At 56.2% G+C, this 57,671-nt stretch carries 52 protein-coding genes (2 of these 52 cut by a window edge); 26 read left to right on the plus strand and 26 right to left on the minus strand.

The annotated features are described in order from the left end of the window. The 3 genes in view from mlaD to mlaF are tightly spaced (at most 7 nt apart) and all read right to left on the minus strand, a layout consistent with a single transcriptional unit that may run on beyond the window. Window positions 1-259: the start of an outer membrane lipid asymmetry maintenance protein MlaD gene (gene mlaD / locus AC27FC_RS15440; RefSeq protein ID WP_033147081.1), read on the minus strand. It extends 290 nt beyond the left edge of the window; the window shows 259 of its 549 coding nt (coding positions 1-259); it begins with the start codon at window positions 257-259; the stop codon falls past the left edge of the window. 4 nt (window positions 260-263) lie between these two features. Further along, entirely contained in the window at window positions 264-1,046 is a 783-nt protein-coding gene (gene mlaE / locus AC27FC_RS15445; RefSeq protein ID WP_010436044.1) for a lipid asymmetry maintenance ABC transporter permease subunit MlaE, read from the minus strand. A gap of 7 nt (window positions 1,047-1,053) precedes the next feature. Beyond that, window positions 1,054-1,866 (minus strand): phospholipid ABC transporter ATP-binding protein MlaF, encoded by an 813-nt coding sequence (mlaF, locus tag AC27FC_RS15450; protein WP_024906354.1) that lies wholly within the window; start codon window positions 1,864-1,866, stop codon window positions 1,054-1,056. Between the two features lie 227 nt (window positions 1,867-2,093). Between mlaF and AC27FC_RS15455 the strand changes: the two genes are divergently transcribed. The 11 genes from AC27FC_RS15455 (at window position 2,094) to npr (ending at window position 10,013) form a co-directional block, all read left to right on the plus strand. Continuing rightward, on the plus strand, window positions 2,094-3,071 hold the full coding sequence (locus AC27FC_RS15455) for a calcium/sodium antiporter (RefSeq protein ID WP_094934467.1): 978 nt from the start codon (window positions 2,094-2,096) through the stop codon (window positions 3,069-3,071). Between the two features lie 13 nt (window positions 3,072-3,084). Continuing rightward, on the plus strand, window positions 3,085-4,071 hold the full coding sequence (gene kdsD, locus AC27FC_RS15460; protein ID WP_196355043.1) for an arabinose-5-phosphate isomerase KdsD: 987 nt from the start codon (window positions 3,085-3,087) through the stop codon (window positions 4,069-4,071). 14 nt (window positions 4,072-4,085) lie between these two features. After that, on the plus strand, window positions 4,086-4,652 hold the full coding sequence (gene kdsC / locus AC27FC_RS15465) for a 3-deoxy-manno-octulosonate-8-phosphatase KdsC (RefSeq protein WP_196355064.1): 567 nt from the start codon (window positions 4,086-4,088) through the stop codon (window positions 4,650-4,652). Next, complete coding sequence (gene lptC, locus AC27FC_RS15470) at window positions 4,649-5,224, plus strand: LPS export ABC transporter periplasmic protein LptC (RefSeq protein WP_033146749.1); 576 nt, start codon at window positions 4,649-4,651, stop codon at window positions 5,222-5,224. Before kdsC ends, lptC begins: the two co-directional genes overlap by 4 nt. Further along, a complete protein-coding gene (gene lptA, locus AC27FC_RS15475; RefSeq protein ID WP_033146750.1) occupies window positions 5,193-5,747 on the plus strand; it encodes a lipopolysaccharide ABC transporter substrate-binding protein LptA in 555 nt (184 codons plus the stop codon). The genes lptC and lptA overlap by 32 nt, the downstream gene beginning before the upstream one ends. 6 nt (window positions 5,748-5,753) lie before the next feature. After that, window positions 5,754-6,479 (plus strand): LPS export ABC transporter ATP-binding protein, encoded by a 726-nt coding sequence (gene lptB, locus AC27FC_RS15480; protein ID WP_033146751.1) that lies wholly within the window; start codon window positions 5,754-5,756, stop codon window positions 6,477-6,479. Between the two features lie 47 nt (window positions 6,480-6,526). Beyond that, window positions 6,527-7,960 carry an RNA polymerase factor sigma-54 gene (gene rpoN, locus AC27FC_RS15485; RefSeq protein ID WP_047060252.1) on the plus strand — a complete coding sequence of 478 codons (1,434 nt, stop codon included), beginning with the start codon at window positions 6,527-6,529 and terminating at the stop codon, window positions 7,958-7,960. 22 nt (window positions 7,961-7,982) lie between these two features. After that, window positions 7,983-8,270, plus strand: a complete 288-nt coding sequence (hpf, locus tag AC27FC_RS15490) for a ribosome hibernation promoting factor (RefSeq protein ID WP_008501444.1) — start codon at window positions 7,983-7,985, stop codon at window positions 8,268-8,270. 82 nt (window positions 8,271-8,352) lie between these two features. After that, window positions 8,353-8,844 (plus strand): PTS IIA-like nitrogen regulatory protein PtsN, encoded by a 492-nt coding sequence (gene ptsN / locus AC27FC_RS15495; RefSeq protein ID WP_008501443.1) that lies wholly within the window; start codon window positions 8,353-8,355, stop codon window positions 8,842-8,844. Between the two features lie 45 nt (window positions 8,845-8,889). Then, window positions 8,890-9,744 carry an RNase adapter RapZ gene (rapZ, locus tag AC27FC_RS15500; RefSeq protein WP_014885397.1) on the plus strand — a complete coding sequence of 285 codons (855 nt, stop codon included), beginning with the start codon at window positions 8,890-8,892 and terminating at the stop codon, window positions 9,742-9,744. After that, window positions 9,741-10,013, plus strand: coding sequence for a PTS phosphocarrier protein NPr (gene npr / locus AC27FC_RS15505; RefSeq protein ID WP_003861872.1), 273 nt, complete (start codon window positions 9,741-9,743; stop codon window positions 10,011-10,013). Before rapZ ends, npr begins: the two co-directional genes overlap by 4 nt. 39 nt (window positions 10,014-10,052) lie before the next feature. Here npr and mtgA read toward each other — a convergent pair whose 3' ends face one another. The 5 genes from mtgA to lptF form a co-directional block, all read right to left on the minus strand. Further along, window positions 10,053-10,778 carry a monofunctional biosynthetic peptidoglycan transglycosylase gene (gene mtgA, locus AC27FC_RS15510; RefSeq protein WP_064673371.1) on the minus strand — a complete coding sequence of 242 codons (726 nt, stop codon included), beginning with the start codon at window positions 10,776-10,778 and terminating at the stop codon, window positions 10,053-10,055. Next, window positions 10,775-11,428, minus strand: coding sequence for an isoprenoid biosynthesis glyoxalase ElbB (elbB, locus tag AC27FC_RS15515; RefSeq protein WP_167818742.1), 654 nt, complete (start codon window positions 11,426-11,428; stop codon window positions 10,775-10,777). The genes mtgA and elbB overlap by 4 nt, the downstream gene beginning before the upstream one ends. A 232-nt stretch (window positions 11,429-11,660) precedes the next feature. Next, entirely contained in the window at window positions 11,661-13,994 is a 2,334-nt protein-coding gene (arcB, locus tag AC27FC_RS15520) for an aerobic respiration two-component sensor histidine kinase ArcB (RefSeq protein ID WP_196355042.1), read from the minus strand. 135 nt (window positions 13,995-14,129) lie between these two features. Beyond that, complete coding sequence (gene lptG, locus AC27FC_RS15525; protein ID WP_047058977.1) at window positions 14,130-15,212, minus strand: LPS export ABC transporter permease LptG; 1,083 nt, start codon at window positions 15,210-15,212, stop codon at window positions 14,130-14,132. After that, window positions 15,212-16,312 carry an LPS export ABC transporter permease LptF gene (gene lptF, locus AC27FC_RS15530; protein ID WP_024906345.1) on the minus strand — a complete coding sequence of 367 codons (1,101 nt, stop codon included), beginning with the start codon at window positions 16,310-16,312 and terminating at the stop codon, window positions 15,212-15,214. The genes lptG and lptF overlap by 1 nt, the downstream gene beginning before the upstream one ends. A gap of 266 nt (window positions 16,313-16,578) precedes the next feature. Between lptF and pepA the strand changes: the two genes are divergently transcribed. The 5 genes from pepA to ahr all read left to right on the plus strand — a co-directional run bounded on the left by pepA (window position 16,579) and on the right by ahr (window position 23,205). Next, the gene (pepA, locus tag AC27FC_RS15535) at window positions 16,579-18,090 is read left to right on the plus strand and encodes a leucyl aminopeptidase (RefSeq protein WP_023309366.1); all 1,512 of its coding nucleotides are present in this window, start codon (window positions 16,579-16,581) and stop codon (window positions 18,088-18,090) included. 86 nt (window positions 18,091-18,176) lie between these two features. Continuing rightward, window positions 18,177-18,620, plus strand: a complete 444-nt coding sequence (gene holC, locus AC27FC_RS15540; RefSeq protein WP_008502815.1) for a DNA polymerase III subunit chi — start codon at window positions 18,177-18,179, stop codon at window positions 18,618-18,620. Then, window positions 18,620-21,475, plus strand: coding sequence for a valine--tRNA ligase (locus AC27FC_RS15545; protein ID WP_094934471.1), 2,856 nt, complete (start codon window positions 18,620-18,622; stop codon window positions 21,473-21,475). Before holC ends, AC27FC_RS15545 begins: the two co-directional genes overlap by 1 nt. A 123-nt stretch (window positions 21,476-21,598) precedes the next feature. Beyond that, entirely contained in the window at window positions 21,599-22,102 is a 504-nt protein-coding gene (locus AC27FC_RS15550; protein WP_039260409.1) for a GNAT family N-acetyltransferase, read from the plus strand. Between the two features lie 83 nt (window positions 22,103-22,185). Beyond that, on the plus strand, window positions 22,186-23,205 hold the full coding sequence (gene ahr / locus AC27FC_RS15555) for an NADPH-dependent aldehyde reductase Ahr (protein WP_033146757.1): 1,020 nt from the start codon (window positions 22,186-22,188) through the stop codon (window positions 23,203-23,205). A gap of 92 nt (window positions 23,206-23,297) precedes the next feature. On the opposite strand, the gene AC27FC_RS15560 is transcribed toward ahr, so the two are convergent. Then, window positions 23,298-24,944 carry a dihydroxyacetone kinase subunit DhaK gene (locus tag AC27FC_RS15560; protein WP_094934472.1) on the minus strand — a complete coding sequence of 549 codons (1,647 nt, stop codon included), beginning with the start codon at window positions 24,942-24,944 and terminating at the stop codon, window positions 23,298-23,300. A gap of 138 nt (window positions 24,945-25,082) precedes the next feature. On the opposite strand from AC27FC_RS15560, the gene AC27FC_RS15565 reads away from it, so the two are divergent. After that, window positions 25,083-26,585 (plus strand): helicase HerA-like C-terminal domain-containing protein, encoded by a 1,503-nt coding sequence (locus AC27FC_RS15565; protein ID WP_094934473.1) that lies wholly within the window; start codon window positions 25,083-25,085, stop codon window positions 26,583-26,585. On the opposite strand, the gene mnmL is transcribed toward AC27FC_RS15565, so the two are convergent. Further along, window positions 26,565-27,506, minus strand: coding sequence for a tRNA modification radical SAM protein MnmL/YtqA (gene mnmL, locus AC27FC_RS15570; protein WP_196355041.1), 942 nt, complete (start codon window positions 27,504-27,506; stop codon window positions 26,565-26,567). The genes AC27FC_RS15565 and mnmL overlap by 21 nt on opposite strands. A 687-nt stretch (window positions 27,507-28,193) precedes the next feature. Here mnmL and gltB point away from each other — a divergent pair. Both gltB and gltD read left to right on the plus strand, forming a co-directional pair. After that, a complete protein-coding gene (gltB, locus tag AC27FC_RS15575; protein ID WP_487160240.1) occupies window positions 28,194-32,654 on the plus strand; it encodes a glutamate synthase large subunit in 4,461 nt (1,486 codons plus the stop codon). Window positions 32,655-32,663: 9 nt separating this feature from the next. Then, entirely contained in the window at window positions 32,664-34,082 is a 1,419-nt protein-coding gene (gene gltD / locus AC27FC_RS15580; protein ID WP_023309377.1) for a glutamate synthase subunit GltD, read from the plus strand. A gap of 28 nt (window positions 34,083-34,110) precedes the next feature. On the opposite strand, the gene sspB is transcribed toward gltD, so the two are convergent. The 5 genes from sspB to zapE all read right to left on the minus strand — a co-directional run bounded on the left by sspB (window position 34,111) and on the right by zapE (window position 37,821). Then, window positions 34,111-34,608 (minus strand): ClpXP protease specificity-enhancing factor, encoded by a 498-nt coding sequence (sspB, locus tag AC27FC_RS15585; protein ID WP_029740078.1) that lies wholly within the window; start codon window positions 34,606-34,608, stop codon window positions 34,111-34,113. A gap of 5 nt (window positions 34,609-34,613) precedes the next feature. Then, the gene (gene sspA, locus AC27FC_RS15590; protein WP_014885418.1) at window positions 34,614-35,252 is read right to left on the minus strand and encodes a stringent starvation protein SspA; all 639 of its coding nucleotides are present in this window, start codon (window positions 35,250-35,252) and stop codon (window positions 34,614-34,616) included. Between the two features lie 308 nt (window positions 35,253-35,560). Next, window positions 35,561-35,953, minus strand: coding sequence for a 30S ribosomal protein S9 (rpsI, locus tag AC27FC_RS15595; protein WP_003860436.1), 393 nt, complete (start codon window positions 35,951-35,953; stop codon window positions 35,561-35,563). Between the two features lie 15 nt (window positions 35,954-35,968). After that, window positions 35,969-36,397 carry a 50S ribosomal protein L13 gene (gene rplM, locus AC27FC_RS15600; RefSeq protein WP_006178824.1) on the minus strand — a complete coding sequence of 143 codons (429 nt, stop codon included), beginning with the start codon at window positions 36,395-36,397 and terminating at the stop codon, window positions 35,969-35,971. Window positions 36,398-36,696: 299 nt separating this feature from the next. After that, the gene (gene zapE / locus AC27FC_RS15605; RefSeq protein WP_196355040.1) at window positions 36,697-37,821 is read right to left on the minus strand and encodes a cell division protein ZapE; all 1,125 of its coding nucleotides are present in this window, start codon (window positions 37,819-37,821) and stop codon (window positions 36,697-36,699) included. Window positions 37,822-38,010: 189 nt separating this feature from the next. On the opposite strand from zapE, the gene zapG reads away from it, so the two are divergent. The 3 genes from zapG to degS all read left to right on the plus strand — a co-directional run bounded on the left by zapG (window position 38,011) and on the right by degS (window position 41,107). Further along, window positions 38,011-38,409, plus strand: a complete 399-nt coding sequence (zapG, locus tag AC27FC_RS15610; RefSeq protein ID WP_008502832.1) for a Z-ring associated protein ZapG — start codon at window positions 38,011-38,013, stop codon at window positions 38,407-38,409. A 171-nt stretch (window positions 38,410-38,580) separates the two neighbouring features. Next, the gene (gene degQ / locus AC27FC_RS15615) at window positions 38,581-39,948 is read left to right on the plus strand and encodes a serine endoprotease DegQ (protein WP_196355039.1); all 1,368 of its coding nucleotides are present in this window, start codon (window positions 38,581-38,583) and stop codon (window positions 39,946-39,948) included. Window positions 39,949-40,039: 91 nt separating this feature from the next. After that, complete coding sequence (gene degS, locus AC27FC_RS15620) at window positions 40,040-41,107, plus strand: outer membrane-stress sensor serine endopeptidase DegS (protein ID WP_023309386.1); 1,068 nt, start codon at window positions 40,040-40,042, stop codon at window positions 41,105-41,107. Between the two features lie 57 nt (window positions 41,108-41,164). Here degS and mdh read toward each other — a convergent pair whose 3' ends face one another. Further along, window positions 41,165-42,103 (minus strand): malate dehydrogenase, encoded by a 939-nt coding sequence (gene mdh / locus AC27FC_RS15625; RefSeq protein WP_023309387.1) that lies wholly within the window; start codon window positions 42,101-42,103, stop codon window positions 41,165-41,167. Window positions 42,104-42,500: 397 nt separating this feature from the next. Between mdh and argR the strand changes: the two genes are divergently transcribed. The 3 genes from argR (at window position 42,501) to yhcN (AC27FC_RS15640) (ending at window position 43,987) form a co-directional block, all read left to right on the plus strand. Then, window positions 42,501-42,971 carry a transcriptional regulator ArgR gene (gene argR / locus AC27FC_RS15630; protein ID WP_023309388.1) on the plus strand — a complete coding sequence of 157 codons (471 nt, stop codon included), beginning with the start codon at window positions 42,501-42,503 and terminating at the stop codon, window positions 42,969-42,971. 375 nt (window positions 42,972-43,346) lie between these two features. Beyond that, on the plus strand, window positions 43,347-43,610 hold the full coding sequence (yhcN, locus tag AC27FC_RS15635; RefSeq protein WP_045888042.1) for a peroxide/acid stress response protein YhcN: 264 nt from the start codon (window positions 43,347-43,349) through the stop codon (window positions 43,608-43,610). A 110-nt stretch (window positions 43,611-43,720) separates the two neighbouring features. Next, complete coding sequence (gene yhcN, locus AC27FC_RS15640; RefSeq protein WP_032659672.1) at window positions 43,721-43,987, plus strand: peroxide/acid stress response protein YhcN; 267 nt, start codon at window positions 43,721-43,723, stop codon at window positions 43,985-43,987. A gap of 61 nt (window positions 43,988-44,048) precedes the next feature. On the opposite strand, the gene AC27FC_RS15645 is transcribed toward yhcN (AC27FC_RS15640), so the two are convergent. The 5 genes from AC27FC_RS15645 to aaeX all read right to left on the minus strand — a co-directional run bounded on the left by AC27FC_RS15645 (window position 44,049) and on the right by aaeX (window position 49,028). Beyond that, window positions 44,049-44,321, minus strand: coding sequence for a barstar family protein (locus AC27FC_RS15645; protein WP_023309391.1), 273 nt, complete (start codon window positions 44,319-44,321; stop codon window positions 44,049-44,051). Window positions 44,322-44,366: 45 nt separating this feature from the next. Beyond that, window positions 44,367-45,821 carry an NAD-dependent succinate-semialdehyde dehydrogenase gene (locus AC27FC_RS15650; protein WP_094934478.1) on the minus strand — a complete coding sequence of 485 codons (1,455 nt, stop codon included), beginning with the start codon at window positions 45,819-45,821 and terminating at the stop codon, window positions 44,367-44,369. Between the two features lie 90 nt (window positions 45,822-45,911). After that, entirely contained in the window at window positions 45,912-47,879 is a 1,968-nt protein-coding gene (gene aaeB, locus AC27FC_RS15655; protein ID WP_112778135.1) for a p-hydroxybenzoic acid efflux pump subunit AaeB, read from the minus strand. Between the two features lie 5 nt (window positions 47,880-47,884). Further along, window positions 47,885-48,817, minus strand: a complete 933-nt coding sequence (gene aaeA, locus AC27FC_RS15660) for a p-hydroxybenzoic acid efflux pump subunit AaeA (RefSeq protein ID WP_023309394.1) — start codon at window positions 48,815-48,817, stop codon at window positions 47,885-47,887. Between the two features lie 7 nt (window positions 48,818-48,824). Further along, the gene (aaeX, locus tag AC27FC_RS15665) at window positions 48,825-49,028 is read right to left on the minus strand and encodes a p-hydroxybenzoic acid efflux pump operon protein AaeX (RefSeq protein WP_003860416.1); all 204 of its coding nucleotides are present in this window, start codon (window positions 49,026-49,028) and stop codon (window positions 48,825-48,827) included. 179 nt (window positions 49,029-49,207) lie between these two features. Between aaeX and aaeR the strand changes: the two genes are divergently transcribed. Next, window positions 49,208-50,134: an HTH-type transcriptional activator AaeR gene (aaeR, locus tag AC27FC_RS15670; protein ID WP_094934480.1), complete on the plus strand. Its 927-nt coding sequence runs from the start codon at window positions 49,208-49,210 to the stop codon at window positions 50,132-50,134. Window positions 50,135-50,211: 77 nt separating this feature from the next. On the opposite strand, the gene tldD is transcribed toward aaeR, so the two are convergent. From tldD to mreD, 5 genes are all read right to left on the minus strand, one after another. Further along, window positions 50,212-51,657, minus strand: coding sequence for a metalloprotease TldD (gene tldD, locus AC27FC_RS15675; protein WP_029740073.1), 1,446 nt, complete (start codon window positions 51,655-51,657; stop codon window positions 50,212-50,214). Window positions 51,658-51,741: 84 nt separating this feature from the next. Then, window positions 51,742-55,545: an AsmA2 domain-containing protein YhdP gene (gene yhdP / locus AC27FC_RS15680; RefSeq protein WP_196355038.1), complete on the minus strand. Its 3,804-nt coding sequence runs from the start codon at window positions 55,543-55,545 to the stop codon at window positions 51,742-51,744. Window positions 55,546-55,587: 42 nt separating this feature from the next. After that, on the minus strand, window positions 55,588-57,057 hold the full coding sequence (gene rng / locus AC27FC_RS15685; protein WP_010436156.1) for a ribonuclease G: 1,470 nt from the start codon (window positions 57,055-57,057) through the stop codon (window positions 55,588-55,590). Then, window positions 57,047-57,640 (minus strand): Maf family protein, encoded by a 594-nt coding sequence (locus tag AC27FC_RS15690; protein ID WP_023309398.1) that lies wholly within the window; start codon window positions 57,638-57,640, stop codon window positions 57,047-57,049. Before AC27FC_RS15690 ends, rng begins: the two co-directional genes overlap by 11 nt. Window positions 57,641-57,649: 9 nt before the next feature. Continuing rightward, a protein-coding gene (gene mreD / locus AC27FC_RS15695; protein WP_023309399.1) for a rod shape-determining protein MreD crosses the window boundary here: on the minus strand, window positions 57,650-57,671 show its 3' portion. 467 nt of this gene lie beyond the right edge of the window; only the last 22 of its 489 coding nucleotides appear in the window; the start codon falls outside the window, past its right edge; its stop codon occupies window positions 57,650-57,652.

Raw genomic sequence — 57,671 nt, forward strand, 5'->3', positions numbered from 1 at the left:
CGATATCCATCGCGACGCGTGGCAGGTAGGTTTTCTCATCCAGCGTAATGTCAGATACGCGTCCGATCACCACGCCGCCGATGCGGACCGGTGAACGCGCCTTCAGCCCGCCGATGTTATCGAAGGTGGCATAGATGCGATACGTCGGCTCGGTGCGTACAGACGTGATATCCGCCGCTCTCAGGCAGATAAACAGCGCGGCCAGCAGCGCCAGCAGCAGGAATACACCGACCCAAATTTCATTTTTTCTCGTTTGCATGAACTCAATTCCCAAACATCAGTGCGGTGAGCACAAAATCCAGACCCAGTACGGCCAGCGACGAATGTACGACTGTACGTGTAGTTGCGCGGCTAATGCCCGCCGACGTCGGGATGGCATCGTAACCATTGAACAATGCAATCCAGGTGACCGTAATGGCAAATACCACGCTTTTAATCAGGCAGTTAACCAGATCCATTCGCAGGTCGATGGCGTCCTGCATCGCGGACCAGAAGAAACCGGCATCAATGCCTTTCCAGTGCACACCAACCAGCGAACCGCCCCAGATACCCACGGCGACAAACAGAATAGTCAGTAACGGTAAAGAGATCACCCCAGCCCAGAAACGCGGCGAGATCACGCGACGCAGCGGATCGACCGCCATCATCTCCATGCTGGAGAGCTGCTCGGTCGCACGCATCAGGCCAATTTCAGCCGTTAATGCCGACCCCGCGCGCCCGGCGAACAACAGCGCCGCCACAACCGGCCCCAGCTCGCGCAGCAGCGAGAGCGCCACCAGCATCCCGAGGCTGGTTTCCGCACTGTAGGTTGTCAGAACCAGATAGCCCTGCAGCCCAAGCACCATACCGATAAACAGACCGGAGACAATGATGATGAGCATCGACAGCACGCCGACATTATAAAGCTGCCGCACCAGCAGCGGTGCGTGCTTACGGAATTCCGGCTTGCCGACCAGCGCGTTGAATAACATCAATCCGGCACGCCCGAACGTCCTGATGGTTTTTATGCCACGGTGTCCGAGAGCGGCCAACGCATTTAACAGCATGAGTGGCTTAACTCCCTATTCCCAGTAAATCGTCACGATAGTCGCCCGCCGGGTAGCGGAATGGCACAGGGCCATCGGCAATACCGTCAAGGAACTGCCGCACGCGCGGATCGCAATTTTCCTGCAGCGCCTGAGCGCTACCGTGTGCGACGATCTTTTTGTCCGCCACAATATAGGCGTAATCGGCAATGCTCAATACTTCCGGTACATCGTGAGATACTACAATGCAGGTGACGCCAAGCGCGCTGTTCAGTTCAGAGATGAGCTTCACCAGCACGCCCATCGTGATGGGATCCTGTCCAACAAACGGTTCGTCGAACATGATTAAATCAGGTTCTAATGCAATGGCGCGTGCCAGCGCGGCGCGGCGCGCCATCCCGCCGGACAGCTCCGAAGGCATCAGCTTTGCAGCGCCCCGCAAACCGACGGCTTCGAGCTTCATCATCACCGTGCTTTTCAGCAGTTCTGGCGGCAGGCTGGTATGCTCACGCAGCGGATAGGCCACGTTATCAAAGACATTCATGTCGGTGAACAAGGCTCCCGACTGAAAGAGCATGCTCATGCGTTTGCGGACAGTATACAGACGCGAGCGTGACATCTCCGGGATGTTTTCGCCATCAAAGAGGATTTCACCGCTATCAGGTGGGATCTGCCCACCAATAAGGCGCAGCAGGGTCGTTTTACCGATCCCGGACGGCCCCATGATGGCAGTGATTTTGCCACGCGGTACGGTCAACGAAATATCATCAAATATCAATCTGTTGGCGCGAGAAAAACTCACGCCGCGAACATCGACTAAATTCGCCATCGTTTGGCTCATTTATGGTTCCTTTATTACCCTGCTCACGTTAAGGCATGCCGCCTGAATCAGCCCTCAACTCCGCATTTTTACAGAATAATAGCCGTTGAGGTTAGCGAAAGCTGGCATTTGTTTTACTTTTCCGGCGCATAAAGTCAAAATTAGGAATTCGTTACGCCTCAGACTGTATGCAGTCCAGCCATTCCCGTGCGATGGACCGACGAGTATACCTGAAGAAAGGACTTTTGATGCTTTTAGCAACAGCACTGTTAATAATTGGTTTACTTTTGGTGGTCTACAGTGCTGACCGTTTAGTGTTTGCTGCATCTATCCTGTGTCGCCTGACCGGCGTACCGCCTGTCGTCATCGGGATGACCGTGGTGAGTGTTGGAACGTCACTTCCTGAAATCATCGTCTCTGTCTCGGCATCGCTGCATGGTCAGTTAGACCTGGCAGTTGGTACCGCGATTGGCTCCAACATCGTCAATATACTCTTGATTTTGGGCCTGGCCGCACTGCTCCATCCATTTCGCGTGCATTCTGATGTTCTGCGCCGTGAATTGCCGCTAATGTTAATCGTAAGCCTGCTGGCAGGCTGCGTATTTTACGATGGTGTGCTGAGCTACAGCGACGGCATTTTCCTGCTGGCGCTGGCCGTCATCTGGCTGCTGTATAGTGTTAAAATCGCCCGTCTGGCTGAGAAGCAGGGTCAGGATAGCCTCACGCGGGAGCAGGTCGCCGAACTGCCGCGAGAAGGCACGCTGCCTGTTGCCCTGCTCTGGCTTGGCGTTGCGCTGATCATCATGCCGATGGCAACGCGCATGGTCGTGGATAACGCGACCGTGCTGGCGAACTATTTCGCCATCAGTGAACTGACCATTGGCCTGACGGTGATTGCCATCGGCACCAGCCTGCCGGAGCTGGCCACGGCCATTGCGGGGGCACGGAAAGGTGAGGATGACATTGCCATTGGTAATATCATCGGTTCCAACATATTTAATATCGCCATTGTGATGGGCCTGCCGGCCCTGATAACGCCAGGGCCCTTTAATCCCCTGGCGTTATCACGCGACTACGGCGTGATGTTATTGGTCAGCGTGATATTTGCCCTGCTCTGCTGGCGGCGGCAACGACAGATCGGCAAAGGCGCAGGCGCGCTGCTGACGGGTGGATTTATCGTATGGATGGCGATGCTGTACTGGCTCTCGCCTCTTCTCTCTGGGTAAACGGAAACGCATTATGTCGCAAATAGAATTGCAGCCGGGTTTTGACTTTCAGAAAGCAGGCAAAGAGGTTCTGGAGATTGAACGTGAAGGTCTGGCGCAGTTAGATCAGTACATTAATCAGGATTTTAGTCTGGCATGTGAGAAGATGTTCTACTGTGCCGGCAAAGTCGTGGTGATGGGGATGGGTAAGTCCGGCCACATTGGACGCAAAATGGCGGCAACGTTTGCCAGCACCGGAACCTCTTCCTTCTTTGTACATCCGGGGGAAGCCGCGCACGGTGACCTGGGTATGGTCACGCCGCAGGATATCGTCATCGCGCTGTCCAACTCCGGGGAGTCCAATGAAATTCTGGCGCTGATCCCGGTACTGAAGCGACTGCAGGTGCCGCTTATTTGCATGACCAGCCGTCCGGAAAGCAGCATGGCGCGGGCAGCCGATATTCACCTGTGCGTGAAAGTGCCCAAGGAGGCCTGTCCGCTCGGCCTGGCGCCGACGTCCAGCACCACCGCCGCACTGGTGATGGGTGATGCGCTTGCCGTCGCGCTGCTCGAAGCCCGCGGTTTTACGCCGGAAGATTTCGCGCTTTCCCACCCGGGCGGCGCGCTGGGGCGCAAGCTTCTGCTTCGGGTAAACGATATTATGCACACCGGGGATGAGATCCCTCACGTCAGTAAAGAAGCCTCCCTGCGTGATGCGCTGCTGGAAATCACCCGTAAGAATCTGGGTATGACGGTCGTGTGCGACGATCTGATGAAAATTCAGGGGATCTTCACCGATGGCGACCTGCGCCGCGTGTTCGACATGGGTGTAGATGTCCGCAAGCTCGGCATTGCCGATGTGATGACGCCGGGCGGTATCCGCGTCCGTCCGGGTACGCTGGCCGTGGATGTGCTGAACCTGATGCAGTCCCGCCACATTACCTCAGTGATGGTTGCCGATGGCGACCAGTTGCTGGGTGTGGTACATATGCATGATCTGCTGCGCGCAGGCGTAGTGTAATGAAGGATAAGACAATGAGTAATGCGGGTGCATCCCTTGCAACCTGTTATGGACCGGTCAGTACCCAGATGATGGCAAAGGCGGAAAACATTCGTCTGCTCATCCTGGACGTGGATGGCGTACTTTCCGATGGCCTGATTTACATGGGCAATAATGGTGAAGAGCTGAAAGCGTTTAACGTTCGCGACGGCTACGGTATCCGCTGCGCGCTCACCTCGGGTATTGAGGTGGCTATCATCACCGGGCGAAAAGCTAAACTGGTAGAAGACCGCTGTGAAACCTTAGGAATTACCCATCTGTATCAGGGTCAATCCGATAAGATGGCGGCGTATAAGGATTTACTGGGTAAACTGGCTATCGCGCCGGAAAACGTAGCCTACGTCGGGGACGATCTGATTGACTGGCCCGTGATGGCTGAAGTCGGGCTGAGCATCGCCGTTGCCGATGCGCATCCGCTGCTGATCCCGCGCGCTGACTACGTTACCCACATCAACGGGGGCCGTGGTGCCGTACGTGAAGTCTGCGATCTGCTTTTGCTGGCGCAGGGCAAGCTTGATGAGGCCAAAGGGCAATCGATATGAGTAAAACCAGACGCTGGATTATCATTTTGCTTTCGCTTGTCGCACTGGTATTGATTGGCGTGAACCTTGCCGATCGCGACGATCCGCAAACGGAAGTGGTCAACAATAACGATCCAACCTATAAAAGCGATCACAGCGACACCGTGGTCTACAGCCCGGAAGGCGCGCTGAACTATCGCCTGATTGCCCAGCATGTTGAATATTTTTCAGATGACGGTATTTCGTGGTTTACCCAACCTGTCATGACCACATTTGATAAGGACAAAGTGCCAACGTGGTCAATTAAGTCAGATCGGGCAAAACTGACAAATGACCGTATGCTTTATCTGTATGGCCACGTTGAAGTCAACGCCCTGACCGCTGACTCGCAACTGCGAAAAATTACGACGGATAATGCCCAAATTAACCTGGTAACCCAGGACGTGACCTCGCAGGATCTGGTCACACTGTATGGCACAACATTTAATTCCAGCGGTTTGAGAATGCGCGGGAACTTACGCAGCAAGAACGCCGAGCTGATTGAAAAGGTTAGAACCTCCTATGAAATTCAAAACAAACAAACTCAGCCTTAAAGTAATTATCGCCAGCGCGATGCTGGCGACCAGTCTCCCCGCGCTTGCTGTAACGGGCGATACCGACCAACCGATCCATATCGAGTCTGATACCCAGTCTCTCGATATGCAGGGCAACGTCGTCACCTTCACGGGTAACGTCGTCATGACTCAGGGCACCATCAAAATTAACGCCGACAAAGTGGTCGTGACCCGTCCGGGTGGCGAGCAGGGCAAAGAGATCATTGATGGTTACGGCAACCCGGCCACCTTCTACCAGATGCAGGACAACGGCAAGCCGGTGAAAGGCCGCGCTTCGCATATGCACTATGAGCTGGCGAAGGACCTGGTCATCCTGACCGGAAACGCGTATCTGGAACAGCTGGACAGCAACATTACCGGCGACCAGATCACCTATCTGGTGAAAGAGCAAAAAATGCAGGCCTCCAGCGAGAAAGGCAAACGCGTCACGACCGTCCTGGTTCCGTCGCAGCTGCAGGACAAAGGCAAAGGCCAGGCCCCGGCACAGAAGAAGAGTAACTAATTCGTTATGGCAACATTAACTGCAAAAAATCTCGCGAAGGCCTACAAGGGCCGCCGTGTCGTAGAAGATGTCAGTCTGACCGTCAACTCCGGCGAAATTGTAGGGCTGCTTGGCCCTAACGGTGCGGGTAAAACCACCACCTTCTACATGGTCGTTGGCATTGTGCCGCGCGATGCCGGCAACATTATCATTGACGATGAAGACATCAGCCTTCTGCCGCTGCACGCGCGCGCGCGTCGCGGGATCGGCTACCTGCCGCAGGAAGCCTCCATTTTCCGTCGTCTTAGCGTTTACGATAACCTGATGGCGGTCCTGGAAATTCGTAACGATCTGACCAGCGAACAGCGTCAGGATCGTGCCAACGAGTTGATGGAAGAGTTCCACATTGAGCATCTGCGCGACAGCCTCGGTCAGGCACTCTCCGGGGGTGAACGCCGTCGTGTTGAGATTGCACGTGCGCTGGCCGCAAACCCGAAATTTATCCTTCTGGATGAACCGTTTGCCGGCGTTGACCCGATCTCGGTTATCGACATTAAACGCATCATTGAACACCTGCGTGACAGCGGGCTTGGCGTACTGATCACCGACCACAACGTCCGTGAAACGCTGGCCGTGTGTGAACGCGCGTATATTGTCAGCCAGGGCAATCTGATCGCCCACGGTACGCCGCAGCAGATCCTCGAAGACGATCATGTTAAGCGCGTCTATCTTGGGGAAGACTTCAGACTCTGATAGGGTAGAGGTAACGTAACGCCGAACCGGAGAAAAATGCTCTGAACATGAAGCAAGGTTTGCAATTAAGGCTCAGCCAACAACTGGCAATGACGCCGCAGCTACAGCAGGCAATTCGCCTGTTGCAACTGTCCACGTTAGAACTTCAGCAGGAGCTCCAGCAGGCGCTGGACAGCAACCCCCTGCTGGAACAAACCGATCTTCATGACGAGGTAGATACTCAGCAGTCACAGGATACAGAAGCGCTCGACACCGCGGATGCACTCGAACAAAAAGAGATGCCCGACGAGCTACCGCTGGATGCCAGCTGGGATGAAATCTACACCGCCGGAACCCCTTCCGGTACGCGTGCAGACTACCAGGATGATGAGCTACCGGTCTATCAGGGAGAAACCACCCAGTCGCTGCAGGATTACCTGATGTGGCAGGTGGAACTTACCCCCTTCTCCGATACCGACCGCGCGATTGCCACCTCAATTGTCGATGCCGTTGACGACACCGGCTATTTGACCGTCACGCTGGACGATATCCTGGAAAGCATGGGCGACGAAGAGATTGAACTTGAGGAGATCGAAGCCGTTCTGAAGCGCATCCAGCGTTTCGATCCGGTAGGCGTGGCCGCAAAAGATCTGCGCGACTGCCTGCTGATCCAGCTTTCTCAGTTCAGCAAAGAGACGCCATGGCTCGACGAGGCGCGCTTAATCATCAGCGATCATCTGGATCTGTTGGCCAACCACGATTTCCGCAGCCTGATGCGCGTCACGCGCCTGAAGGAAGAGGTGCTGAAAGAAGCGGTGAATCTGATCCAGTCACTCGATCCGCGCCCGGGACAGTCGATCCAGACCAGCGAGCCCGAGTACGTCATCCCGGACGTGCTGGTGAGAAAACACAATGACCGCTGGGTCGTTGAACTGAATTCAGACAGCATCCCTCGCCTGCAAATCAACCAGCAGTATGCCTCCATGTGCACCAGCGCGCGTAACGACTCCGACAATCAATATATTCGTAGCAATCTTCAGGAAGCGCGATGGCTGATCAAAAGTCTGGAAAGCCGAAATGATACGCTGCTGCGCGTCAGCCGCTGTATTGTCGAACAGCAGCAGGCGTTCTTTGAGCAGGGCGAAGAGTATATGAAACCGATGGTACTGGCGGATATCGCCCAGGCCGTCGAGATGCATGAATCAACCATTTCCCGTGTCACCACGCAGAAGTATCTGCACAGTCCACGCGGTATATTTGAGCTTAAGTATTTCTTCTCCAGCCATGTGAATACCGAGGGCGGCGGCGAAGCGTCGTCAACGGCCATTCGTGCCCTGGTGAAGAAGTTGATCGCCGCGGAGAACCCCGCGAAGCCACTAAGCGACAGTAAGTTAACCACCATGCTGTCCGATCAGGGTATTATGGTGGCACGTCGTACTGTTGCGAAGTATCGAGAGTCTTTATCCATTCCGCCGTCCAACCAGCGTAAACAGCTGGTCTGACACAACCGATAAGGAAGACACTATGCAGCTCAACATCACTGGACAAAACGTCGAAATTACTGAGGCTTTACGCGACTTCGTGAACGCGAAGTTTGCAAAACTCGAGCAGTATTTCGAAAGGATCAATCAGGTCTATATTGTGTTGAAAGTGGAGAAAGTGACTCATATCTCGGATGCCACCCTGCATGTTAACGGGGGTGAACTGCATGCCAGTGCGGAAGGGCAAGACATGTACGCTGCTATCGACGGCTTGATTGATAAGCTTGCACGACAGCTCAATAAACATAAAGATAAACTGAAACAACACTAATTGTCCGGGCAGTTAACGGGTGCAAGACGGCCTGTTGTGAAACACAACAGGCCATTTGTACAGTTAGCGCTTAGGTGAAATTATGATGAACAACGATTCCGCTCTTCAACTGAGCAATGTCCTTAACCAGGAATGTACCCGCAGTGCGGTTCACTGCCAGAGCAAAAAACGTGCGCTGGAGATCATCAGTGAACTGGCTGCCAAACAGCTGGGCCTGCCGCCGCAGGTGGTGTTCGAAGCGATTCTGACCCGTGAAAAAATGGGCAGTACCGGTATCGGCAACGGCATCGCGATCCCGCACGGCAAACTGGAAGAGGATACCCTGCGTGCCGTTGGTGTGTTTGTGCAGCTTGAAACACCCATCGCCTTCGATGCCATTGATAACCAGCCCGTCGATCTCCTCTTCGCGCTGCTGGTGCCTGCCGACCAGACGAAAACCCATCTGCATACGCTGTCGCTGGTCGCAAAACGTCTGGCCGATAAAACCATTTGCCGTCGACTGCGCTCGGCCCAAAGTGATGAAGAGCTCTATCAAATTATCACTGAAGCAGAAGGCAATCAGGATGATGCATAACCAGGAGATGGCCTTCACATCTGTTGTCCTGAGGAGAAACGGAACATGGTGCTGATGATTGTCAGTGGCCGTTCAGGGTCGGGGAAATCCGTTGCTCTGCGCGCCCTGGAAGACATGGGTTTTTACTGCGTCGATAACCTGCCGGTCGTGTTGTTACCCGACCTGGCACGCACGCTGGCGGAGAGACAAACCTCTGCCGCCGTCAGTATCGACGTTCGTAACATGCCTGAATCGCCAGAGATCTTCGAACAGGCCATGAGCAACCTGCCTGACGCGTTCTCGCCTCAGCTGCTGTTCCTCGATGCAGACCGCAATACGCTGATCCGCCGCTACAGCGATACCCGTCGTTTGCATCCGCTTTCCAGCAAGAACCTCTCTCTGGAGAGCGCTATCGATGAAGAGAGCGACCTGCTGGAGCCGCTGCGTTCTCGTGCCGACCTGATTGTCGACACCTCTGAGATGTCCGTTCACGAGCTGGCGGAAATGCTGCGTACCCGGCTGTTGGGTAAACGCGAGCGCGAACTGACGATGGTGTTCGAATCCTTCGGCTTTAAGCACGGTATTCCGATTGATGCGGATTACGTTTTCGACGTGCGCTTCCTGCCGAACCCGCACTGGGATCCAAAACTGCGTCCAATGACCGGTCTGGATAAGCCGGTGGCGGCGTTCCTCGACCGGCACACAGAAGTACACAATTTTATCTACCAGACGCGAAGCTACCTTGAGCTATGGTTACCTATGCTGGAGACAAACAATCGTAGCTACCTGACGGTGGCGATTGGCTGTACCGGCGGTAAACATCGTTCGGTTTACATCGCCGAACAGCTGGCCGACTATTTCCGCTCGCGCGGGAAGAACGTTCAGTCCCGTCATCGCACGCTGGAAAAACGTAAAACATGACCGTAAAACAAACCGTTGAGATCACCAACAAGCTGGGTATGCATGCACGCCCGGCGATGAAGTTGTTTGAGCTGATGCAGGGTTTCGATGCAGAGGTTCTGCTGCGGAATGACGAAGGCACCGAAGCGGAGGCGAACAGCGTGATTGCGCTGCTGATGCTGGATTCCGCCAAAGGGCGCCAGATTGAAGTAGAAGCCACCGGCCCTCAGGAAGAGGAAGCGCTGGCGGCGGTGATTGCCCTGTTTAACGCAGGGTTCGACGAAGATTAAGGTCTGCTATTCAGGCGGGTAGCGCTGCGCTTACCCGCTCTACATAAGATTATTACGCTGCATAAACTCCTCTCCACCCAGCTGATTCATCTGGCGCATAATCCACGCCTGACGGCTTCGCACATAACCTGATGGGGCACTGGCCTTAAAGCGGATAGGGTTCGGTAACACAGCGGCCAATAGCGCCGCTTCTGACATGCTCAGACGGCTGGCTGGCTTATTGAAATACCGCTGTGCGGCAGCTTCCACGCCAAATATACCGTCGCCAAACTCAGCGACGTTGAGATAGACGGTCAGAATGCGTTTTTTGCTCCAGACCGTTTCCATCCCCAGGGTCAACCCTGCTTCCAGCCCTTTTCGCACCCAGCTTCGACCATCCCACAGAAACAGGTTTTTGGCCGTCTGCTGCGACAAGGTTGATGCCCCGCGCACGCGGTTTTCATGGCGTTCGTTATGGGCTAGCGCCTTCTCAATGGCCGCCACGTCGAACCCCCAGTGCTCCGGGAATTTCTGGTCCTCCGCCGCGATGACCGCCAGCCCCATGAACGGGGAGATCTCGTCCATGCTCACCCAGTCAGAGTGGGCAACGTAGCTGAAATCGCCGCTGAACCACGCGCTAAGCTGGCGCTCAACCATAACGGCAGAGAACGGAACCGGCATAATGCTGAATAAAGCCAGCCCGCCTCCCCAGAATACCGCCAGCACAAGTACGATGCGCAAGAGAAAACGTTTCACCCCTGCGCCTGCGGCAAATTTACGCCTCATTCAGTCAGCACCAGCACGCGAGCCACCAGCTTTTCAATACCTGAGGCCGCCTCAGCGATATTATTCGCCAGCATATAAGCCGGCGTGGTGACAATTTTGTTATCTTCATCAACCACAATGTCATCAACCGGGCACGGAACGTGTTCGCCCCCCATTTCCTCGACGATCTCTGCGGTATCAATATCCGTCCCGATAGTCAGGCGCAGCGGGAAATCAAAAATCCTGGGCAGCATTGCCGGCGCGATGCAGATAAAGCCCTGCGGTTTTCCTGCCGCGTGCATGGCCTGCGACAGCGCCTTTAAATGAGGATCGACCTGACACTCCGCTCCCTGCGCAGCAAAGGTACTGAGATTTTTGGCCGCGCCAAACCCACCCGGCACAATAAGCGCATCAAGCTCTGTAGGGTCTGCCTGAATAAGAGGATGGATATCACCTCGCGCAATACGCGCGGCTTCAATCAGTACATTGCGGGTTTCTGCCATCGGCTCGCCGGTCAGATGATTAATCACATCCGCCTGATTTTTGTCCTGCGCAAAACAAATAACCTCTGCTCCCTGCTTAGCCAGGGCCAGCAGCGTGATTACGGCTTCATGTATTTCAGAACCATCGTAAACACCGCATCCGCTCAGCACGACACCAATCTTTTTCATCATGACAATCCTTTTCTGCAACTTGCTGAAGCACATTAATAATTTTGATTAAAACGCTATGCTTCACACATTTCACTGATTCATGTAACAAACCATTTAAGATTTGCTATCTTATCTGCGTGCGGCCTAAATTTTTCAGGCAGCGCCCTTTCGAAAATAACTTTATAAAACAGGCGCAGCCACGATTTCCCTGGTGTTGGCGCAGTATTCGCGCACCCCGGTTAATCCGGGGTCATTTTTTTCTGGCGTCTACCCAGGCTTTAAGCACCGCCACATCGTTTTGCCACTCTTGTTTCATCTCTTCAACCCAATCACCCACGTTATCTTCCCATGCAGGTAAATCAGGCGACTGAATCTGTTGACCCAGCTGCTGCAGATGGCGTAAGCCGACCGAGCCGGCGGCGCCTTTGATTTTATGTCCTTCTTCGACGATGCCCTTCTGGTCACGAGCCGTCAGGTTTGATTCCAGCACGCTCAGATAGCCCGGCATCATTTTTTCGAACACCGCCAGACCATCGGTAATCAGTTTCGGACCCACCAGATCGATGTACTGCTCCAGCATTGCGGTATCGAGTATCATTTGGGCTTTTGCGCTATCAACAGACGTCATGGTGCTCTCCTCTTCATCACGGGTATCCCAGAACTTCTTAATCATGGCGGTCAGAGCAGGCACCGCCAGCGGCTTGCTGAGTACATCGTCCATACCGGCATCGAGATACTCTTTTTTGTCTTTCAGCACGTTCGCCGTCAGCGCCACCAGCGGCGGCAGCTCGTCGGCCACGTACTGACGCGTCAGCTCACGAGAGATATCCAGCCCGGTCATATCCGGCAGCTGGATATCGAGCAGAACAAGATCGTATTCGCCCGGTTTAAACATCTCCAGCGCGGCCTTACCGGTCATCGCGACATCCACGCTATTGCCCAGTTTTTCCAGCACCGAGCGCGCCACAATCACGTTCAGCTCAATGTCTTCCACCAGCAGGACGTGCAGCGCGGGCAGCGGCATGTCGTCGTTTTCAAAGGTGTCTTCAACCTCCTCCGCCACCGCCGGCGCATGGACCGTTAGCGTGAAGGTTGATCCTTTGCCCGGCTGGCTGACAACGGTGATATCGCCCCCCATGCTCTTCGCCAGCCGCTTAGACACCGCAAGACCAATGCCCGTTCCTGTGGCCGGTTTCCCGCCGTTGCTGTCCTTCACCTGGTAGTACATCGCGAAAATTTTGTCCTGCTCCTCCTGCGGAATACCCATCCCGGAGTCTTCCACCTCGAAGTGCAGCATATCGCCTTCGTCATAGCGGATGCGCACCGCCACCTGCCCCTTCTGGGTAAATTTCACCGCGTTGCTGATGAGATTCCACAGGATCTGACGCAGACGCGTGCCGTCGGTCACCACTTTATGCGGCAGCGGCAGGGTGGGATCCATGACAAAGCTCAGTCCCTTCTGCTGCGCCTGCAGGCCGGACAGGTTTTCTAGGTCGGCAAGGAAGCTGGTGAAATCAACAGGCTGATTATCAAGCTGAACTTTACGGCGCTCCATCTTATCCATATCAATAATATCGTTGAAGATATTACCCAGCGTGACCGCAGAGACATGGATAGTCTTGAGGTATTTTTCCTGCTCTGCTGTCAGGTCGGTATCCAGCAGAATACGGCTCAGCCCGACAATGCCATTAAGCGGCGTACGCAGCTCGTGGCTGATGGTGGAGATAAAGGTAGTCTTATCGCGGCTGGCGCGCTCCAGGGCATCCTGGTAGCGCTTACGCTCGGTGATATCGCGGCCAAACCCCATCAGGCCGTGGCGTTTCCCCACGCGGTCATAGTAGGGCACCTTACGGATCTCAAAGCAGGCTTTGCGTCCGTCCGGGTAATCCAGCCACTGTTCATAGGTCAGCGAGACGTTATGGCGGAATACTTTTTCGTCCGTCTCCATGACCTTGGCCGCCGCCTCTTCAGAGTAAACGTCCTGCGGCTTCAGGTTAATCAGCTGCTTCTCGCTTTTCCCGGTGAGCAGCTCCATCGCCCGGTTACAGCCGGAAAATTCTTTATCTTCATTACGGTAAAACACCAGATCCGGCGAAGCATCAAGGAACGACCGCAGGAAAGAGGATTGCTGCTCAAGCTGGATCTGCGTGACCTCGCGCTCTTTCATTTCGATTTTCAGCTGCTCCAGCGTGGCCTGACGCTCGGCTTCCGCCTTCTCACGATCGGAAATCTCCTGATTCAGCTGCGCAATATTGTCTTTAAGCTGGACGTTGAGCTTCAGGTCGCGCTCGCGCATCTCTTCCAGTTTATCGACCAGTTTTGACAGACGCTGACGGGACTCTTCCAGCTGTTCAACCACTACGGAAAGGAAATAGACCGCCCAGGGCGTAATGAGCAAGCCAAAGAAGATGGAGCGGATGACGTCGATACTCTCGACCTGACCATGCAGAACCATGGTGACGGCCATTTGTACGACAATGGCCAGAACGACCAGCGCCAGCGCAAGCAGCATGGAGAAACGCACCAGCCCAAGCTTCATCATCAGGTCGACGTAATACTGGGCAAGCATTCGAATTTGCTTCATAGAGGATCCCTTCACGACTTTATCGCTCAATAATACTCAAATTCAGGGCGAGGCGTTGAAGGTTGTGAGAAAAAGTGCGGGGTGAAACAGGAGATTAGCCTCGCTCCCGGTTAACCGGAAGCGAGGAGAGGTCAATCAGGAGCGTTTCAACAGCAGCCAGAGGCTGATCAGGAGGAAACTGGCGCTTGGCAGCAGCGCACCAATTATCGGCGGAATGCCATAAACCAGCGTCAGCGGACCGAAGATCTGATCGAGCACGTAGAACACAAAGCCGAAACTGATACCGGTCACGACGCGCACGCCCATCGGCACGCTGCGTAACGGGCCGAAGATAAACGACAGCGCCATCAGCATCATCACCGCCACGGACATCGGCTGGAAGATCTTGCTCCACATGTTGAGCTGATAACGTCCTGCGTCCTGTCCGCTCGACTTCAGGTATTTCACATAGTTGTGCAAACCGCTGATGGAGAGCGCGTCAGGATCCAGCGCCACAACACCGAGCTTATCGGGCGTCAGGTTGGTTTTCCACGTACCGATTACCGTCTGAGAACCCGTAATCTGTTTCGGATCGGTCAGGTTAGACTCATCGACCTGGGACAAACGCCACTGTTTATGTTCGGCGTCAAATTTTGCCGAAGAGGCGTGGCGGACTGACTCCAGACGGCGCTGGTCATCGAAAGCATAGATGCTCACCCCACCCAGCTCATCATTCCCCTTCACCCGTTCGATGTAGACGAAGTTTTTACCGTCTTTCGCCCATAAACCTTGTTGGGTCGAGAGCAGCGAGCCGCCGTACATGGCCTGCGCACGGTAGTTACGCGCCATCTGTTCACCCTGCGGCGCGACCCACTCGCCAATCGCCATGGTCAACAGCACCAGTGGGATCGCGGTTTTCATTACCGACAGCGCAACCTGCATGCGGGTAAAGCCCGAGGCCTGCATAACGACCAGCTCACTGCGCTGCGCCAGCATCCCCAGCCCCAGCAGCGCGCCCAGCAGGGCCGCCATCGGGAAGAAAATCTGCACATCTTTCGGCACGCTGAGCAGGGTATACATCCCCGCGCCCATCGCGTCATAGCTCCCCTGGCCGGCTTTTTTCAGCTGATCGACAAATTTGATAATGCCGGAGAGTGACACCAGCATGAACAACGTCATCATGATGGTGGTAAAAATGGTTTTACCGATATAGCGATCAAGAACGCCAAACGCCTGCATTAGATGGCTCCTTTACGCGAGAATCGGGCACGTATGCGGCGCACAGGCACCGTATCCCACAGGTTTAATCCCAGCGCCAGTAAGATGTACAGGCTGTTGACGAACCATGTCCAGACCATAGGGTCCAGCTTCCCCTTCGCGCCGTTAGAACGAATCGAGGTTTGCAGCAGGAAATAGATCAGGTAAAGCAGCATCGCCGGCAGCATAGAGAGCACGCGGCCCTGGCGCGGGTTCACCACGCTCAGCGGAACGACAATCAGCGCCATCATAAACACGGTGAAGACAAGCGTAATACGCCAGTGGAACTCAGCACGCGCTCTGTCGGTATCGGTATTCCACAGGGTACGCATGTCCATTTGCTCGGTATCCGTTGGATCGAGCGCCACCGCCTGATGGCCGATAATGGCCTGATAGTTCTGGAAATCCGTAATACGGAAGTCGCGCAGCATGGCGGTGCCTTCGAAACGGGTGCCTTTGTTCAGCGTCACGATCTGAGAACCATCTTTGCGCTGAGCAAGCTGGCCGGAGTCTGCAACCACCACGGAAGGACGCGCGTTACCTTTGGGACGTAACTGCGCCAGGAATACGTCGTTGAATTTACTGCCGTCAACGCTCTCAATGAACAGCACGGAGTTGCCGTCGGTCGCCTGCTGGAACTGCCCCTGGGCTAAGGCTGCCATGCCGGGGTTGGCTTTCGCTTCGGCCAGCACTTCGTCCTGATGACGGGAAGACATGGGACCCGCCCACATCACATTCACCGCCGCGACAATACCCGTGAACAGCGCCAGTATCATGGCCGCTTTCACCAGTACCGCTTTGCTCAGGCCACAGGCATGCATCACCGTGATTTCACTCTCGGTGTAGAGTTTCCCAAGCGTCATGAGCAGGCCAAGGAAAAGACTTAGCGGCAGGATGAGCTGCGCCATTTCCGGGATCCCTAAACCAAGCAGGGAAAGCACCAGATTTGTTGGAATTTCGCCGTCAACGGCCGCACCGAGGATCTTAACCAGCTTCTGACAGAAAAAAATCAGCAGCAGGATGAAGAGAATCGCCAGTTGGCTTTTGAGCGTCTCCCGCACCAGATATCTTATGATTATCACTTTAAATACGCCCGTAAAAACCCGTCTCTTTGCTGGAAAATCGCTTGTTTCATGGCTTAAACGTCATTTATTCTCTTGAGTCGTCGAAATCATCGCTAAGATTAAAACATCCGGCGGATTCACGCTTCAGGACTTTTTCTGACGTGTCGAAACCGTAGTAACGTAAGATTAACACGAAGTCACCACAACAGCGGACATGAGTTACGAAAGGTTTCAATTCTATCCGTAGCTGCCGCCGTTGTCTTTAAGATTCAGGAGCGTAGTGCATGGAGTTCAGTGTAAAAAGCGGTAGCCCGGAGAAACAGCGGAGTGCCTGCATCGTTGTGGGCGTCTTTGAACCACGCCGACTCTCCCCGATCGCCGAGCAACTCGATAAAATCAGTGACGGCTATATTAGCGCCCTGCTGCGCCGTGGCGAACTGGAAGGCAAACCTGGGCAGACGCTGTTACTGCACCATGTTCCGAACGTGCTGTCAGAACGTATTCTGCTGATTGGCTGCGGCAAAGAACGCGAGCTTGATGAACGTCAGTATAAGCAGGTGATTCAGAAAACAATCAATACGCTGAATGATACCGGCTCAATGGAAGCCGTCTGCTTCCTGACGGAGCTGCACGTTAAAGGGCGTAACACCTACTGGAAAGTGCGTCAGGCGGTTGAAACGGCAAAAGAGAGCCTGTACAGCTTCGATCAGCTGAAGACCAATAAAAGCGAGCCGCGTCGTCCGCTGCGTAAAATGGTCTTTAACGTGCCAACCCGTCGCGAGTTGACCAGCGGCGAACGCGCGATCCAGCACGGTCTGGCGATCGCAGCCGGCATTAAAGCGGCCAAAGATCTCGGCAACATGCCGCCTAATATCTGTAACGCGGCGTACCTGGCCTCTCAGGCACGTCAGCTGGCCGACGCCTACAGCAAAAACGTCATTACCCGCGTCATCGGCGAACAGCAGATGAAAGAGCTGGGGATGCACTCTTACCTTGCGGTCGGTAACGGCTCGCAGAACGAATCCCTGATGTCCGTCATCGAGTACAAAGGCAATCCGTCCGAAGACGCGCGCCCGATTGTGCTCGTCGGTAAAGGCCTGACCTTCGATTCCGGCGGTATCTCCATCAAGCCTGCCGAAGGCATGGATGAGATGAAGTACGACATGTGCGGTGCGGCGGCGGTTTACGGCGTGATGCGCATGGTCGCGGAACTGCAGTTGCCTATCAACGTGATCGGCGTACTGGCGGGCTGCGAAAACATGCCTGGCGGGCGCGCCTATCGTCCGGGTGACGTTCTGACCACCATGTCCGGCCAGACCGTTGAAGTGCTGAACACCGACGCCGAAGGCCGTCTGGTGCTGTGTGACGTGCTGACCTATGTTGAGCGCTTCGAGCCGGAAGCGGTGATTGACGTCGCTACCCTCACCGGAGCCTGTGTGATTGCGCTGGGTCACCATATCACCGGCCTGATGTCGAACCACAATCCTCTGGCGCACGAGCTTATTGGTGCCTCAGAGCAGGCCGGGGATCGCGCATGGCGTCTGCCGCTGGGTGACGAGTATCAGGATCAGCTGGAGTCTAACTTTGCGGATATGGCGAACATTGGCGGACGTCCTGGCGGGGCGATCACCGCGGGCTGCTTCCTGGCACGCTTCACCCGCAAGTACAACTGGGCACACCTGGATATCGCGGGCACCGCATGGCGCTCCGGTAAAGCCAAAGGCGCAACCGGCCGTCCAGTGGCGCTGCTGTCGCAGTTCCTGCTGAACCGCGCAGGTTTTAACGGCGACGAGTAAGTCAAAACGGCAGTAAACCGTAGGCCGGGTAAGGCGAAGCCGCCACCCGGCTTAAGCATTTAAAGTGAGCACAAGAAGCCCCATATATGAAGAATGCAACGTTCTACCTTCTGGACAACGACACCCATCAGGATGGCCTCAGCGCCGTAGAACAGCTGGTGTGTGAAATTGCCGCAGAACGTTGGCGCGCAGGTAAACGCGTTCTGATTGCCTGTGAAGATGAACAGCAGGCGATTCGCCTGGATGAAGCGCTGTGGGCGCGCCCCCCGGAGAGTTTTGTGCCGCATAACCTGTCGGGCGAAGGCCCGCGCGGCGGTGCACCGGTTGAAATTGCCTGGCCGCAAAAGCGCAACAGCAGCGCGCGCGATATTCTGATTAGCCTGCGGATAGATTTTGCAGATTTTGCCACCGCTTTCACAGAAGTGGTAGACTTTGTCCCTTACGAAGAATCTTTGAAACAACTGGCGCGCGAACGCTATAAAGCGTACCGCCTGGCTGGTTTTAACCTGAATACGGCAACCTGGAAATAATGGAAAAGACATATAACCCACGCGATATCGAACAGCCGCTTTACGAGCACTGGGAACAGCAGGGCTATTTCAAGCCTAACGGCGACGAAAGCAAAGAGTCCTTCTGCATCATGATCCCGCCGCCGAACGTCACCGGCAGTTTGCATATGGGTCATGCTTTCCAGCAGACCATCATGGACACCATGATCCGCTATCAGCGTATGCAGGGTAAAAACACCCTGTGGCAGGCGGGGACTGACCACGCGGGTATCGCGACCCAGATGGTGGTTGAGCGTAAAATTGCCGCTGAAGAAGGAAAAACCCGCCACGACTACGGTCGCGACGCGTTCATCGACAAAATCTGGCAGTGGAAGGCGGAATCCGGCGGCACCATTACCCGTCAGATGCGCCGTCTCGGCAACTCCGTGGACTGGGAGCGCGAGCGCTTCACCATGGACGAAGGCCTGTCCAACGCCGTTAAAGAAGTCTTCGTCCGCCTGTACAAAGAAGACCTGATTTACCGCGGCAAACGCCTGGTAAACTGGGATCCAAAACTGCGCACCGCCATCTCTGACCTGGAAGTGGAAAACCGCGAGTCTAAAGGCTCCATGTGGCACATCCGCTATCCGCTGGCCGATGGCGCAAAAACCGCCGACGGCAAAGATTACCTGGTGGTCGCAACGACCCGTCCGGAAACCCTGCTGGGCGATACCGGCGTGGCCGTTAACCCGGAAGATCCGCGTTATAAAGATCTGATCGGCAAATTCGTGGTGCTGCCGCTGGTAAACCGCCGTATTCCGATTGTGGGCGACGAACACGCCGACATGGAAAAAGGCACCGGCTGCGTAAAAATCACCCCGGCGCACGACTTCAACGACTATGAAGTCGGCCGTCGTCACGCCCTGCCGATGATCAACATTCTGACCTTCGACGGTGATATCCGCGAAAGCGCAGAAGTGTACGACACCAAAGGCAACGAATCCGACGTTTACTCCAGCGACATCCCGGCTGAGTTCCAGAAGCTGGAGCGTTTTGCCGCGCGTAAAGCCATCGTGGCAGCCGTTGACGCGCTCGGCCTGCTGGAAGAGATCAAACCTCACGATCTGACCGTGCCGTACGGCGACCGTGGCGGCGTGGTTATCGAGCCAATGCTGACCGACCAGTGGTACGTGCGTGCCGACGTGCTGGCGAAACCGGCTGTGGAAGCGGTTGAAAACGGCAGCATTCAGTTCGTGCCGAAGCAGTACGAAAACATGTACTTCTCCTGGATGCGCGACATTCAGGACTGGTGTATCTCTCGTCAGCTGTGGTGGGGTCACCGTATTCCGGCGTGGTACGACAACGAAGGCAACGTTTACGTTGGCCGTAGCGAAGACGAAGTGCGTCAGGAAAACAACCTGAGCGCGGACGTTGCGCTGCGTCAGGACGAAGACGTGCTGGACACCTGGTTCTCCTCCGCGCTGTGGACCTTCTCCACCCTCGGCTGGCCAGAAAACACCGACGCGCTGCGTCAGTTCCACCCAACCAGCGTGATGGTGTCCGGCTTCGACATTATCTTCTTCTGGATTGCCCGCATGATCATGATGACCATGCACTTCATCAAAGACGAAGACGGCAAGCCGCAGGTTCCGTTCCATACCGTCTACATGACCGGTCTGATCCGCGACGATGAAGGCCAGAAGATGTCCAAGTCCAAGGGTAACGTTATTGACCCGCTGGACATGGTTGACGGTATCTCTCTGGAAGATCTGCTGGAAAAACGTACCGGCAACATGATGCAGCCGCAGCTGGCTGAGAAAATCCGCAAGCGTACCGAGAAGCAGTTCCCGAACGGGATCGAGTCTCACGGTACCGACGCCCTGCGCTTCACCCTGGCGGCACTGGCCTCAACCGGTCGTGACATCAACTGGGACATGAAGCGTCTGGAAGGTTACCGTAACTTCTGTAACAAACTGTGGAACGCCAGCCGTTTCGTGCTGATGAATACCGAAGATCAGGATTGCGGCTTCAACGGCGGCGAGATGACGCTGTCTCTGGCAGACCGCTGGATCCTGGCGGAATTCAACCAGACGGTGAAAGCGTTCCGCGAGGCGCTGGACAGCTACCGCTTCGATATCGCGGCGGGCATCCTGTATGAATTCACCTGGAACCAGTTCTGCGACTGGTATCTGGAGCTGGCGAAGCCGGTGATGAACGGCGGCACTGAGGCGGAGCTGCGCGGCACGCGCAACACGCTGATTACCGTTCTGGAAGGTCTGCTGCGCCTGGCGCATCCGGTCATTCCATTCATCACCGAAACCATCTGGCAGCGCGTGAAGGTGATTGCGGGCATCAACGCCGATACCATCATGCTGCAGCCGTTCCCGGAATTCGATGCGGCCAAGGTTGATGAAGCGGCGTCCGCGGATACCGAGTGGCTGAAACAGGCGATCGTTGCGGTACGTAACATCCGTGCTGAAATGAACATCGCCCCAGGCAAACCGCTGGAGCTGCTGCTGCGTGGCTGCAGCGAGGCTGCCGTTCGTCGCGTCAACGAGAACAACACCTTCCTGAAAACCATGGCGCGTCTGGAAAGCATCACCGTGCTGCCTGCGGATGACAAAGGTCCGGTTTCCGTGACCAAAATCATCGACGGCGCCGAGCTGCTGATCCCGATGGCGGGCCTGATCGACAAAGACGCCGAGCTGGCTCGTCTGGCGAAAGAAGTGGCAAAAGTCGACGTGGAAATTGGCAAAATCGAAAGCAAGCTGGCGAACGAAGGCTTTGTCGCCCGCGCGCCGGAAGCGGTCATCGCGAAAGAGCGCGAGCGTCTGGTTGCCTTCGCCGATGCGAAGACCAAGCTGATCGAGCAGCAGGCGGTTATCGCAGCCCTGTAATGCTTTTACCCCTTACGCTTCAGGGCGTAAGGGGTATCCTTCCTGAAAACTCCTCGCTTGCACTCCCCTTTCTGCGGTGCTATTAACAGCAGTTATGTGTCAATTTTTGTAATGAGTAATGCTATGAGCGTGATTACCCCCGTCGCGACGACGATGCGCCGGATCGCTGAGCAGGATAACCCGGCAATCGCCGCCGTTATCCGCACCGTTTCTGCCGAATATGGCCTGACGGCTGACAAAGGCTACACGGTTGCCGACCCGAACCTGGACGAGCTTTACCAGCTCTACAGCCAGCCAGGGCATGCCTACTGGGTAATCGAGCAGAACGGTCAGGTTGTGGGCGGCGGCGGCGTGGCGCCCCTCAGCTGCAGCGAGCCGGATATCTGTGAGCTGCAGAAAATGTATTTTCTGCCAACGGCGCGCGGGCAAGGGCTGGCGAAAAAGCTGGCGCTGATGGCGCTGGACCACGCGCGCAAGCAGGGTTTTACCCGCTGCTACCTAGAAACCACCGCTTTCCTCAAAGAGGCCATCGGCCTGTATGAACATCTGGGCTTTGAGCATATCGATGCGCCGCTGGGCTGTACCGGCCACGTTGATTGCGAAGTCAGAATGCTGAAAAGTCTGTAACTTTCGTTCCTGCCCTCTTCTGTTAAGCGGCTGTAAACTGAATGCTCTACACTCTCAGTTCACACCACAACGGGGGAAACACGATGTCGAAGATAAAAAGCTACGCCGCACCGCAGGCGGGTGCAGAACTTGAGCTGTACGAGTACGATGCGGGCGAACTAAAAGCAGAAGACGTCGAAGTACAGGTTGATTACTGCGGGATCTGCCACTCGGATCTCTCGATGATCGATAACGAATGGGGCTTCTCGAGCTATCCGCTGGTTGCCGGGCACGAAGTCATTGGCCGCGTCGTGGCGCTCGGTAGCGCCGCGCAGGACAAAGGGCTGAAGGTAGGCCAACGCGTGGGCATTGGCTGGACGGCACGCAGCTGTGGTCACTGTGACGCCTGTATCAGCGGCAATCAGATCAACTGCCTCGAGGGCGCCGTTCCCACTATTCTGAACAAGGGCGGTTTTGCCGACAAACTGCGCGCCGACTGGCAATGGGTGATCCCGCTGCCGGACAGCATTGATATCGAATCCGCAGGTCCGCTGCTGTGCGGCGGTATCACCGTCTTCAAACCTCTGCTGATGCACCACATCACCGCCACCAGCCGCGTGGGCGTCATTGGTATTGGCGGCCTGGGGCATATCGCCATCAAGCTGCTGCACGCGATGGGCTGTGAAGTCACGGCGTTCAGCTCCAACCCGGCGAAAGAGAAAGAAGTGCTGGCGATGGGTGCGGATAAAGTGGTGAACAGCCGCGATCCTGACGCGCTGAACGCGCTGGCTGGGCAGTTTGACCTGATCATCAACACCGTTAACGTCGATCTCAACTGGCAGCCGTACTTTGAGGCGCTGGCCTACGGCGGTAACTTCCACACCGTAGGTGCCGTAATGAAGCCGCTGCCGGTTCCGGCGTTTACCCTGATCGGCGGGGATCGCAGCGTGTCAGGCTCCGCGACCGGTACGCCGTTTGAGTTGCGCAAGCTGATGAAGTTTGCCGGACGCACCAAAGTGGCGCCGACCACCGAACTGTATCCGATGTCGAAAATCAACGAAGCGATCCAGCACGTGCGTGACGGCAAAGCCCGCTACCGCGTGGTGTTGAAAGCGGATTTTTGATGTGACATTGGCGGGGAATGTGCGGCCTGATGCCCTCACCCCAACCCTCTCCCACAGGGAGAGGGCGCACACACTAAAAACGGTAACGATCGTTACCGTTTTGCATCTACCATGGCCTTAAACACCTCAGCCACCGCGACCGCACCGGGATCCATTACCCCATCCAGATTCTCTTTATTCACATACGATGAACGTCCCGCGCCGGCTTTCGCCATTTTCGCCGTTGCTTCGGCACCGTGCTGTGCGGCCTGCGCCGCTGCCTGAAGATCGCCATTCTTCAATGCTTCAAGCGCCGGCTGCAGCGCGTCGATCAGGGTACGATCGCCGAGATCTGCCCCACCGTACTGCTTCATCTGCGCCAGCCCGCTGAGCAATGCCTCGGGCAGCGGTTGACCATCGTGAAGCTTTTGCCCGGCCGCGGTGAAGAAGATCGACATCAGCACCCCGCTCGATCCGCCCATCACCGTCGCCAGCCGCTCGCCCACCAGCAACAGCAGCGTCGATAGGTTATCAAGCGGGAGCTTGCGATCCTCCAGACGCTGCGCAATATCCCGCGCCCCTTGCGCAAAAGTGGAGCCGGTATCGCCGTCGCCCACTTTGGCATCCAGCGCGTTCAGTCGGTTTTCCAGCTGGAGCAGCGTTTTCGTCACCGAGGAGACATACTCGCCCACCCGCAGATTGTCCGACGGAGTGTATTCCACGCGATCGTGAATGGCGGTATGCGCCACGGTGCGCAGTGGCGCAAACGCCACGGGCTTCTGCCAGCCCAGCGTTTCGACCTCGGCGTGAATCGCCTTTTCAAAGAAGTCATTAAGCTTCAGCAGCGTGAGCGAAAAGCCCTTCATGTCCAGCGCGCTCACCAGCGGCGCGGGGCCTATCAGGTACGCGATCTCCTCTTTCAGCGCCGAATGCGCCAGCTCTTTGGTCAGCAGCGCCATCTCCAGCGCCGATACGCCGCCGAGATTGTTAATCAATACCGCAAACCGCCCTTCTCCCGCCTGCGCGCGTAACGGCGTCACCAGCGTGTCGATAATGGCTTTACTGTTCTGCGTATCCACGACGGAAGCACCGGGCTCGCCGTGAATGCCCAGCCCCAGCTCGACATGGCCCTGCTTAATGCGCCCCTCTTCCTCGTCGCTGCCCGGCAGGTTGCACGTTTGCATCGCAACGCCCAGGCTCCAGAGGTTATCGCAGGCCTGTTGCGCAATATCCCGCACCTCGCTTAGCGATTTACCGTGCTCCGCCGCATAGCCCGCAATCTTGTGCACCAGTGCCGTACCGGCAATACCGCGCGGCTGTTTGTTATCCGGCAGCGCGATATCGTCCGCCACGATCGCCATCTCCACCTTCAGGCCGTAGCGTTTGGCCTTTTCTGCCGCCAGACCAAAGTTCAGGCGATCGCCGGTGTAGTTTTTGACGATCAGCAGACAGCCGCGATCGCCCGTGACCGCCACAATGGCGTTCAGCACCGCATCCACGCTCGGCGAGGCAAACAGATCGCCACACACTGCCGCCGTCAGCATCCCTTTGCCAACAAACCCGGCGTGCGCGGGTTCGTGGCCTGAGCCGCCGCCGGAGATCACCGCCACGCGGCTTTTATCCCAGTCGCCGCGTGCGACGATCCTGATGGCCGGATCGATATCAAGTTTGACGAGATTTGCGTGTGGCGCAGAAAGCAGTATGCCTTCAATGGCATCGTTGACCAGCTGTTTGCGATCGTTAAAGAAGAATCTGGACATCGTTTCCCACTATTTTTGTGAACCGTATGCAAAAGCATAGTCCGCGCTGGATAATGCGCCGCAAAGTCAGGAATTTACTCAACCAAATTGCGGCCAGATTGCCTATACTCCCCCCAGGACAAAGAGAGGAAGCGCATCATGAGTACACCATTGTTAATTGCCAGGACGCTGGAAAAAGAGCTGTATTTACTGCCCTCGATGGCGAACCGCCACGGTCTCATCACCGGAGCGACCGGGACGGGGAAAACCGTCACCCTGCAAAAGCTGGCGGAGTCGCTTTCGGAGATTGGCGTACCGGTCTTTATGGCTGACGTGAAAGGCGATTTAACCGGTGTGGCTCAGGAAGGAACGGCCTCTGAAAAACTGCTCGAACGGCTGAAGAATATTGGCATTACGGACTGGACGCCGCATAACAATCCGGTAGTAGTGTGGGATATCTTTGGTGAGAAAGGCCACCCGGTGCGCGCCACCGTCTCCGATCTCGGCCCGCTGCTGCTGGCCCGTCTGCTTAATCTCAACGACGTGCAGTCCGGCGTGCTGAATATTATCTTCCGCATTGCCGACGATCAGGGGCTGCTGCTGCTTGATTTCAAAGATCTGCGCGCCATTACCCAGTACATCGGCGATAACGCCAAATCCTTCCAGAACCAGTACGGCAATATCAACAGCGCCTCGGTGGGTGCCATTCAACGCGGGTTACTGACGCTGGAGCAACAGGGCGCAGAGCACTTCTTCGGCGAGCCGATGCTGGATATCAAAGACTGGATGCGCACCGACAGCAGCGGCAAAGGCATCATCAACATTCTGAGCTCCGAGAAGCTCTACCAGATGCCAAAGCTCTACGCCGCCAGCCTGCTGTGGATGCTCTCCGAACTGTACGAACAGTTACCCGAAGCGGGCGATCTGGAAAAACCGAAGCTGGTCTTCTTCTTCGACGAAGCGCACCTTCTGTTTAACGACGCGCCGCAGGTCTTGCTGGATAAGATTGAACAGGTCATTCGCCTGATCCGCTCCAAAGGCGTTGGCGTCTGGTTTGTCACGCAAAACCCGTCGGACATTCCGGATAACGTGCTCGGCCAGCTCGGTAACCGCGTGCAGCATGCCCTGCGCGCCTTTACGCCGAAGGATCAGAAAGCGGTGAAAGCCGCCGCGCAAACCATGCGCGCCAATCCTGCCTTTGATACCGAAGCGGCGATTCAGGCGTTGGGCACCGGTGAAGCGCTGATCTCGTTCCTGGATGCGAAGGGCAGCCCGTCCGTGGTGGAACGCGCCATGGTGATCGCGCCCTGCTCGCGCATGGGGCCCGTTACCGACGATGAACGTAACGGCCTGATTAACCACTCTCCGGTTTACGGGAAGTACGAAGACGAGGTGGATCGCGAGTCCGCGTTCGAGATGTTGCAAAAAGGGGTGCAGGCGACAACGGAGTCGCAGGATGCGCCTGCCGCTAAAGGACAGTCCGTCGCCGTGGATGACGGTATTCTCGGGGGGCTCAAAGACATCCTGTTCGGCAGCACCGGGCCGCGCGGCGGCAAGCGCGACGGCGTGGTACAGACCATGGCGAAAAGCGCGGCGCGGCAGGTCACCAATCAGATAGTGCGCGGCATGCTGGGAAGTCTGTTAGGCGGCCGTCGCCGGTAGACGGGGAACCCACGGGCGGCCAAGCGCTGAACCCTGCACACCGTTCTCCTGCAGATAGCGGTCGATTTCCACCATCCCCGTCCAGCGGTTCTCACACCATAGCGGTGCCAGAAGCGTTGGACGGCGGGCGCTGGCCGAGATGCGATGGTAGACAATTTCCGGCGGGGTGTGGCGAATCATCTCCCCCGCCGTCACCGTATAGTCCTCAAGCTCAATATCGCTTAACCGTCCGGCTTCCCAGGCTTTCGCCATAATGCTTCCCGTAACGATATGCAGCGGGTGCAGCTTAATGCCGTCCACGCCGGTCTCAACCACCTTTTCCAGCGTCTCCAGGCCGTGCTGCTGCCCTTCACCCGGCAAGCCGACAATCAGATGCGAGCAGACCTTCAGCCCGCGCTCGCGGGCCAGGCGCGTGGTACGCTGGTAGCAGGCGAAATCATGGCCACGGTTAATACGGTGCAGGGTTTTGTCGTGCGCGGTCTGCAAGCCCAGCTCCAGCCAGATCTCGTAGCCTTGTTCTTTGTACTCGCTGAGCAGGTCCAGCACCGCGTCCGGTACGCAGTCCGGGCGCGTGCCCACGCACAGCCCAACGATGTTAGCCTGGCTGACGGCCTGCTGATACATAGAGCGCAGCACCTGCACCTCCGCCCACGTGCTGGTGTAGGCCTGAAAATAGGCCAGATACTGCTTCGCGCGGTTCACCTGGCTTGCCTGATGGACAAGCTGTTCAGCGATAGATTTATGCTGCTGGGCTTCGTCAGCAAAGGACGCAACGTTACAGAAGGTGCAGCCGCCGCGCCCGATGGTGCCATCGCGATTCGGGCAGCTAAACCCGCCGTGCAGCGTCAGCTTATGAACCTTTTGCCCGTACCGCTGCAAAAGATCCCCACCAAACATATTGACTAATTTCTGTAACTGCATAATCTGATAGACCGTCCCGGAGAAAGGGGACAAGCCTGCCACTTTTAGCCTCTGTCGGCGATGACCTGGATCAATCGTCCCGGACGGCCTTTATCTATATGAATAAATACTCAGGATTACTGCAATTTCATTCACGCCATTCGTGATTACTTTTCCTTATGTTCTGATTGTTTTTTTCACTTATAGCGCCACCACTGAAAAACAGTGGGTTTATGCGGGTTTGCAGCCGATACCAGATTATTATTCTGCTATAAAACTGCTATTCAGCACGCTACATTGATAATACCGCTTTCATATAGTGAGTCAGATCACACTCCGCTGCGTCCTGCCAGGGCATACATTCAATGTAAAAATAGTTAAATAACATTTACTTTCAAAGACATAAACGCTCTTTAGCACATTTTTGTATAAATAAGATTGCCATTTGACCTGTGTACCAATTCCCGATAAGTTGGAAATCCGCTGGAAGCTTTCTGGATGAGCGGCCTGCTCATCATATTTATGCAGTAATTGAGATTCCCTCTGAAGCAAGTCCTCAAACTTGTTTACCTGCGCGAAAGGATGAAAAAGAGGGCGAATGCGAGGTCCGCGTATGAAACGCAAACCCCGTCGCCATGCTCTTTCTGTGCCTGTGCGCCACGGTAAAGTTCAGTGGGAAGCCCGACGAGCCTGGGGAGGTTCACTGATATGTTGTACGATAAATCCCTTGAGAAGGATAACTGTGGTTTCGGCCTGATCGCCCACATAGAAGGCGAACCTAGCCACAAGGTAGTGCGTACTGCTATTCACGCACTGGCCCGAATGCAGCACCGTGGCGCTATTCTTGCCGATGGTAAAACCGGCGACGGTTGCGGCCTGCTGCTGCAAAAACCGGATCGTTTCTTTCGCATCGTGGCGGAAGAGCGCGGCTGGCGTTTAGCCAAAAACTACGCTGTCGGCATGCTGTTCCTGAATCAGGATCCTGAAAAGGCTGCTGCCTCACGCCGCATCGTCGAAGAAGAACTTCAGCGTGAAACCCTGTCGATTGTCGGCTGGCGCAATGTGCCAACCAACGAAGGGGTGCTCGGTGAAATCGCCCTCTCCTCGCTGCCTCGCATTGAACAGATTTTCGTCAACGCGCCTGCGGGCTGGCGTCCGCGTGATATGGAACGCCGTCTGTTTATCGCCCGCCGCCGCATTGAAAAACGTCTCCAGGACGATAAAGAGTTCTACGTCTGTAGCCTCTCTAACCTGGTGAACATCTATAAAGGTCTGTGTATGCCGGCTGACCTGCCGCGCTTCTACCTGGACCTGGCGGACCTGCGTCTGGAATCGGCCATTTGCCTGTTCCACCAGCGCTTCTCCACCAACACCGTTCCACGCTGGCCGCTGGCTCAGCCGTTCCGCTACCTGGCGCACAACGGCGAGATCAACACCATCACCGGTAACCGCCAGTGGGCCCGCGCACGTACCTATAAGTTCCAGACGCCGCTGATCCCCGATCTGCACGATGCCGCGCCGTTCGTGAACGAAACCGGCTCTGACTCCAGCTCCATGGATAACATGCTGGAACTGCTGCTGGCGGGCGGGATGGACATCGTGCGCGCCATGCGTCTGCTCGTGCCACCGGCCTGGCAGAACAACCCGGATATGGACCCTGAGCTGCGCGCGTTCTTCGACTTTAACTCCATGCACATGGAGCCGTGGGACGGCCCGGCGGGCATCGTCATGTCCGACGGTCGCTTCGCCGCCTGTAACCTGGACCGTAACGGCCTGCGTCCGGCACGCTACGTCATCACCAAAGACAAGCTCATCACCTGCGCCTCTGAAGTCGGTATCTGGGATTACCAGCCTGACGAAGTGGTCGAGAAGGGCCGCGTCGGCCCGGGCGAGCTGATGGTTATCGACACCCGCGGCGGGCGCATTCTGCACTCAGCCGAAACCGATCACGATCTGAAAAGCCGCCATCCGTACAAAGAGTGGATGGAAAAGAACGTGCGTCGCCTCGTGCCGTTCGAAGATTTATCGGATGAAGAAGTGGGTCGCCGCGAACTGGACGACGATACGCTTGCAAGCTTCCAGAAACAGTTTAACTACAGCGCGGAAGAGCTGGACTCAGTGATTCGCGTGCTCGGTGAAAACGGCCAGGAAGCGGTCGGCTCCATGGGTGACGATACCCCGTTTGCCGTGCTCTCCAGCCAGCCGCGCATCATTTACGATTACTTCCGCCAGCAGTTCGCGCAGGTGACCAACCCGCCGATCGACCCGCTGCGCGAAGCGCACGTGATGTCGCTGGCTACCAGCATCGGTCGCGAGATGAACGTCTTCTGCGAGGCCGAAGGCCAGGCGCACCGTCTGACCTTTAAATCGCCGATCCTGCTGTACTCCGATTTCAAACAGCTCACCACCATGAAAGAGGAGCACTACCGCGCCGACACGCTCGATATTACCTTCGACGTGACCGAAGTGAGCCTCGAAGAGACGGTGAATGCGCTGTGTGACAAAGCCGAACAGATGGTGCGTAACGGTACCGTTCTGCTGGTGCTGTCCGACCGCAATATTGCGAAAAACCGTCTGCCGGTGCCTGCCCCGATGGCGGTTGGCGCTATCCAGACGCGTCTGGTCGACAAGAGCCTGCGCTGCGACGCCAACATCATTGTTGAAACCGCCAGCGCCCGCGACCCGCACCACTTTGCCGTGCTGTTAGGCTTCGGTGCGACGGCGATCTACCCGTATCTGGCCTACGAAACGCTGGCACGCCTGGTGGATACCCGCGCGATCGACAAAGATTACCGCGCGGTGATGCTGAACTACCGTAACGGCATCAACAAAGGCCTGTACAAGATCATGTCCAAAATGGGCATCTCGACCATTGCCTCCTACCGCTGTTCGAAGCTGTTTGAAGCGGTTGGCCTGCATGACGAGGTCGCCAACCTCTGCTTCCAGGGCGTGGTCAGCCGCATCGGCGGCGCCGGTTTTGCTGACTTCCAGCAGGATCTGGTGAATCTGTCCAAACGCGCCTGGCTGGCACGTAAGCCGCTGGATCAGGGCGGTCTGCTGAAATACGTTCACGGCGGCGAATACCACGCCTATAACCCGGACGTGGTGCGCACGCTGCAGCAGGCGGTTCAGAGCGGTGAATACAGCGATTACCAGCAGTACGCTGAGCTGGTAAACAACCGTCCGGCGGCAACGCTGCGCGACCTCATTGCCCTCAATCCGGGCGATGAAGCGGTCAGCATTGACGACGTTGAGCCTGCATCCGAACTGTTCAAACGCTTCGACACCGCAGCGATGTCCATCGGCGCGCTGAGCCCGGAAGCCCACGAAGCGCTGGCGGAAGCCATGAACAGCATCGGCGGCAACTCCAACTCCGGCGAAGGCGGTGAAGATCCGGCGCGTTACGGCACCAACAAAGTGTCCCGTATCAAGCAGGTGGCATCCGGTCGCTTTGGCGTGACGCCTGCGTACCTGGTCAACGCCGACGTGATCCAGATTAAAGTCGCTCAGGGTGCTAAACCGGGCGAAGGCGGCCAGCTGCCGGGTGATAAAGTTACCCCGTACATCGCCAAACTGCGCTATTCCGTGCCGGGCGTGACGCTGATCTCCCCGCCGCCGCACCACGATATCTACTCTATCGAGGACCTGGCGCAGCTGATTTTCGACCTCAAGCAGGTCAACCCGAAGGCGATGATCTCCGTGAAGCTGGTTTCCGAACCGGGCGTCGGCACCATCGCGACCGGCGTGGCGAAAGCCTATGCGGACCTCATCACCATCGCCGGCTATGACGGCGGTACCGGTGCCAGCCCGCTCTCCTCCGTGAAATATGCGGGCTGTCCGTGGGAACTTGGCCTGGTGGAAACCCAGCAGGCGCTGGTGGCGAACGGTCTGCGTCACAAGATCCGTCTGCAGGTGGACGGCGGCCTGAAAACGGGCCTCGACATCATTAAAGCGGCGATCCTCGGCGCGGAAAGCTTCGGCTTCGGTACCGGCCCAATGGTTGCGCTCGGCTGTAAATACCTGCGTATTTGCCATCTGAACAACTGCGCAACCGGCGTGGCTACCCAGGACGAGAAGCTGCGTAAGAACCACTATCACGGTCTGCCGTTCAAAGTGACCAACTACTTTGAGTTCATCGCCCGCGAAACCCGCGAGCTGATGGCGCAGCTGGGCGTGAAGCGTCTGGTGGACCTGATTGGCCGCACTGACCTGCTGAAAGAGCTGGAAGGCTTCACCGCGAAGCAACAGAAGCTTGAGCTGTCTAAGCTGCTAGAAACCGCGCAGCCGCACCCTGGCAAAGCGGTCTACTGCACCGAGAACAACCCGCCGTTCGATAACGGCGTGCTGAACGCGCAGCTGCTGCAGCAGGCGAAACCGTACGTGGACGACAAGCAGAGCAAAACGTTCTGGTTTGATATCCGCAACACCGACCGCTCCGTGGGTGCCTCCCTCTCCGGTTATATCGCGCAGACGCACGGTGACCAGGGGCTGGCAGCGGATCCGATTACCGCGCACTTCAGCGGTACCGCGGGTCAGAGCTTCGGCGTATGGAACGCAGGCGGCGTTGAGCTGTACCTGACCGGCGATGCCAACGACTACGTCGGTAAAGGCATGGCGGGCGGTCTGCTGGCGGTGCGTCCTCCGGTTGGCTCAGCCTTCCGCAGCCATGAAGCCAGCATCATCGGTAACACCTGCCTGTACGGCGCGACCGGCGGTCGTCTGTTTGCAGCAGGCCGTGCGGGCGAGCGTTTTGCGGTGCGTAACTCCGGTGCTATCACCGTGGTGGAAGGCATTGGCGATAACGGTTGTGAATACATGACGGGCGGGATTGTTTGCGTTCTGGGTAAAACCGGCGTGAACTTCGGCGCGGGCATGACGGGCGGTTTTGCGTATGTCCTGGATGAAGACGGTGAGTTCCGCAAACGCGTGAACCCGGAGCTGGTGGAAGTGCTGGACGTTGATACGCTGGCTATCCATGAAGAACACCTGCGCGGTTTGATTACCGAACACGTGCAGCATACCGGTTCTTCGCGCGGCGAAGAGATCCTGGCGAACTGGCCAGCGTTCTCTGCGAAATTCGCGCTGGTTAAGCCGAAGTCCAGCGATGTTAAAGCCCTGTTGGGTCACCGTAGTCGTAGCGCAGCAGAGCTGCGCGTGCAGGCGCAGTAAGGAATTCAGATGAGCCAGAACGTATACCAGTTTATCGACCTGCAGCGTGTTGATCCGCCAAAGAAACCGCTGAAGATCCGCAAAATTGAATTTGTTGAAATCTACGAGCCGTTTTCAGAAGGCCAGGCCAAGGCACAGGCAGACCGCTGCCTGTCCTGCGGGAACCCTTACTGCGAATGGAAATGTCCGGTACATAACTACATCCCGAACTGGCTGAAGCTGGCTAACGAAGGACGTATTTTTGAAGCCGCCGAGCTGTCTCACCAGACCAACACCCTGCCGGAAGTGTGCGGCCGCGTGTGTCCTCAGGACCGTCTGTGCGAAGGCTCCTGTACGCTGAACGACGAGTTCGGCGCGGTGACCATCGGCAACATTGAGCGCTATATCAACGATAAAGCCTTCGAGATGGGCTGGCGTCCGGATATGACCGGCGTGAAGCAAACCGACAAGCGCGTGGCAATCATCGGCGCGGGCCCGGCGGGCCTGGCCTGTGCGGACGTGCTGACCCGCAACGGCGTGAAGGCGGTGGTCTTTGACCGCCATCCGGAAATCGGCGGTCTGCTGACCTTCGGTATCCCGGCCTTCAAGCTGGAAAAAGAGGTCATGACCCGTCGCCGTGAAATCTTCACCGGCATGGGCATTGAGTTCAAACTGAACGTGGAAGTGGGCCGCGACGTGCAGCTCGACGACCTGCTGAAGGATTACGACGCCGTGTTCCTCGGCGTGGGCACCTATCAGTCCATGCGCGGCGGTCTGGAGAACGAAGATGCGCCGGGCGTGTACGACGCGCTGCCGTTCCTGATTGCCAATACCAAGCAGATCATGGGCTACGGCGAAACCGCCGATGAGCCGTTCGTCAGCATGGAAGGCAAACGCGTGGTGGTGCTGGGCGGCGGTGATACCGCGATGGACTGCGTGCGTACTTCCATTCGTCAGAATGCGGCACACGTGATCTGCGCCTACCGTCGTGACGAAGAGAACATGCCGGGCTCCAAACGCGAAGTGAAAAACGCGCGTGAAGAGGGCGTGGAGTTCCAGTTCAACATCCAGCCTCTGGGTATTGAAGTGAATGCCAACGGTAAAGTAAGCGGCGTGAAGATGGCGCGCACTGAGATGGGCGCACCGGATGCGAAAGGCCGTCGTCGCGCCGAGATCGTCGCCGGTTCTGAGCACGTGATCCCGGCCGATGCCGTGGTGATGGCGTTCGGTTTCCGTCCTCACAGCATGGAATGGCTGGCGAAGCACAGCGTTGAGCTGGATTCGCAGGGCCGCGTGATTGCGCCAGAAGGCAGCGACAACGCATTCCAGACCAGCAACCCGAAAATCTTCGCCGGTGGCGATATCGTTCGTGGTTCTGACCTGGTGGTAACGGCGATTGCCGAAGGCCGTAAGGCGGCTGACGGGATCCTGAACTACCTGGAAGTGTAAAAAAAAACAGGCCCTATTGGGCCTGTTTTTATTTCACGACGCGAAGAGCCGGACGACCACCGCGCGGAGGCGGATCGTCATCAGGATCATTGTCGTCATGACGATCGGGTTTATCGCCATCAATAAGTGACATCACCGTGTCGCTTTCGCGCTCATCGGATGCGTTGTCATCATTCAGGCTGGCAACATCTTCATCATACGCCGCTTCCGGCTCGAACATGGTACCCGCACCGTTTTCACGCGCGTAGATAGCCAGCACGGCTGCCAGAGGTACGGAAACCTGACGCGGCACGCCGCCGAAACGCGCGTTGAAGCGCACTTCATCGTTTGCCAGCTCCAGGTTACCCACCGCACGCGGCGCAATGTTCAGTACGATCTGCCCGTCACGCGCGTATTCCATTGGAACCAGCACGCCCGGCAACGTCACATCCACAACCAGGTGCGGCGTGAGCTGGTTATCCAGCAGCCATTCATAGAAGGCGCGCAGCAGATAAGGACGGCGTGGGGTAAGTTGTGACATTTCCACAGTCATTAGCCTCGGCCGAGACGCATTTCACGTTCCGGTTCAGTTAAAGATGCCAGGAAAGAGTCGCGTTCAAATACGCGAGTCATATAGCCCTTCAGCTCTTTCGCGCCAGGACCGCTGAACTCTACGCCCAGGGTTGGCAGACGCCACAGCAGTGGTGCCAGGTAGCAATCCACCAGGCTGAACTCATCGCTCAGGAAGAATGGTTTCTGACCAAACACAGGAGCGATCGCCAGCAGCTCTTCACGCAGTTGTTTACGTGCAGCGTCAGCTTCAGAAGCAGAACCGCTGGTAATCACGTTCATCAGCGAGTACCAGTCTTTTTCGATACGCTGCATGTACAGGCGGCTTTCACCACGCGCGACAGGGTAAACAGGCATCAGTGGCGGATGCGGGAAACGCTCATCCAGATATTCCATAATGATACGGGATTCCCACAGGGTCAGCTCGCGATCCACCAGCGTCGGTACGCTTTGGCTCGGGTTGAGATCGATCAGATCCTGAGGCGGGTTATCCTTTTCCACATGCTCGATCTCAAAACTGACACCCTTCTCGGCCAGCACGATACGAACCTGATGGCTATAAATGTCAGTAGGACCAGAAAACAGCGTCATTACCGAACGTTTGTTGGCAGCGACAGCCATGAAAACCTCCAGGTATATTCAGAATTTTTACTGCTACCAGCCCAACAGGGGCCAGCCAGATGTTGTATCGCCCATCCCAGAGAAAACACATTGTTCAAGAAACGAACAAAAATCGAGTATTCACCGATATTTGGGCAGAAAATTGGATGATAGTTTACCAGATTTTGATGGCTTTGTGGTGAGGGGATTCTGGAAATGTGGAAAAAGAAAAGATATATGCATGGATATTGTGGATAACCTGCGCATTATCCATAAAAAAACCCGCCGAAGCGGGTTTTTCGCCAATCGTTCTGCGTAAGCAGAATGGATTAACGTTTGGAGAACTGTGGACGACGACGTGCTTTACGCAGACCCACTTTCTTACGTTCAACCTGACGCGCGTCACGAGTAACGAAGCCAGCTTTACGCAGTTCAGAACGCAGGGATTCGTCGTACTCCATCAGAGCGCGGGTGATACCGTGACGGATCGCACCAGCCTGACCGGAGATACCACCACCTTTAACGGTGATGTACAGATCCAGTTTTTCTACCATATCAACCAGTTCCAGCGGCTGGCGAACTACCATGCGGGCAGTTTCGCGACCGAAGTATTGTTCCAGAGAACGCTGGTTGATTACGATTTTACCACTGCCCGGTTTGATGAAAACGCGAGCTGCGGAACTTTTGCGGCGACCAGTGCCGTAGTATTGATTTTCAGCCATTGCCTATAATCCCGATTAGATGTCAAGAACTTGCGGTTGCTGTGCCGCGTGGTTGTGCTCGTTGCCTGCGTAAACTTTCAGTTTACGGAACATAGCACGACCCAGCGGGCCTTTTGGCAGCATGCCTTTAACCGCGATTTCAATCACACGCTCAGGACGGCGGGCAATCATCTCTTCAAAGGTCGCTTCTTTGATACCACCGATGTGGCCGGTGTGGTGATAGTACACTTTGTCAGTACGCTTGTTGCCGGTTACAGCAACTTTATCAGCGTTCAGAACGATGATGTAATCACCGGTATCAACGTGCGGAGTGTATTCCGCTTTATGCTTACCGCGCAGGCGACGAGCCAGTTCAGTAGCCAGACGGCCCAGAGTTTTACCGGTCGCGTCAACAACATACCAGTCGCGCTGTACGGTTTCTGGTTTAGCTGTAAAAGTTTTCATTAAAAGCTTACCCAAATAAATAAGTTACACGTTGGTGAACACCCAAACGTTTAGTCAGTTGAGGCTCACACGACAAAGTCCGGCAAACCTACCCCTTCGAATAGCACATGCCGACACATAGAAAGTTTTGGGAAAAAAACCTTCTCGTAACGTGGGGTCGCAAGATTATAGAGAAGTTGAGGTCAAAGATCGACCCTTAAATGCGTTTTGGAATGGGTTTTTCGGGGGTGTCGAAAATGCCGGGTGGCGGCTGCGCCTTACCCGGCCTACAAGGTTCCCTTCTCAGGGAGAGGGGGCATTTATGGCATATGTTCCAGCTTCAGGTATTCCTCGCTCTGCATCTCCTGCAGGCGCGACAGGCAGCGCTGGAACTCGAACTTCAGCCGCTCGCCCTGGTAAATCTCATATAAAGGTACCTCGGCGCTGACCACCAGCTTGACGTGGCGCTCATAAAACTCGTCCACCAGCGCAATGAAGCGCCGTGCTTCGCTCTCCATCAGCCGCGTCATCACCGGCACGTCCAGCACCATCACGGTGTGGAACAGACGCGAAAGCGCAATGTAGTCGTGCTGGCTGCGGGCATCCACGCAGAGCGTCGTAAAGGAGACCGCCAGCGTTTGGTTTTCGACGCCGAGTGTGGGCAGCGGTCGATGGTTAATCTCGAGCTCCGGGGCGTGCTCGCGTTTTGCTCCCGCCAGCGCCAGCCAGAGTGTATCCATCTCGCGGGTGGTCTCTGCATTTAACGGCGAAAGCCACAGATGCGCCTGGGTCAGCGTGCGCAGACGATAATCGACACCGGCATCGACGTTCATGATGTCGCAGTGCTGCTTGATGGCATCGATGGCGGGCAGGAAGCGTGCCCGCTGCAGGCCATTACGATAGAGCTCATCCGGCGGGATATTCGACGTGGCCACCAGCGTGATCCCGCGGGCAAATAGCGCTTTCATCAGGCCGCCTAACAGCATGGCATCGGTGATGTCGGACACAAAAAACTCGTCGAAGCAGAGCACGTCCGTTTCCGCCTTGAACCTGTCGGCCACAATCTCCAGCGGATCGCTTTTGCCCTGCAGTGCGGTCAACTCTTCATGCACCCGCAGCATAAAACGATGGAAGTGCAGACGCTGTTTACGTGCGCCAGGCAGGCTCAGATAGAACATGTCCATCAGCCAGGTTTTTCCGCGACCGACCCCGCCCCACATATATAAACCGCGCACCGGCGCGTGAGCCTGTGGCGCTTTTTTACCGAGCAACCGCCCAAACGCCGCCTTTAGCCCACCGTTCTGTTCGACTTCAGCGGGTTTTGCCGTGAGATCCTGGTAAATCATCTCCAGACGGTTTACCGCCTCACGTTGAACGTCATCAGGCTGATGAGTGCCCTCGTTAAGGGCCAGTTGATATCGCGATGCAGGGGACAGGTTTTGCATAATCTTATTGTTATTCCTTCAATTAACGCTCACCAGCAGACGTGACTGATGAAAAAAAGGCCGTTCTACACTACGCGATGATACGTCAGGATTCCACTTCTGCAGAAATAGCGGTTATAGTGGCATTATCAGGCACAGGCAGGAGCCGAGCCAACACCCTACGGAACAACAAGACAACGGGAGAAGTTCATGACCTGGGAATATGCGCTAATCGGTTTAGTCGTCGGCATCGTCATCGGTGCTGTGGCCATGCGTTTCGGTAATCGCAAATTGCGTCAGCAGCAGTCACTGCAGTACGAACTGGAAAAGAACAAAGCCGAGCTGGAAGAGTATCGTGAAGAGCTGGTCAGCCACTTTGCCCGTAGCGCCGAGCTGCTGGACAACATGGCAACCGACTATCGTCAGCTTTATCAACATATGGCAAAAAGCTCCAGCAGCCTGCTGCCGGAAATGACCGCGGAAACCAACCCGTTCCGCAACCGTCTGGCTGACTCTGAAGCCGGTAACGATCAGGCGCCCGTTCAGATGCCTCGCGACTATTCCGATGGCGCGTCCGGCCTGCTGCGCGGCGGTGTAAAACGCGATTAATCGCACAACCTGAATATATTTTACGGGCGCAGCGATTGCGCCCGTCCTTTCCTGATGACCCCAGCTATCATTTAGTTAAACACCTCATTGTTCAGCGGTTTAAAATTCAATAACATCAACGTGTTTTTAGGGCCGTTTTTCCTTTATTCCAGGTTACGAGAGTCAACATCGATGAAGAAAAAAAACCAGCTGTTGAGCGCTATCGCGTTAAGTGTCGGGTTATCTCTCTCGGCGTCCGTCCCTGTATTTGCCGCCATTCCCTCCCAGGTGCCTGGCCAGGCGGCCATTCCAAGCCTCGCGCCTATGCTGGAAAAAGTGTTGCCGGCGGTCGTCAGCGTTCAGGTTGAGGGCACCGCAGTACAAAGCCAACGCGTCCCTGAAGAACTGAAAAAATATTTTGGCGATGAGTCTCCCGACCAGCAGGCTCAGCCTTTTGAAGGCCTGGGTTCTGGCGTCATTATTGATGCGGCAAAAGGCTATATCCTGACCAACAACCACGTCATCAGCCAGGCCGATAAGATCAGCGTCCAGCTGAACGATGGCCGTGAATTTGATGCCAAACTGATCGGCGGCGATGACCAGAGCGACATCGCGCTGCTGCAGGTGCAAAATCCGAGCAACCTGACCCAGATTGCCATCGCGGATTCCGACAAACTGCGCGTCGGCGATTTTGCCGTCGCCGTAGGCAACCCCTTTGGCTTAGGGCAGACCGCCACCTCCGGGATCGTCTCGGCGCTCGGGCGCAGCGGCCTCAATCTGGAAGGGCTGGAAAACTTTATCCAGACCGATGCCTCAATCAACCGGGGTAACTCCGGCGGAGCGTTGCTCAACCTTAACGGCGAGCTGATTGGGATTAACACGGCGATTCTGGCCCCGGGCGGCGGCAGCATCGGGATCGGTTTTGCTATCCCCAGCAATATGGCCAAAACCCTGGCGCAGCAATTGATCCAGTTCGGTGAAATCAAACGCGGGCTGCTGGGTATTAAAGGTATGGAGATGAGCGCGGATATCGCAAAAGCGTTCAATATCAACGTACAGCGCGGGGCGTTTGTCAGTGAAGTGCTGCCAAACTCCGGCTCGGCAAAAGCGGGCGTGAAATCGGGGGATGTGATCGTCAGCCTGAACGACAAACCGCTGAACAGCTTTGCAGAACTGCGCTCACGGATTGCCACGACGGAATCTGGCGCCAAAGTGAAGCTGGGCCTGATACGTGACGGTAAGCCGCTTGACGTTGAAGTGACGCTGGATAAGAGCACTTCATCCTCGGCCAGTGCGGAGCTTATCGCCCCGGCGCTACAGGGGGCTACGTTGAGCGACGGGCAGCTGAAGGACGGTACGAAAGGCATTAGCATCGACACCGTCGAGAAGAGCAGCCCTGCCGCACAGGCAGGATTGCATCAGGATGACGTGATTATCGGTGTAAACCGCAACCGCGTGCAGTCTATTGCCGAACTGCGCAAGGTGCTGGAAAGCAAACCAGCGGTTATTGCCCTGCAGGTCATGCGTGGCAATGAGTCCATCTATATTCTGTTGCGCTAAGCATTTGCGACCCGGACATCACCGCTGCGTGTGATGTCCGGATAACTCATGTTATGCTGCAAATCGTTCCTTTTTTAACGACACGCGCATCATGCTTTTAAAGCTCTTACGTTCTACTGTCATCGGTTTGATTGTCGCTGGCCTGCTGCTGCTGGCGCTGCCGTCTTTACGTCAGTTCAATAAACTGTCGGCTCCCCAGTTCGATAGCACGGATGAAACGCCGGCCACCTATAACCAGGCCGTCCGCCGTGCCGCACCTGCCGTGGTTAACGTCTATAACCGTGGTCTGAATACCTCAGCCCATAACCAGCTGGAGATCCGTACCCTCGGCTCCGGCGTAATCATGGACGAGCGCGGCTACATTATTACCAACAAGCACGTGATTAACGATGCTGACCAGATCATCGTCGCCCTGCAGGATGGCCGCGTGTTTGAGGCGTTACTCGTTGGGTCTGACAGCCTGACCGACCTGGCCGTTCTGAAAATTAACGCCACGGGCGGTTTGCCGGTCATCCCGATCAACCGTAAACGTACCCCGCATATTGGTGACGTCGTACTGGCTATCGGTAACCCTTACAACCTGGGCCAGACCATCACCCAGGGGATTATCAGCGCGACCGGTCGTATCGGTTTGAACCCCTCCGGGCGGCAGAACTTCCTGCAAACCGATGCCTCCATCAACCACGGTAACTCCGGCGGGGCGCTGGTCAACTCGCTGGGCGAGCTGATGGGTATCAACACCCTCTCGTTCGATAAAAGTAACGACGGTGAGACGCCGGAAGGGATCGGCTTTGCCATTCCGTTCCAGCTGGCGACCAAAATTATGGATAAACTGATCCGCGACGGACGTGTGATCCGCGGCTATATCGGTATCGGCGGGCGCGAAATTGCACCGATGCATACCCAGGGCGGCGGTATCGATCAGATTCAGGGCATCGTGGTTAACGAGGTGGCACCGGGTGGTCCGGCGGCTAACGCGGGGATTCAGGTAAACGATGTCATTGTGTCGGTCAACGGCACGCCAGCGGTCTCCGCGCTGGAGACGATGGATCAGGTGGCAGAAATTCGCCCGGGTTCTATCATCCCTGTTGAGGTCATGCGCAACGATAAGAAACTGACGCTGCACGTGACGATTCAGGAATACCCGGCCACTAACTGACAGGCATAAAAAAACGGAGCGATAAGCTCCGTTTTTTTTACCGGGAGACGGTTCGTATTACTTGTTAACGAACTCTTCGCCCAGAGTGATATCTTTCTTTAGCGTATCCAGCATGCCTTCCATCGCGTGTTGTTCAAACGCGCTCAGCGTACCAATGGATTTACGCTCTTCGATACCGTTTTTACCCAGCAGCAGCGGCTGAGAGAAGAAGCGAGCGTGTTCGCCATCGCCTTCAACGTAAGCGCATTCAACAACGCCTTTCTCGCCCTGCAGAGCGCGAACCAGTGACAGACCAAAACGCGCAGCCGCCTGACCCATAGACAGGGTTGCAGAACCGCCACCCGCCTTCGCTTCCACCACTTCGGTGCCCGCGTTCTGGATGCGTTTAGTCAGGTCAGCCACTTCCTGCTCGGTGAAGCTCACGCCTGGGATCTGCGACAGCAGAGGCAGGATGGTGACGCCAGAGTGACCGCCGATTACCGGTACTTCCACTTCTGTAGGCTGCTTGCCTTTCAGCTCAGCAACAAAGGTGTTGGAACGGATGATATCCAGCGTGGTTACGCCGAACAGTTTGTTTTTGTCGTAAACACCCGCTTTCTTCAGCACTTCTGCCGCGATAGCCACGGTGGTGTTCACCGGGTTAGTGATGATCCCGATGCATGCTTTCGGGCAGATTTCTGCAATCTGCTGCACCAGGTTTTTCACGATGCCCGCGTTGACGTTGAACAGGTCTGAACGATCCATGCCTGGCTTACGCGCCACGCCTGCAGAAATCAGCACCACGTCGGCACCCTGCAGCGCAGGACGTGCATCTTCACCGGAGAAGCCTTTGATTTTTACAGCAGTCGGGATGTGGCTCAGGTCAACCGCCACACCCGGGGTTACCGGAGCAATATCGTACAGGGAGAGTTCTGAGCCTGAAGGCAGTTGGGTTTTCAGTAGTAGGGCAAGCGCCTGGCCGATACCACCAGCAGCGCCGAGGACTGCGACTTTCATCCTAAACTCCTTATTATGGTTAACTTAAGTATCTGTAAATCCGTTGCGGCGACCATAATTCAGCAAGTAAATAATTACAATTTTCGTAGCTAAAGAATTTGAGGTCACGCGACTTTATCTCTCACCAGAAGACTATCTGACGACAGAGGGCAACGCATTAAGAGGTGGTTACAATACACCCTGCCCCGCCACCAAAACAACATCATTTTGATAACATTTAATTTACTTTTAAGCTTATTTGCGCGGCGTGACCCAGGCATGTTTTCTGATAACGAAATCTGATAAAATCACTCCCTTTCATAACATTATTTCAGCCTGGCGCTGAGTAGATAATTTGCATAAAAATTCATCCACATGCATAATAATGTTGTTTCTATCGTCATATTCCGGGTGACTTATGCGAAGCTCGTCTAAGCAAGAAGAATTAGTAAAGGCCTTTAAGGCGCTACTCAAAGAAGAGAAATTCAGTTCTCAGGGAGAAATTGTTCAGGCGCTGCAGGAACAAGGCTTCGATAACATTAACCAGTCGAAAGTCTCCCGCATGTTAACGAAATTTGGCGCGGTGCGTACGCGTAACGCCAAGATGGAGATGGTCTATTGCCTGCCGGCAGAACTTGGCGTGCCGACCACCTCCAGCCCGCTCAAAAACCTGGTTCTGGATATCGATCATAACGACGCCGTCGTGGTGATCCACACAAGCCCGGGTGCCGCGCAGCTCATTGCCCGCATGCTGGACTCGCTGGGTAAAACGGAAGGTATCCTCGGGACTATCGCCGGTGATGACACCATCTTTACCACACCGGCTAGCGGTTTCTCCGTGAAAGATCTCCACGAAGCCATTCTGGTACTGTTCGAACAGGAACTCTAATCCCCTCTCCCCGTAGCGCCGCTGCGGGGATCGTTCTGCTTCCGCTGCGTTCTCCCCTCTTTTCTACTGCCCTTCACTTTGACAAATAGTGCTTTTTACCACCTATTAACATTCATCTGGTGAATGCTAAATCAAAAAATCGCACAAAAAATCAAAAGCTGATATCCATATGATTTTATTAGATATAACCAACTAAAATGAACAAAAAACGCCCAATATTATGCGATTTGGTTATAAAAAACAGACTGGTTAACACGTAATAACAATAGAAACCATTAGTCTGGTATTAATTTTTACCGTTATTAGTGTATACTTGATTTTGTGATGAGGGTCACGAAACAAGACCCCACTAAAAAATTCGACGAGGTAAAAATCATGAAAATCAAATCAACTGTAGCGGCGCTCAGCGTCCTGTCCGTCCTGTCATTCGGTGCTTTCGCAGCTGACTCTATCAATGCTGACCAGGCGCAATCCCGTCAGGCCATCGGTACGGTTTCTGTCGGCGCGGTCGGCACATCGCCAATGGACATGCATGAGATGCTGAACAAAAAAGCGGAAGAACAGGGTGCGTCATCCTATCGCATCATCGAAGCGCGTGCCGGTGACCACTGGCACGCCACCGCTGAGCTGTACAAATAAGTTTTAGTAATAACTGAAGACGTAAATCTCCACTCAACGGCACCAGGCATAAAAATAGCGGTTCAACCCTTCTCGCCGTTGAGTAAAAACCCTATTCAGGAGTAAAGACTATGAAAACCAAATTGATCATCGCAACCCTCGGTCTGGCATCCGTTCTCTCTTTCGGCGCGAGCGCAGCCGTACAGCAGGTAAATGCCGACCAGGCACAAAATCTACAGCGTATGGGCAGCGTCTCCGTAACGTCTGTCACCGGTTCACCGATGGATATTCGTCACGAACTTGCCGCCAAAGCTGAAAAAGCAGGCGCCAGCAGCTATCGCGTCACCGAACTGAATCAGGGTGACCACTGGCATGCAACGGCAGAACTGTATAAATAAACCCTCGTCGTATCTCATCATACGACTTGCCCCTGGCCTTATGGTCAGGGGCTTTTTTCATTCAATGCCGCGCGTTAAAGCGCAGCTGCCCTTCAAGCTCTTCTTCCGCTTCATCGAACAGCAAGATCAGCGCGCCAAAACGTCTTCGCAGCTTATCGGGCAAATGGATGAACTCAATTTCCAGCGGTAGCGGCAACTGACTGCCGGTGACCACGTCCCACAGCGTATCCAGATTCGTCACGCTTTCCCGTTCAAGATCAAACGCCCGGATAAATTCACGGTAGAAGTCTTCCTGACTGTCGATCTCGTCAAAATCAAACGTATAGGTTTTCATTGCCAGCCACCCAGTCCAGGCGAGCGGCAGATGCCGCCCTGTCTTTTATAATCCCCCAATATGCAGGGTTTTAACTTCCAGATACTCTTCCAGCCCCAGCACGGAGCCCTCTCGTCCAAGGCCTGACTCTTTTACGCCGCCAAAGGGCCCAAGCTCCGTGGAGACGGCGCACTCGTTGATGCCGATCATCCCGCTCTCGATGGCCTGTGAAACGCGGAAGACCCGTGAGAGATTCTGGGTATAGAAGTAAGCCGCCAGCCCATAGGGCGTGTTGTTGGCGCGCTGGATGACTTCATCTTCCGAGGTGAAACGGAAGCACGCCGCCACCGGGCCAAACGTCTCTTCTTCTGCCAGCTTCATGCCTTCATGGCAGTCGCCCAGCACGGTTGGCATCCAGAAATTCCCGCCAAGCGGATGGGGCTTACCCCCAGCCAGTACGGTTGCGCCCCGGGCAACGGCGTCGTCGATATGTTCACGCACCTTGTTGACCGCAGAAGGTTCAATCAGCGGCCCGACGACCACCCCCTCCTCAAGACCATTACCCACCTTCAGCGCCTTCACCGCATCGGCGAGTTTATTCACAAATTTGTCGTAGACGGTTTCCTGAATATAAAAACGGTTCACGCTGACGCAGACCTGCCCGGCATTGCGGAACTTGTTGGCGATCGCGCCCTTAACCGCTGCGTCGATATCCGCATCCTCAAAAACGATATACGGGGCATTTCCCCCCAGCTCCATCGAGACTTTTTTCATGGTTTCTGCGGCGTTACGCACCAGCGTTTTGCCGACGGAGGTTGAGCCGGTAAAGGAGATTTTACGCACGTCGCGGCTTGCCATGATCGCATCGCTGATTTCATGCGTATTCCCGGCGACGGCGTTGAGAACACCGTCGGGCACACCGGCCTGTTTCGCCAGCGTAAGCAGCGCAAATGCGCTGAGCGGCGTGTTATTGGCCGGTTTAATGACCCCGGTGCATCCTGCTGCCAGCGCCGGGCCTAACTTGCGGGTGAGCATGGCCATCGGGAAGTTCCACGGCGTAATCGCCGCGACCACGCCAATGGGTTCACGTGTCGCCAGAATGCGTGAGCCGGGTTTGATCGGCGGAATAATTTCACCGTTCGCGCGTTTGGCCTCTTCGGCAAACCACTGGATAAAGCTGGCGGCGTACTCGACTTCTCCCTCCGCTTCTTTCAGGGGTTTGCCCTGTTCTGTGGTCATCAACCGCCCGAGCCAGCTTTTATTCTCAATAATCAGTTCGTACCAGCGGTAGAGAATCGCCGAGCGTTCTTTCGCGGTTTTGGCACGCCATGCCGGGAAGGCCTGGGTAGCCGCTGCAATAGCGTCTTCGGTTTGCGCTTTACCCGCTTTTGCGACTTTAGCAATGACCTCGCCGGTCGCGGGATTCAGCACATCAAAGGTTGTATCCAGCGTTTTCCAGATTCCGTTGACCAGATAACCGGTCTGAAAAAGGATGTGGTCCTGAAGCGCCTGGGTCGTCATGTGTTCTCCCTTTCTGAAATGTAAGAACGTGCTGGGATAAGTATAGCCACAAAAAAACCGACGCTTTTGGCGTCGGTTTTTTTACTTCAGTCAGTTATCCGTGAGGGCATTCTGGTAGCGATGCAGCATAAACACCAGCCGTCCTACCGGCTCGGTCACCTGAGGCGGCGCCTCCCAGTGCTTGAGCTTTTCCTGATAGGTATCGAGCTCTTCAAGCAGCTGCGTAAAGTAGCGACGCCGTTTGTCATCGCTGCTGGCAGAAAGCACGTGATCGGCGGTACGACGCAGCTGGCGGTGGTATGCCGACAAATCGTCGTTGATCGGCACGGGCGCGTTACGCAAACGCTGGTGCGCAATGATCATGGTTAACGCCAGGCGGAACTTCGCGATATCGCCCGGGAACTTGTTCAGCAGCAAAAACAGCTGCTGGTAGAGCGCGGGCAGGTGGTTCTCTTTACGGCGCGCGGTATTGGTTGTCAAAGACGACACGGCAGCCGACACGAACTGGTTCAGCAGCACGCGGCCCGTTCTTGCCTGCGAGTTATCCCGCACCAGCAGTATCACCATCATGGCCAGGAAGCAGCCCACCAGCTGGCCTAACGCGCTGTCGAGGAACTGGCTGAAATGGAAGGTCATCGGGTTATCGAGCACGATGATGTTAATCGTACTCGCCAGCGCCCCCAACGATCCCAGACGCCGCTTTTGCACTTCAATGCCGATAAAGAACGCCATTACCGCCAGGCTAATACAGAGCAGCAGCATGCTCTGTTGCGTCGACGGGATGATGACCAGGAAATAGAGCGCGCCTATCGGCAACGCGGCAATCGTGCCGTAAAGGAAATCAATGGCGACCATACGCGGGTTAGGCAGACGCATCGCCAGTGCGGTCACAACGGCAATCATCACCATCGCGCCGCTGCCGGACGTCCAGCCCGTCCACAGCCAGAACAGCGTGCCGAGCATGCAGGCAAGCGTCGTACGCCAGAAATTGACCATGGCGTGATGGCGCTCGGCGGATTCCGCCTTGATCACCACTTCACCCTGCAACACCTCTTCTTCCGCCGCGCTGATTTTGGTGTTACCGATCACGCCGCGCTTCAGAAGCAGATAGCGCGTCGCGGCGCCGACCCAGGTGTAGATGGTTACCGGCGTGTCGCGCTCCCCGGTCCAGGCAATCACCCGGCGCATGCGCTTAAGCTGCTTATGCACGTCCTGTACGGTTTCCACCGGCTCGGCAAACAGTTCGCGGAACGTATCGGTGACCACTTCCGGCCGGGTGTTCTGAATCAAATAGGTTTCACAGGCCTGGGTAATCAGCGTCAGAGATACGGTGTTGAGGGCTTTCAGGCGACGATTCGCGCGGGCCCAGCGCGACGACTCCATATTAAGGTTGCTGCGCATTCCTTCCAGCGCCTGCGTACGACGTACCAGCCCGCTCCAGGCTTTATCCACCTCTTCGCTGTCGCCATGCTTAATGCACAGCTGCATCAGCTGATACTGGGCAACAATCAGCGCGTCGAGCTCACGGTCGACTTCCTGCTTGATGGAGCGCGGGGAGAAAAGCAGGTCAGCGACGATCGCGCTGACAATACCAATCACAATCTCGCTGCAGCGCTCAACCGCAAACTGCGGGGCGAGCAGCGGTTCACTTTGGATAGTGATGACAATAATCAGCGCGGTATAGCCCGCCAGTCCCCAGGCGTAGGAGTTCTCCACTTTCACCAGAGACGAGAGCCAGGTGCAGAAACCCGCCCAGATACAGCACACCATCAGCATCAGCAGCGGGGTGCGGATCATCAAAATAATAATGGTCAGCGCCGCGAAACAGCCGATAAACGTCCCGATGATACGCAGCATCCCGCGATAGCGGATCGCGCCAGAATAGGGCTCACCGCCCGCGGCAAAGGCCGGGCCCGCTGCAACAATCGCAGCCGTCAGCACTGCCCAGCGAGGGGTTTCAAGCTGGAAGTGAAAGCCAACAAACAGCGCCAGCACGATGGCGCACGCCAGCTTCACGGCGAAGCGAATGTGCTGGCTGGCGATGGAAAAGATACCCATGGCGATTAACCAAACTCGCGCAGGCGGTGGGCAATTTTACGGAAGAACGAGTCCTGGCTGGCATCCCGGTCCTTTTCACCGGTGATCACCACCGTCGCCGTGGTACCCGCAGGCCACAGATTTCCCTGCTGTTCATCCAGATGAATACGTACCGGCACGCGCTGGGCCAGACGCACCCACTCCAGGTTGGAATCGACCGTCGCCATCCCTTTGGCATCGTTAGAACTGCTGGAATTAGTCACCCCTGCGGCAACGCTGTCGACGGTGCCTTTAAAGACGCGGTTGCTGCCGAGCGGCGTGATTTCCGCCCGGTAACCTGGGCGCACGCCTTCCAGCTTGGTCTCTTCCATATAGGCGAGCACGTAGAAGGAGTTCTGTTTAACCAGCGCCACGGCGGTAGAGCCACGGGTAATGAATTCCCCGGCATAGACGTTAAGGTTGGTGACCCAACCATCGGATGGCGCGCGGATCACGGTGCGCTCGAGATCGAGCTTCGCCAGATCGCGCGTTGCCTGCGCTTTCGCCAGCTGGTGCAGCACGGTTTGCAGCACGTTGTTGGACTGGTCAATCTCTTCGCGGGACATTGCCTGAACGCCCAGCTGATTACGGCGACCTGCCTCGCGGCGTTTCTCCGCAGCCAGCGCCTGATAATAGGCCACGTCCGCTTCCGCCTCTTCCAGCGCTTTCTGGTAACGAGGCTGGTCGATGGTGAACAGGACCTGATCTTTTTTCACCAGCTGGTTATCGTGGACGTTGACCGCCGTGATAAGGCCGGCCACGTCAGGGGCTATTGCCACCACATCGGCGCTGAAGCGTGCATCACGCGTCCACGGTGATTCGGTGTAATAAACCCAGGCGCGGAAAATAGCGATGAAGGCGAGGATAACCAGCGCCATTGTGATGGCAGTGCGGGAGATTTTTCTTGTTAGCGTTTTCACATCAACCTCAGACAAACATGCGCGATATCAGATAAAACAGGCAGCAATACAGCGCGGTATTGAACAATGCAGGGTGCCAGACGAAATCGTAGATCCCGGTAGGGACCAGCACCTTGCGCACCAGCCAGAAGATCGCCAGTGATAAAAGAAGCTCGAAAAATATCGGTGGGAACGACAGACCGAACACCACGATAACGGGAAACAGACTCATGTTGACCTTGATAAGAGAGAGTGCAGGCTTCAGAATTTTTTAGCGCACGCCACCGCAGGAGAGCAAGAAACGCCGGGCGAGAATGGCGCAGCCGTTATGTAATTAATAATATATTAACGTAACTGTTATGCTGTTATCTATAATATGTGATCTAAATCACTTTTAAGCCAGAGTGAACAATGGAACGTTTAAAACGCATGTCGGTCTTCGCCAAAGTGGTTGAGCTGGGCTCGTTTACCGCCGCTGCCCGCCAGCTTCAGATGAGCGTCTCATCCATCAGCCAGACGGTGTCCAAACTGGAAGATGAGCTTCAGGTCAAGCTGCTCAACCGCAGTACCCGCAGCATTGGGCTGACCGAAGCGGGTAAAATTTACTATCAGGGCTGTCGCCGCATGCTGCTTGAAGTGCAGGATGTTCACGAACAGCTGTATGCCTTCAACAACACCCCTATCGGCACGCTGCGCATCGGGTGTTCTTCAACTATGGCACAAAATGTTCTCGCTGCCATGACCGCGGATATGCTGAAAGAGTACCCCGGTCTTACGGTCAATCTGGTGACGGGTATCCCGGCGCCGGATCTGATTGCCGACGGGCTGGACGTGGTGATCCGCGTCGGCGCGTTGCAGGATTCCAGCCTGTTCTCGCGACGGCTGGGCAGCATGCCGATGGTCGTCTGCGCCTCGAAAAGCTATCTGGCGCAGTACGGCGTTCCGGAGAAACCCGGCGATCTCACCAACCACTCGTGGCTGGAGTACAGCGTGCGGCCCGATAATGAATTTGAGCTGATTGCCCCGGAAGGGATTTCTACCAAACTGCTGCCGGAAGGGCGGTTTGTCACTAACGATCCGATGACGATTTCACGCTGGCTGGTGGCCGGCGCCGGGATCGCCTACGTGCCGTTAATGTGGGTGATCAACGAGATCAACAGCGGCGTGCTGGAGATCCTCTTCCCGCGCTATCAGTCCGATCCGCGTCCGGTGTACGCCCTGTATACCGAAAAAGACAAACTCCCGCTCAAGGTTCAGGTGTGTATTAACTATCTGACCGAATATTTTGTGGACGTGGCGGAGCTGTTTCAGGGGATGCGGGGGAGAAGGAAAGAGTAGGCCTTTTTCCATAAGGACGAGGGAGAAAAGACAGCGCGGAGCAGCCCCCTCTCCCCTTTGGGGAGAGGGTCAGGAAATTACGCCGTGCCGCCCACCGTCAGGTTGTCCACCTTCAGCGTTGGCTGGCCCACGCCAACCGGCAGGCTCTGGCCCTCTTTACCGCAGACGCCCACGCCGTTATCCAGCTTCAGATCGTTACCGACCATGGAGATCTGCTGCATGGCTTCAATGCCGGAGCCAATCAGCGTCGCACCCTTCACCGCTTTGGTCACTTTGCCTTTCTCGATCAGATACGCTTCTGACGTGGAGAAAACAAACTTACCGGAGGTGATGTCCACCTGGCCGCCGCCAAAGTTTGGCGCAAAGATACCGTAATCGACGGATTCGATAATCTCCTGCGGCGTCGATTTGCCCGGCAGCATGTACGTGTTGGTCATGCGCGGCATCGGCAGATGCGCGTAAGATTCACGGCGTCCGTTGCCCGTCGGCGCGACGCCCATCAGGCGCGCATTGAGTTTGTCCTGCATGTAGCCTTTCAGCACGCCGTTTTCGATCAGCACATTGTACTGGCCTGGCGTACCTTCATCGTCGATAGCCACCGAGCCGCGACGATCGCGCATGGTGCCGTCATCCACAACGGTGCACAGCTCAGAGGAGACAAGCTGCCCGATCTGACCGCTGAACACGGACGTCCCGCGACGGTTAAAGTCGCCTTCCAGGCCGTGGCCTACGGCTTCGTGTAACAGTACGCCCGGCCAGCCGGCGCCCAGCACCACCGGGAATGAGCCCGCCGGCGCCGCGACGGCATTCAGATTCACCAGCGCCATGCGCACGGCTTCTTTCGCCCACGCGTCGGCGCGTGCTTCACCGTCAACGTCGCCCAGGAACCAGTCATAGCCGAAACGACCGCCGCCGCCGCTTGAGCCGCGCTCGCGTTTGCCGTCGTCATCGACCTGCACGCTGATAGAGAGGCGCACCAGCGGGCGAACGTCTGCCGCAAGGGTACCATCCGTTGCCGCAACCAGAATCAACTCATACACGCCGCTCAGGCTGGCTGAAACTTCCTGCACGCGTTTATCCGCCGCGCGGGCGACTTTGTCCACCCGACGCAGGATATCCAGCTTCTCTTCACGGCTCATGCTCTGCAGCGGATCGATGCTGGTATAAAGCGCTGAGTGCTGCACTTCTCCCAGGGTTTTCACGCGACCATCGCCGGTATCACGCACAATGGTACGTGCGGCCTGCGCGCTCTGCTCGAGTGCGGTGAGGCTAATCTGATCGGCATAGGCAAAACCGGTTTTCTCGCCGCTGACGGCACGGACGCCGACGCCCTGGTCAATGTTGTAGGAGCCATCTTTGATGATGCTGTCTTCTAAAACCCAGGATTCGTGATAGCTCGACTGGAAATAAAGGTCGCCGTAGTCGAGACGGCGTTCGGTCAGTTGACCAAGAATGGAGAACAGGTCCTGATGGCTCAGGCCGTTCGCTGCGAGCAAATGTTCACTTACCAGGTTCAGACTCATCGTATTGCTACTCGTTCGTTGCCGCCCGTGGCGGTATAAAGATCGTATTTATTGAGAGTGAGGCAATTACCTGCCCACGTCAAATCATTGCTGTGCATCTTTGCGCGGCTGGCGCAGCACCTCGTTAATCTGCGGTTTATCTACCGGACCGGTAATGCGGTAGCGCAGAATGGAGACCTTGCTCCACAGCGGCCCCAGCACTTTGCTGGCGGCAAACACTGCCGCACCGACAATCGGGTTCACCACAAAGGCCGCCGCCACGCCCACGCTCGCGGAAATTTCCGGCGCCACCACGGCTTCCATATCCAGCTCGCGACGCACGAGGTTAACGGAGCCTTTCATAGCGATATCCGCTTCCAGGCCATCCACCAGCGTGTCGTCCGTATGCAGAACGCCGTCCTTGATCCACGCCGTGCTGCGGATGGAATCGTAGTAGAAACCTTCGCTGAAGGTATCGCTGAAATCGAAGCGCAGCTTGCGCAGCAGCGCATCAAAACTCAGCAGGCGCAGGATCTGCCCGGCGCGCCCCGTGCTCACGTCGGCAATTTCACCTTTGCCGAAGCGGGTTTTCAGAATGCCGTTCAGCGAGGCCTCATCCGGCTTCCACGGGGCGTCACGCCAGTGAAGATCGTAATCGACGTCAAACGACGAGCCGCGCAGCGGCGTGCTGATTCCAAAGAAATTGGCTGCCGCATCCAGCTTGTTGCCTTTAATGTCGCCCTTCAGGGACGTTCGCTGCTCGCCCGGGTTGTTCACCCATTCCCCTGCGGCCGTCATGCGGCCAAAACCGGTATCAACCAGGCCGCCGGAGAGCGTAAGCGTGTTGGCCTGAATAGTGAAATCACCGTCAATACGGCCGTATTTCTGCCCCCACAGCCAGCACTCTGCACAGCGTAACTGGAGATCGGGCCAGCCGCTAAAATCGACGCGGGAGACATTACTCAGCGGCGACGCTTCTGCCGGTTTATCTTTCCCGCTCGCGGCGCTTGCCGGGTTGTAGTAGAGGTAGCGGATCGCCGCCTGCCACGGCGCGTGATTGCGCATGGTCAGCGTGCCGTTGATCTCCCTTCCCTGGGCCTCCACCTTCGTGCCGTTAGCGCCAGGCTGTGAAACCAGGCTCAGGTTGTTCCACTGCTGCCCGCCCAGCATCAGTGACGGCGTGCGTACGGTAATGGCTTGCGGGAACTGGGCGGTTTCATCAACGTTTTGCCCAACGCCTTTCTGGAACAGCGCCAGCCACTCTGCACCGTCCATCGGCGGGAGATTCAGCTCAATGCCCGCCTGCTCCGGCAGAGGCGGCGTGGAGCGGCTATCCGTTGTCCAGATGGCTTTGTCGAGGGTGAGCTTGCGGTTAAGCAGCCAGCGGCTGTTGAAGTGGTTTGTCCCGCCCGCGCTTCCGGTCAGCGCGAAGCTGTTCAGGTTGCCATCGACGTTCAGCTTTACCGGCAGCGGCTGTCCGGCCTGTTTATCCAGCGGCGCAGGCAGCTGGCTCTGAAGGTTTTTCAGATCGCCCGTGATGTCGACCTTATACTGGGCACCCGCGTGATAAGGCAGGTCGATTGCCACTTTACCCTGCCAGGCGACTGCGCCCTGCACTGACGCCTCAATGGGTTTCGGCAGGACCTCCATGCGCGCTGGCTGCCAGTTACCGTCCAGATTGACGGCTACCTGATAAGCCTTTTCACCCTCGGTGGTCGTGAAGTCGATATTAACGGGCTGATTAAACCAGCTGGCCGTAAGCGGCTCGCTCTTCAGGTTTCCGTTGTCAAAGCTGAACTGCCCGCTGAGATTTTTCAGCGTGCTCTCAAGGGGTTTGATGAACAGGCTGTTGTTCTTAAGGCGGACGTCGCCTTTGGCGGTGGTCATCTCGCCGTCCAGCGGGATATCAAGATGTAAGCGAGCATTCACATCGCCATCAAGCTGTAGCTGCTGGAGCGTCGCCGCCAGCGAATCTTTCAGGGGCGTCTCCTCAAAGTACGGCCCCACCGCTTTGCCCGGGCCATTGATGTCGGCATCAATCAGCAGCTTCTCTTTGGAGTAATCCGGGATGTTGGCCGTCAGGTTGCTGGCCGTCACGCCGCCCAGCGCCACGCTGTCGGACTTCATCCATAGTCCGTCATTGAGGAAGTTGAGCTCGATATCCAGGTCTTTCAGCGCGGGCCAGCCGGGCTGGAACGCAAATGTCGCGTTATGCAGCGGCACCAGCACCTGGAACTGGCCTTCATTATGTTTGTACGGGAAAAGATGCGGGTTACCGCCGTACACCAGCGTGGCATTGTCCGCCTGACCGCCCTGAATCGCGCCGCTGAGATAGTCCACCAGGGCTTTTCCCATCAGGTTTTCCGGGAAGTAGCGCCAGGCCTGAGAGCCGTCATCGGTGCTGATCCCGGCCAGAATGCCCAGCCACGGCTCGTCACCTACAGGCTGCAGATAGCGGAAATCGCCGCGCGCGTGCACCGCTTTGGCTTTCACGTCGATATGGCGGCCATCAAGCTGGAAGCCCTTGTCGTTACGGAGCCAGTTAAGCACCGCGCTGCCCTGTTCGATTTCCAGCGGCGCGCGGAAGACCGTCTCGTAAGGCATTTTGGCATCGTGCATATCAACCGTTAGCCTGCCGTTTTCCACGCTGCCTTCCAGCTTGCCGCTAAAGTGCTCCGCCCCCGGCAGCAGCTTCCACTGCTTCCAGGCAAGATCTTTCCACGTTGCCTGGAAGCGGGTTTTTTCCGTCGCCTGGAGCGGGATATCCAGCGCCAGAGCGTCTATTCTCCCGCTCGGCTGCGTTGCCAGCCAGATCTCGCCCAGATCCGGAGAGAGTTTTGCCGCCATCGAGCGCAGGCCTTCAATGGCAGCCAAATCGAGGTTGCTGGCGCGGATGCGCAGCTCGTCGCTGCGTTTACTGGCCGTGCCGCCGACGTCCTGCTCCGGCATCCAGGCCAGCGTCAGCGCACCGCGCGGCCACGGCTTGCCGTCCATGGTGATGCGCGTATCCGGAATGGCAAACTGCCAGCCCTCTTTCTCCTGCGTCACGTGCGCGGTGAGGTTATCGACGGAAAGCTGATGCTGCTGTTTTTCGCCTTTCCAGCTGGCCCCCCCCTGCTTAAGCCAGATATCGCCGCTGGCAAATTCGCCTTTGGTCAGGGTCAGCCAGCCTTCAAGGCTGAAGCGGGCAGTCTCCAGCTGCATATTTTGCTGGAGCCAGTCGCCCAGCCACGGCTTCACGTCCACATCATCGGCCTGCAGCCAGACTTTGCCGTTGTTTAACAGGCCGTCATCGTCCCGCAGATCCATGCGCACCTGCATCACGCCGTGCTGGCCGTTCAGGCTTGAGAGATTGACCTGCCCCTCGGCGCGGTGACGTTCTTTACCGTTGAGCCATGTCAGCTGGGGGATCGCCAGTTCGGCGCGCTGGCCGGAGAGGGTAATGAAGCTCACTTCGCTGTCGCGCAGATCGAAGTGATCGAACTGACGGAGGAAAAGATCGCTGAAGCGGTTGGCTTCCAGACCCTGACCGCTATCGCCGCCGGACAGAGGCGTATTGGTCAGGAACTGGAGTTGATAAAAGGTGAGATCGCGAAACTGCCAGCGCAGATGCAGCAGGCTTTGCCAGACGTCCAGCGCCAGGGTCACGCGTTTGATTTTCAGGTGGCCGCCATCTTTGAGGCTGGCGTTGATATCCCGGACATCGAGCGTCGGGCCAAAATTCTGCCAGTTAGCGCTAATCTGGCTTACGTTCACCGGCACGCCGGTGGTGGATTCGATTTTAGCCAGCAGCTGTGGACGCCAGCTGTCCAGATGCGGTAATACGAGGCGTAGCCCGCTCACGAGCAACGCGACAATCACGACCAGCGTTGCCCCTGTAAGCAATAAAATCCCCGGCAATCGCCTCACGCATCTCTCCTTGTCAGCTTTCGTCACGCAGCGTACTGCGTCTTACATCATCACGACGTCAAACTGCTCCTGGTTATAGAGCGGTTCAATTTGTACTTTTACCTGTTTGCCGACAAAGATTTCCACTTCCGCCAGCGCGTGTGACTCTTCGCCTTTCAGCGCTTCAGCCACCGCAGGGGAAGCATAGACCAGAAAACGATCGGAGTCGTAGGCATGATGAACACGGACGATTTCGCGCATAATTTCATAGCAGACGGTCTCAACCGTCTTTACCGTTCCGCGCCCATGGCAGGTTGGGCATTCATTACACAGCACATGCTCAACGCTCTCGCGGGTACGCTTACGCGTCATTTCCACCAGCCCCAGCTGCGAGAAGCCGTTAATGCTGGTTTTCACGCGGTCTTTGCTCAGCGCCTGCTCAAGCGAGTGCAGCACGCGGCGACGATGGTCTTCATTACTCATATCGATGAAGTCGATGATGATAATGCCGCCCAGATTGCGCAGACGAAGCTGGCGCGCAATCGCCTGCGTGGCTTCGATGTTGGTGTTGAAGATGGTGTCATCGAGGTTACGATGGCCGACGAACGCGCCGGTGTTGATATCGACGGTGGTCATCGCTTCGGTCTGATCGATGATCAGATAGCCGCCTGACTTCAGCTCAACCTTACGCTCCAGCGCGCGCTGGATCTCGTTTTCGACATCATAGAGATCGAAGATCGGCTGACGCCCTGAATAATGCTCCAGCAGGCCAGGCATCTCCGGGATGTACTCAGCGGTAAATTCCAGCAGCGCTTCATAGGTCAGGCGCGAATCCACGCGAATGCGGTCGAGCTGGGCATCGGCAAAGTCGCGCAGAACGCGCTGAGCAAGGGCCAGCTCACCGTAGAGCTGGTAGCGGGTCTGGTTGCGTTTTTTACGCTCCATCACCTTTGTCCAGACGCGCTTCAGGTAAGCCGCATCCGACGCCAGGTCTTCTTCGCTGATCCCTTCCGCAGCGGTACGGATGATAAACCCGCCCTGTTCATCGCAGTAGGCGCTGACCACTTTCTTCAGACGCTCGCGCTCGGTTTCGCTCTCAATACGCTGCGAAACGCCCACGTGCGACGCGCCGGGCATAAAGACCAGATAGCGGGAAGGTAAGGTGATGTCGGTGGTCAGACGGGCGCCTTTGGTACCGAGGGGGTCTTTCACCACCTGCACCATCAGATCCTGTCCCTGACGCACCAGTTCAGAAATATCGCGCACGGCAAACTGTTTTTGCTCTTCGCCCGCGACGCACTCGGTGTGCGGCATGATATCGGAGGCATGTAAAAACGCCGCCTTATCCAGTCCAATATCTACAAAAGCCGCCTGCATACCCGGTAGTACACGACTGACACGACCTTTGTAGATATTGCCTACTATTCCGCGCCGCGCTTCACGCTCAATATGAATTTCCTGAAGAATGCCACCATCAATATAGGCCACACGGGTTTCCGATGGCGTTACGTTTACCAACAATTCAGCCGTCATAATTATCCCTTCCCTCACGCAGTGAGTTAAAATTGCTCAGCAACTCATACGTTTCCACCAGCGGTAAGCCGACTACGGCGTGATAGCTGCCATTAATCTTCCTGACAAAACAGCCACCCAGCCCCTGAATACCGTATGCACCTGCTTTATCCATTGGTTCACCGCTGGCAATATAAGCGGCAATGTCGTCGTCGGTAAGTACTCTGAACGTCACTTCGGTCACCACCAGGCAATCCAGCACGTGCTGGCGGTCAGCCAGCGCGACGGCCGTCATCACCTGATGCGTTTGTCCGGACATTTTGTGCAGCATGCGCGCCGCATGATCGGCGTCGCGCGGTTTCTCAAGCACTTCACCGTTCAGAATAACGATGGTATCTGCTCCCAGCACGGGAAGATCGCGTGGCACACTGGCCACGCCCGCCTGCGCTTTCTCGCGCGCCAGGCGAGACACATACTGTTGAGCGCTTTCGCCCTCAGCACGTTTTTCTTCAATGCCGGTAACGATGCGTTCAAAAGAGACGCCTAGCTGCGTCAGGAGTTCCTGACGGCGCGGGGAGCCGGAAGCGAGATACAAAGACGTCATAGAAACCTTTTATTGCACAGCAAACTGCTGG

This window comes from Enterobacter sp. C3_dUdeg (assembly GCF_057536195.1).

Coding starts and splice junctions, on each gene's coding strand:
- mlaE (WP_010436044.1), bottom strand. CDS start 1,046: ATGCTGTTAAATGCGTTGGCCGCTCTCGGACACCGTGGCATAAAAACC.
- mlaF (WP_024906354.1), bottom strand. CDS start 1,866: ATGAGCCAAACGATGGCGAATTTAGTCGATGTTCGCGGCGTGAGTTTT.
- AC27FC_RS15455 (WP_094934467.1), top strand. CDS start 2,094: ATGCTTTTAGCAACAGCACTGTTAATAATTGGTTTACTTTTGGTGGTC.
- kdsD (WP_196355043.1), top strand. CDS start 3,085: ATGTCGCAAATAGAATTGCAGCCGGGTTTTGACTTTCAGAAAGCAGGC.
- kdsC (WP_196355064.1), top strand. CDS start 4,086: ATGAGTAATGCGGGTGCATCCCTTGCAACCTGTTATGGACCGGTCAGT.
- lptC (WP_033146749.1), top strand. CDS start 4,649: ATGAGTAAAACCAGACGCTGGATTATCATTTTGCTTTCGCTTGTCGCA.
- lptA (WP_033146750.1), top strand. CDS start 5,193: ATGAAATTCAAAACAAACAAACTCAGCCTTAAAGTAATTATCGCCAGC.
- lptB (WP_033146751.1), top strand. CDS start 5,754: ATGGCAACATTAACTGCAAAAAATCTCGCGAAGGCCTACAAGGGCCGC.
- rpoN (WP_047060252.1), top strand. CDS start 6,527: ATGAAGCAAGGTTTGCAATTAAGGCTCAGCCAACAACTGGCAATGACG.
- hpf (WP_008501444.1), top strand. CDS start 7,983: ATGCAGCTCAACATCACTGGACAAAACGTCGAAATTACTGAGGCTTTA.
- ptsN (WP_008501443.1), top strand. CDS start 8,353: ATGATGAACAACGATTCCGCTCTTCAACTGAGCAATGTCCTTAACCAG.
- rapZ (WP_014885397.1), top strand. CDS start 8,890: ATGGTGCTGATGATTGTCAGTGGCCGTTCAGGGTCGGGGAAATCCGTT.
- npr (WP_003861872.1), top strand. CDS start 9,741: ATGACCGTAAAACAAACCGTTGAGATCACCAACAAGCTGGGTATGCAT.
- mtgA (WP_064673371.1), bottom strand. CDS start 10,778: ATGAGGCGTAAATTTGCCGCAGGCGCAGGGGTGAAACGTTTTCTCTTG.
- elbB (WP_167818742.1), bottom strand. CDS start 11,428: ATGAAAAAGATTGGTGTCGTGCTGAGCGGATGCGGTGTTTACGATGGT.
- arcB (WP_196355042.1), bottom strand. CDS start 13,994: ATGAAGCAAATTCGAATGCTTGCCCAGTATTACGTCGACCTGATGATG.
- lptG (WP_047058977.1), bottom strand. CDS start 15,212: ATGCAGGCGTTTGGCGTTCTTGATCGCTATATCGGTAAAACCATTTTT.
- pepA (WP_023309366.1), top strand. CDS start 16,579: ATGGAGTTCAGTGTAAAAAGCGGTAGCCCGGAGAAACAGCGGAGTGCC.
- holC (WP_008502815.1), top strand. CDS start 18,177: ATGAAGAATGCAACGTTCTACCTTCTGGACAACGACACCCATCAGGAT.
- AC27FC_RS15545 (WP_094934471.1), top strand. CDS start 18,620: ATGGAAAAGACATATAACCCACGCGATATCGAACAGCCGCTTTACGAG.
- AC27FC_RS15550 (WP_039260409.1), top strand. CDS start 21,599: ATGAGCGTGATTACCCCCGTCGCGACGACGATGCGCCGGATCGCTGAG.
- ahr (WP_033146757.1), top strand. CDS start 22,186: ATGTCGAAGATAAAAAGCTACGCCGCACCGCAGGCGGGTGCAGAACTT.
- AC27FC_RS15560 (WP_094934472.1), bottom strand. CDS start 24,944: ATGTCCAGATTCTTCTTTAACGATCGCAAACAGCTGGTCAACGATGCC.
- AC27FC_RS15565 (WP_094934473.1), top strand. CDS start 25,083: ATGAGTACACCATTGTTAATTGCCAGGACGCTGGAAAAAGAGCTGTAT.
- mnmL (WP_196355041.1), bottom strand. CDS start 27,506: ATGCAGTTACAGAAATTAGTCAATATGTTTGGTGGGGATCTTTTGCAG.
- gltB (WP_487160240.1), top strand. CDS start 28,194: ATGTTGTACGATAAATCCCTTGAGAAGGATAACTGTGGTTTCGGCCTG.
- gltD (WP_023309377.1), top strand. CDS start 32,664: ATGAGCCAGAACGTATACCAGTTTATCGACCTGCAGCGTGTTGATCCG.
- sspA (WP_014885418.1), bottom strand. CDS start 35,252: ATGGCTGTCGCTGCCAACAAACGTTCGGTAATGACGCTGTTTTCTGGT.
- rpsI (WP_003860436.1), bottom strand. CDS start 35,953: ATGGCTGAAAATCAATACTACGGCACTGGTCGCCGCAAAAGTTCCGCA.
- rplM (WP_006178824.1), bottom strand. CDS start 36,397: ATGAAAACTTTTACAGCTAAACCAGAAACCGTACAGCGCGACTGGTAT.
- zapE (WP_196355040.1), bottom strand. CDS start 37,821: ATGCAAAACCTGTCCCCTGCATCGCGATATCAACTGGCCCTTAACGAG.
- zapG (WP_008502832.1), top strand. CDS start 38,011: ATGACCTGGGAATATGCGCTAATCGGTTTAGTCGTCGGCATCGTCATC.
- degQ (WP_196355039.1), top strand. CDS start 38,581: ATGAAGAAAAAAAACCAGCTGTTGAGCGCTATCGCGTTAAGTGTCGGG.
- degS (WP_023309386.1), top strand. CDS start 40,040: ATGCTTTTAAAGCTCTTACGTTCTACTGTCATCGGTTTGATTGTCGCT.
- mdh (WP_023309387.1), bottom strand. CDS start 42,103: ATGAAAGTCGCAGTCCTCGGCGCTGCTGGTGGTATCGGCCAGGCGCTT.
- argR (WP_023309388.1), top strand. CDS start 42,501: ATGCGAAGCTCGTCTAAGCAAGAAGAATTAGTAAAGGCCTTTAAGGCG.
- yhcN (WP_045888042.1), top strand. CDS start 43,347: ATGAAAATCAAATCAACTGTAGCGGCGCTCAGCGTCCTGTCCGTCCTG.
- yhcN (WP_032659672.1), top strand. CDS start 43,721: ATGAAAACCAAATTGATCATCGCAACCCTCGGTCTGGCATCCGTTCTC.
- AC27FC_RS15645 (WP_023309391.1), bottom strand. CDS start 44,321: ATGAAAACCTATACGTTTGATTTTGACGAGATCGACAGTCAGGAAGAC.
- AC27FC_RS15650 (WP_094934478.1), bottom strand. CDS start 45,821: ATGACGACCCAGGCGCTTCAGGACCACATCCTTTTTCAGACCGGTTAT.
- aaeB (WP_112778135.1), bottom strand. CDS start 47,879: ATGGGTATCTTTTCCATCGCCAGCCAGCACATTCGCTTCGCCGTGAAG.
- aaeX (WP_003860416.1), bottom strand. CDS start 49,028: ATGAGTCTGTTTCCCGTTATCGTGGTGTTCGGTCTGTCGTTCCCACCG.
- aaeR (WP_094934480.1), top strand. CDS start 49,208: ATGGAACGTTTAAAACGCATGTCGGTCTTCGCCAAAGTGGTTGAGCTG.
- tldD (WP_029740073.1), bottom strand. CDS start 51,657: ATGAGTCTGAACCTGGTAAGTGAACATTTGCTCGCAGCGAACGGCCTG.
- rng (WP_010436156.1), bottom strand. CDS start 57,057: ATGACGGCTGAATTGTTGGTAAACGTAACGCCATCGGAAACCCGTGTG.
- AC27FC_RS15690 (WP_023309398.1), bottom strand. CDS start 57,640: ATGACGTCTTTGTATCTCGCTTCCGGCTCCCCGCGCCGTCAGGAACTC.